Origin of the sequence: Exiguobacterium sp. SL-9 (genome assembly GCF_004336985.1) — a bacterium.
Taxonomy (GTDB): Bacteria; Bacillota; Bacilli; order Exiguobacteriales; family Exiguobacteriaceae; genus Exiguobacterium.
This window is the reverse complement of record NZ_SJUO01000001.1, coordinates 627,294-684,964: the sequence shown is the minus strand read 5'-3', so window position 1 is coordinate 684,964 and position 57,671 is coordinate 627,294. Positions and strand designations below refer to the sequence as shown.

Sequence of the window (57,671 nt, the reverse complement as noted above, 5' to 3'; positions counted from 1 at the left end):
AAGTGATTGCGAATCATGGCTATCACGGTGCAAAGGTGACGGCCATCGCCAAAGAGGCGGGCGTCGCCGACGGAACGATTTATTTGTACTTCAAAAACAAGGAGCATCTGTTGATTGAATTGTTCCAGACGAAGATGGGCTTGTTCATCGACTACTCGAAGCAACAAATCGAGCAGGAGACGACGGCCGGCGACAAACTGTATCAGTTGATCGAGTCGCATCTCAAACAACTGTCGGCCGATTACGACCTCGCCGTCGTGACACAAATCGAGCTCCGGCAGTCGAACTTGGCACTCCGTCAAAAAATCAGCGAAGTGTTGAAACCGTATTTGAACTTGATTGACGCGGTCGTGCAACACGGGGTCGATACCGGCGAATTCGATCGCGAGCTCGACTATCGCCTGGCTCGGCAAATGATTTTCGGCACGATCGATGAAGTGGTCACGAGTTGGATGGCGAGCGGCTTCAAATATGATTTGATGTCGACGCTACCGAAAGTACACCATATGTTAAAAAAAGGGCTTGCTTAACCGTAAGCCCTCTCGCTAGCTCAAAAAATGAACGCTGATTCATGAATGATGGTGCGAACAACTTATAAGGGGGAACTACGATGAATATTTTTGTATTGCTGAAGCGTACGTTCGATACAGAAGAAGCGATTCAGCTCGAGAATGGGGAAATTCAAGAAGACGGCGCTGAGTTCATCATCAACCCGTACGACGAGTATGCGGTCGAGGAGGCCATTCGCAAGCGTGACGATCTCGGGGGAGAAGTCACGGTCGTGACGGTCGGACCGGAAGACGCGGACAAAGAACTCCGTACGGCGCTCGCGATGGGTGCGGACAAAGCGGTCCGAATCTCGATCGAGGATGACGTCGAGGACGCCGACCACGTGACGATTTCAAAAGTACTCGCCACGTACTTGAAAGAACAAGCACCTGACCTCGTCTTCGCGGGGAACGTCGCCATCGATGGCGGCAGCGGTCAAGTCGCACCACGCGTCGCCGAACTGTTAGACATGAACTACGTGACGACAATCACGAAGCTCGACATCGATGGCACGACGGCGACGGTCACACGTGACGTCGAAGGGGACACCGAAGTGATCGAAGTGCCGCTCCCGCTTCTCGTGACGGCACAGCAAGGATTGAACGAACCGCGTTATCCGAGCCTCCCAGGCATCATGAAGGCGAAGAAGAAGCCGCTTGAAGAACTCGAACTGTCGGACATCGACCTCGATGAAGACGAGATCGAAGCGAAGATCGAGACGATTGAACGGTTCTTGCCGGAAGAGAAGAAAGCAGGACGCATCCTTGAAGGGGATACGTCGTCACAAGTGAACGAGCTCGTTCAATTACTTCGCACGGAAGCCAAAGTCATTTAAGGGGGACACATAGATGAAAGCTTTAGTACTCGCAGAAGCGCGCGAAGGCGCGTTACGGAACGTATCATTTGAAGCGATCGCCGCGGCGAAGCAATTGACGGACGACGTGACGGCGGTCGTCATCGGGGATGACGTCAAAGCACTCGCCAATGAACTCGGGGAGTACGGCGCGGGACGCGTCCTCGTCATTGAGGACGAGCGTCTCAAGCACTACACGCCGGACGGCTACGGGCAAGTGCTCCGCCAAGTCATCGACCAAGAGTCGCCGGACATGATCGTGCTCGGTCATACGGCGCTCGGGAAAGACATCGCCCCGAAACTCGCGGCACGACTTGACGCAGGACTCATCAGTGACGTCGTCTCGATCGAAGGGTCAGGCAAAGACGCCGAGTTCGTCCGCCCGATCTATTCAGGGAAGGCGTTCGAAAAAGTGAAATTCAAAGACTCGGTCATGTTCTTCACGATCCGTCCGAACAACATCGACGCGCTGCCACGTACGGCAGGGGCGAGCGTATCGGTTGAGACACCGAGCGTGGAACTGAAAGACCTCGCCATGATCGTTAAAGAAGTCGTCCGCAAGGCGACAGGGAAAGTCGATTTGACGGAAGCGAAAGTCATCGTCGCCGGTGGGCGCGGTGTCAAGAGCGAGGACGGCTTCAAGCCGCTCGAAGAGCTCGCCGAACTGCTCGGCGGAGCCGTCGGTGCTTCACGTGGAGCATGTGACGCCGACTATTGCGACTATGCCCTTCAAATCGGTCAGACCGGGAAAGTCGTCACGCCGGACCTGTATATCGCGTGCGGCATCTCAGGCGCGATTCAACACTTGGCTGGGATGAGCAACGCCAAAGTCATCGTCGCCATCAATAAAGACCCGGAAGCGAACATCTTTACCGTGGCCGATTACGGCATCGTCGGTGACTTGTTCGACGTCGTCCCACTCTTGACAGAAGAGTTCCGCAAACACCTCGTCAATAGCTGATATGCAGAACGTTTGGGGAAACGTACCCTCCGTGGTATACTCTGAACATGAAATGCATGAGAGTTCCTAATCGGCTCTCACATCTTATTGGGGAGGTATTTACCAAATGGCTATTAAACACGCAACGACTCAAACATTTGAACAAGAAGTAAAAGAGGGCGTCGTCCTCGTTGATTTTTGGGCAGCATGGTGTGGACCGTGCCGCATGATTGCACCGGTTCTTGAAGAACTCGATCAAGAGATGGGCGACCAAGTCCAAATCGTGAAACTCGACGTTGACGAGAACCCAGAAGTAGCGGGCGCTTTCCAAATCCAAAGTATCCCGACACTCATGATGTTCAAAGACGGACAACCTGTCTCGAAAACAATGGGCTTCCAACCAAAAGAAGCACTCAAAGAGTTTATCGCGACAGCACAATAATGCGTACAGCCGACCGGGGAACTGGTCGGCTGTTTTTTCTTAGGCGCAATCGGGAAGAAGGAGTTTAGTCGCTTCGCATGGAATAACAACGGTTAAGGTTCGGTCTGGATGTAGCGGAGAATTCAGAAAAAACTCCATTTGAAAACGGATACATACATTGCTTGATTCAATTTTTTTTCGTGGATTTTTGTCGACTCCCTTCATATTTAATAGTTCGGGATTTTTTGACGAGCCTCTAAAAAGTGGGAAGGTTTTATCATGGAAACAGACTGAAAATTTACGCTATACTCATGAAGAAGACGTGATGGCGTCAAGTGACCTTAATAATTGGCCCATCGTTTGTAAGACTCTGTTCGAAGGAGGAATTTTCTTGTCGGTGTTACATTTAGCTATCTTATTGCCGCTTCTCGCGGCACCGTTCATCCCGTTCTTGTTCCGGGCACTGAAGCGAATCCATACGGGTTGGTTCGTTTTAATCGTTCCGGTCGTCCTGTTCGTTTACTTCTTCCGCTTCATCGGAATCACGAGCGCGGGGGACGTCGTGACGGAAACGGTCGAATGGATGCCTTCGCTTGGCATCAACTTCACGGCCTACGTGGACGGGCTCGGACTATTGTTTGCCCTCCTGATTACAGGGATCGGGGCGCTCGTCGTCCTGTATTCGATTTACTACTTGAATAAAGACAAAGAGTCGCTCGGTCATTTCTATGTGTACCTGCTCCTGTTCATGGGTGCGATGCTCGGTGTCGTCCTCTCGGACAACATGGTCGTCATGTACATGTTCTGGGAACTCACATCGATTTCGTCGTTCCTGTTGATCGGGTATTGGTATGAGAAAGAGCGTTCACGCTATGGGGCGCGTAAGTCGATGCTGATCACCGTGTTCGGTGGTTTGTCGATGCTCGGGGGGATTGTGATCCTTGAGTCGATCGTCGGCTCGTTCAGCATCCGTGACATGGTCGCCAATCAGGCACTCATCGCGGACAGCCCGTTCTTTATCGCGGCGATGATTCTCATCTTGCTCGGCGCCTTCACGAAGTCGGCGCAATTCCCGTTCCACATCTGGTTGCCGGATGCGATGGAAGCACCGACCCCGGTCAGTGCGTACCTCCACTCGGCGACGATGGTCAAGGCCGGTCTCTATCTCGTCGCACGGATGAGCCCGGTATTCCAAGAGTCGTCACTCTGGCTATGGATCATTGCCTCGGTCGGGACGTTCACTTTGTTCTGGGGTTCGTTCAATGCAGTCAAACAGACCGATTTGAAAGGAATCCTCGCATTCTCGACGGTCAGTCAGCTCGGTCTCATCATGTCCCTGCTCGGCCTCGGTGCCGCGGCGCTTCATTATGACGGCATGGATGACAACATCTATATGGTCGCGACGATTGCGGCGATCTTCCACTTGATCAACCATGCGACGTTCAAAGGATCGCTGTTCATGATGGTCGGGATTGTCGACCACGAGACGGGGACACGTGACATCCGCAAACTCGGTGGACTGATGACCGTCATGCCGATCACGTTCACGATCGCCGTCATCGGCTCATTGTCGATGGCAGGTCTACCGCCATTCAATGGCTTCCTCAGTAAAGAGATGTTCTTGAAGGCGACGACAAAGGTGTTCTCGATGGACTTCTTCGCGCTTGATACGATTGGCATCTTGATTCCGGTCGTCGCATTCATCGCGAGCGTGTTCACGTTCATCTATAGCTTGATCATCTTCATGCGGACGTTCATGGGCAAAGCCCAGTTCGACCAATTGCCAAAACAGCCGCACGAGGCACCGATCGGGATGCTCATCCCGCCAGCGATTCTCGCGATCCTCGTCGTCGTGCTCGGTTTCGTGCCGAACGTATTATCGAACTCGCTCATCAAGCCGGCCGTCGAATCGATTTATCCGACGCTCGTCGCGAGCGGACAAGACGTGAAAGTCGACATCTACTTCTGGCACGGATTGACACCTGAACTTTATATGACGATCGGGGTCATCCTGCTCGGGACGCTCATGTTCTTCACAATCAACAAGTGGATGGGGATTTACAACCACATCCCGCATCGTTTGACGCTCAACGGCATGTATGATGGGACGCTCGTCTGGTCGAACAAGGCGGCGTACCGCTTCAAAGATAACTATATGACGGGCTTCATCCGCTCGTACTTGGTGTACATCTTCTTGTTCTTGTCAGGCATGATTTTGTTCTCGATGTACCGCTTCGATTTGTTCGACTTCTCGTTCGGCGAGATGGAAGCCGTCGCACCGTATGAATACGTCCTCGGGGCCGTCATCATTTTGGCGTCGCTCGCGATTCTGTTCATGCGTTCGCGTCTGCCGTCGATCATCTTGCTCGGTGTTGTCGGGTACTCGGTCGCGTTGTTCTTCGTCTTCTTCAATGCACCGGACCTCGCTTTGACGCAGCTTGTCATCGAGACGGTATCGGTCGCCTTGTTCTTGCTCGTCTTCTACCATATGCCGGAGATCAGCAAGAAAGAAGTGCGCGTCAAATTCAAGGTTGAAAATGCGATCGTCTCGATTTTCGTCGGGGTGACGGTCATGCTCCTTAGCTTCATGGCGCTGTCGAACCGTTCGCTGTCGTCAATCTCTGAATACTATAAAGAAAACGTCTATGATCTAGCAGCCGGGAAGAACATGGTCAACGTCGTCCTTGTCGACTTCCGTGGCTTTGATACGTTGTTTGAGATCGTCGTCCTTGCCATCGCGGCCATCGGGATCTACACGATGATCAAATTTAGAACGACAGAACGTACGAAAGGAGCACGTGAACATGAACCGAAAAAATGATCAAGTCAATGACGTCATCTTACAGACGGCCGCGGTGATCATCTTCTTCATCATCATCGTGTTCTCGATCAACTTGTTCTTCGCCGGGCACTACTCGCCGGGCGGAGGTTTCATCGGTGGTTTGATGACGGCGGCGGCACTCGTACTCTTGCTGCTCGCCTTTGACTCGAAGACGCTCGCTGCCGTGCTCCCGTTTGACTATCGGAAGATGACGGCGCTCGGTCTCGTCATCGCGATGCTCACATCGCTCCATAGCATCTTTTGGGGCCGTCCGTTCTTGACGCACGCCTATGATAAATTCGATTTGCCGCTTCTAGGCGAACAGACGCTTCACACGGCAATCGCTTTTGACCTCGGCGTCTACCTTGTGGTCATCGGTGTGACGATGACGATCATTCAAACGATTGGAGAGAGTGAATAATGGAAATCTTCGTTAGCATCATCATCGGTGTCCTGACGATGAGCGCGGTCTATATGATTCTCTCAAAGAGTTTGTTGCGCATCATCATCGGCACCGGGCTACTCAGCCACGCGGCCCACTTGCTCGTTTTGACGATGGGTGGACTGAAGACCGGAGCGGCGCCTGTCCTCGTTGACGGCGTCACGGAATATACCGACCCGCTCCCGCAAGCGCTCGTCTTGACGGCGATCGTCATCAGCTTCGGGGTGACCGCGTTCTTCCTCGTGCTCGCGTATCGGGCTTACCAGGAACTGAACACGGATAATATTGAGGAAATGAAAGGAACGGAATCGAATGATTAACTTACCGATCTTTCCGATTGTCATCCCGGCGCTTGCGGCTATCTTCCTCCTCTTCGCACCGAAGCAGGTTCGCCTGCAACGCGGAGTGGCACTCGGGGCTTTACTTGTAACGTTTGCAGTGACGGTGCTGCTCATTTTCACCGTATCTCAAGACGGCATCATGACCGTCAACCTAGGGAACTGGCCGGCGCCGTTCGGGATCACGCTCGTCTCGGACATGCTGTCGGCACTGCTCGTCGCCACGTCGACGTTGCTCGTCTTCTTCATCGTCTGGTTTGCGACGTATTACTTCTCGGACGCTTATGAATCGAACTACGTCTACGTCGCGATGCTGTTCCTCCTCGTCGGGGTGAACGGAGCCTTCACGACAGGCGATATTTTCAACTTGTTCGTCTTCTTTGAAGTCTTCCTCATCTCGTCGTACGTGTTAATCGTACTCGGCGGGAAAGGCGTTCAGTTACGCGAGTCGATCAAATACTTGCTCGTGAACGTCATCGCCTCGGCGTTGTTTGTCATGGCGGTCGCGCTCCTTTACGGGACGGTCGGCACGCTCAGCTTGGCGGACCTCGCGCAAAAGATCCCACTCGTGGAGAATCAAAGTGTTATCACCGTCATCGGTGTGTTCTTCGTCATCGTCTTCGGCTTGAAAGGGGCACTCGTGCCACTGCACTACTGGCTCCCGGGCTCGTACGTCGTGGCACCGACGCCGATTCTTGCCATGTTCGGGGCGTTGTTGACGAAAGTCGGCGTCTACTCGATTTTACGGACGTATACGCTCCTATTTGATGGCGGCAGTGCGTTCATGCAGAACTTCTTGATCATCCTCGCCGTGTTGACGATCGTCATCGGCATGACCGGGGCGATCGCCTACAACGACGTCAAACTGATCATCATCTACAACATCATGATCGCTGTTGGTGTCATCCTGTACGGGATTGCGCTCAACACACAGACGTCGCTCGAAGGGGCGCTCTACTATTTGATTCATGACATGTTGATCAAGGCTGCCTTGTTCATGCTCGTCGGGATGATGATTGGCATCACCAAATCCGGTCAATTACGCGACATGGGTGGCTTGATCACCCGCTTCCCGCTGTTCGGATGGACGTTCTTCATCGCAGCGTTGTCACTCGCCGGGATTCCGCCGCTCAGCGGATTCTTCGGGAAACTGTTGATCGTTCAAGGTGGGGTCGGGGAAGGCAGCCTGTTTGGACCGCTCCTCATCTTGCTGTCGAGTTTGTTCGTCCTCTTCTCGGTCATCAAAATCTTCTTGTACGGATTTTGGGGAGAAGAGAAACGAGTCTATGACGGTCCGCTCGTACCGTATATGAACCGCCTTATCGTGCCGACGTTCTTGCTCGTCGCTGTCGCCGTCGCCTACGGGTTCGGCGCCGAGGCGATGCATCCGTTCATTACCCAGGCAATCGAACCGCTCGTGCAACCCGAAATCTATATCGATGCCGTGATTAAGGAGTGATTTAGAGATGGCTTACCAACTACTCATCAACTTTTTCCTGGCGTTCATTTGGATGTTCTTCACGGGTACGTTCACGACGAGCGGATTCATCATCGGTTACTTGCTCGGATTACTCGTCATCTTCATGATGCGCCGCTTCTTCAAGAACACGGATTTTTATTTCACCCGCGTCTTGAAACTGTTTAAACTGTTCTTGATTTTCTGTCGTGAGCTTGTCGTGGCCAACATTGAAGTGCTCCGGCTCGTCTTGAGCCCGAAACTTAAAATCCAACCGGGCATCTTTCGGTATCACACCGAACTCGATGCCGGTTGGAAAGTGAGTTGGTTGTCGATGCTCATCACGCTGACACCGGGTACGCTTGTCGTTCAAGTGTCAGACGACAACAAGACGCTCTATATCCACGCATTGCATATGCCGGATAAAGAGTCGCTCAAACGAGACATTTACGATAACTTTGAGTCGAATATTAAGGAGGCGACCAGCTAATGTTAGATATTATTATTTACGTGGCGCTCGCCATCCTCGTGCTCGCCATGCTCGGTATGCTGTATCGGGTCGTCAAAGGGCCGACGACAGCAGACCGTGTCATCGCGCTCGACTCGATCGGCATCGGCTTGATCTCGGTCGTATCGTTGTTATCGATTTTGCTCGATACGACGATGTTCTTCGAGGTCATCCTCTTGCTCGGGATTTTAGCCTTTATCGGAACGGTAGCGTTCTCGAAATTCCTCGAGAAGGGAGAGATCATCCAACATGACCGCAACAATGATTTATGACATCTTGACCGGTGTCTTCACGATCATCGGTGTATTCTTCACCGTCGTCGCGGCCATCGGTCTGATCCGGCTCCCGGACATTTATTCCCGCGCCCATGCCGCTTCGAAGAGTGCGACGCTCGGTGTCATGTTCGTCCTATTCGCGGCGCTCCTGCACGTCTGGGTCGACCAGCGCATCTTTGACGCACGACTCCTGCTCGGACTGTTCTTCGTCTTGTTGACGGCACCGGTCGGCAGTCACTTGGTCGCCCGTGCAGCCCACGCCCAAGGTGTCCCGCTTTGGAAGAAGTCGCTCCAAGACGCGCTTCGAGAAGATAAAGATAAAGGGATTGAATGACGAAAGGCTCCTCCAAGTCAAATTGGAAGAGCCTTTTTTTGTGTCAAATCAGATACGTCACGTCAGAGGCCGACGTCGGATAGGCGAACTCTAAGTGTTTGACGTGTTGATGGGTGATATTGTTTTGTATAATGAACGAGAACAAGTTAATCAGTTCCGGTGCGTGCTGTCCGATCAAGTGGGCGCCGAGCACGTGCCCGTCCTTGCTGAGTAAGATGCGGGAGAACGCGGTGGTGTCGTTAATCCGCTCATACGTCAGGAAGTGGGACAAGTCATTGTCCTTACACTCAAAGTCGATGCCGCTCGCTTTCGCCTCATCGACCGTCAGCCCAACTTTGGCGATCGGTGGTGTCGTGAAGACGACCGTCGGAGCAGGACGCTCAGGCAAAGGACGGGTGTTGTTCCGCAACAGGTTGAGCGCGGCGATGCGTCCTTCCTGCCCAGAGAACGGGGTGAGGGCCGGGTTGCGGCTCTTGGCGACGTCCCCGGCCGCATAGACGTTCGCGTTCGTCGTCTGCAAGTACTCGTTGACGAGGACGCCCCCATGATCGGACTCGACACCGGCCGCGTCCAAGCGGAGTCGTTCGATGCTCGGAATCCGCCCGGTGGCGTTAAGGACGACGCCTTCTAGGGTAGAGTCATCTGATAACGTCAGCACGTTCCCATCTAGTCGGACGGGCTCGATTCCGTAACGGACATCGATGCCGATCCGGCTCGTCTCATCGACGAGTCGTTTGACGACTTTGCGATCGAATTGCTTCAATGCCCGCGACCGGATGAGGAGGGTCACCTCGCACCCGAAGCGGCGGAGGATATGGGCGAACTCGAACGCGATATAGCCAGCCCCGATGATGATGACGTGTTTTGGCAAGTCATCGAGGTCGAAGACGTCGTCGCTCGTGATGGCCCCGTCGCCACCTGGAATGTCGAGCGGACGCGGAATGAGGCCAGAAGCGACCAAAAACTGATGCGCCGAGATTTCATGTCCATCGATGACAATCGAGTCTTCATCGATGAAATGGGGTTCGCCTTCGAACAAGTCGATGTCGAGCTCTTTCCAATGATGCATTTTCGTCGTCGGGACGGCGAAGCGATATTCGTCGATGCGCCGCTTGAAGGCGTGCCAATCGAGTGTGAGCTCGCCGTGGACCCCGAGCGGTTGCATTCGTTCCGCACGGGCGATGAGCTCGGCACCTTCCGCGAGCATCTTTTTCGGGTCACATCCGCGTTGCGGACACGTCCCGCCGAACGTCCGGTTCTCGACGATGGCAATTTGTTTACCGGCGTCGCATAATACGTTAGCGGCTTGGCTCGCAGCCGAACCGCTGCCGATGATGATGACATCGTACCGTTTCATAACTAAACCTCCCTCTGAGACTTCATCAACTTTTTCCCGTCTGGAAGGAACCTAAACTGAGGTGATTGAATTTGAGTCATTCTGACCACATTAAACATAAATTGGCGCTCCTCCCGGATGAACCAGGCTGTTACTTGCATAAGAACGAGTACGGCGAGATCATCTACGTCGGGAAAGCAAAAAATCTGAAGAACCGGGTCCGGTCGTATTTTACCGGGGCGCATGACATCAAGACGATGCGGCTCGTCGCCGAGATTCGTGACTTCGAATATATCGTCACGGCGAGCGAGCTCGAGGCGCTCCTTCTCGAGATGACGCTCATCAAAAAGCATGACCCGAAATACAACATCCGCTTGAAGGATGACAAGTCGTACCCGTACATCAAAATTACGAACGAGCCTTATCCACGTTTGCTCACGACACGCAAGCTGAAGCGGGACGGCGGCTTCTATTTCGGTCCGTATCCGAACGCCTATGCCGCCAATGAGACGAAACGGTTACTTGATAAACTGTATCCGCTCCGGAAATGCCAACCGATGCCGCGCAAGCTCTGTCTGTATTACCATATCGGGCAGTGTCTCGGACCGTGCGAGCTCGCCGTCGACACGGACGAGCAAAAAGACATCGTCCAGGAGATTCGCCGCTTCCTGAACGGGGAGACGAGTGAGACGCTCGCCAAGCTCCAAGTCGATATGGGACGAGCGGCCGAAGACATGCAGTTCGAACGCGCCGCCGAGCTCCGTGACCAAATCCGAGCCGTCGAGTCGATCATGAACAAACAAAATATGATCACGGCCGACCCGACAGCACGCGACGTCTTCGGCTATACGCTCGACCGTGGTTGGATGTGCGTTCAAGTGTTCTATATGCGGGGCGGTAAGATGATTGAGCGCGACGTGTCCCTGTTTCCGCTCCATGGCGAACCGTCTGAGGAGCTCGAAAGTTTCATCGTTCAGTTTTACGAGCAGAACGTATTGCCGAAAGAAGTGCTCGTCCCTGAGATCGTTCGCATCGAACTGTTGAACGAGGCGATCGGGACGAAAGTGATGCAACCGAAGCGTGGCGCGAAGCGGCAGCTGCTCGACCTGGCGACGAAAAACGCCAGCATCGCCTTGAACGAGAAGTTCGAGTTGCTCGCCCGAGATGAAGAACGGACGCTCCTCGCCATGCGTGAGCTCGGTGAGGCGATCGGGATCCCGAACTTGTCACGCGTCGACATCATCGATAACGCCAACATCCAAGGGGCTGACGCCGTCTCAGCGCTCGTCGTCTTCGAGGATGGCAAACCGCTCAAAAAAGAGTATCGCAAGTATAAGATTCGGACCGTCCAAGGGCCGGATGACTATGAGACGATGCGCGAAGTCGTCCGGCGTCGTTTCCGTCGCCTGTTGACAGAAGAGAAGCGTCTGCCGGACCTGCTGTTGATCGATGGCGGGATTGGACAGTTGAATGCCGCCCTCGACGTCCTGCAAAACGAGTTCGGACTCGACGTACCGGTCGGCTCGCTCAAGAAAGATGATCGTCACCGGACGAGCCAGCTCTTGTTCGGGGAAGGCGGCGGCGTCATCGAACTGAACTCGCGTTCGAGCGCGTTCTATTTGCTCCAACGTATGCAAGACGAGGTCCACCGCTTCGCCATCACGTTCCACCGCAGTTTGCGGACGAAGAAGATGACGAAGTCGGTGCTCGACGATATCCCGGGCGTCGGGCCGAAGCGGCGTCAACAGTTGATCCGCCATTTCGGGTCGATGAAACAGATCCGGCTCGCCTCGCTCGAACAGTTGAAGGAAGCGGGCCTGCCTGAAAAACTGGCGGAGACCGTGATCCAATACGTCCATGAAGAGACGGACGAGTAAAAAAAGAAGAGCCGGTGCGGTCAATCGCATCGGCTCTTCGTCATTCATACGTATCTTTTCGGTCTAGTTGGACGGTGATTTGGACGGCCTTGCGCGCCACATCGGCGTAGCCCTCGGCGACGCATTGGAAACGACCGGCAATCTGCTCGGCTAAAAAGCCAGCTTCAAGCTGGAAGTAGCCGGTTGCCTTTTCTTGGGTCGCGGGTGGGGGAATGAGTTCGAACAAGAACTTATTTCCTTTTTCTTTCAAGAGCGTCAATTGCCCCCAGCCTGCCTCGGTAAAGAAGGCGCTCAGTTCATCGTTCGTCATGACCGGGAACTTGCGTGCGACCCGTTTGCCCGACCAATAGATGACTTGGGCGTAGTCGTCCCCGAGCAAATCCGTCAACACATAATCGCGAAGCAGTTCGATCGCGAAAGTGGGTTGGCTCATCGTTTCCATCTTCTTCCATCACTCCATTCTCTCTATACTATTATAACGACGAATCGCCTTTTGGTCACCGGGTATTTTGCAAAAGAATGTGTCACAAATCGGTCGGGTTGTCTTGTCATACAAAATTCACAAGAGTAGAATAGGAGACAGAAAGCTATATTTACATTTGAAAACGCTTTTATTTACAAAACGAGCCAAGGGCTCGTACAAAGGGGGAACTAGAATGGCAACGCGTCGTGACTACTTCAGTCGTAAAGTCCATTCGCTACTTGGGGTCATTCCAATCGGCCTGTTTTTGATCGTTCACTTGTCGGTCAACTACTATATCGTCGATGGGGTGGAATCGTTCAACAAGGCAGCAAAATTTATGGAGAGCTTACCGTACTTGTACTTCCTTGAAGTAACCATCATCGCTTTGCCGATGATTTTCCACGGTGTGTATGGCGTGTATTACGCGTTTCTCGGTTCGATTAACACGAACCGTTACTCATACGCCCGCAACTGGATGTACATGCTCCAACGCTTCACGGGCGTCTTCCTCGTCATCTTCATCGCATGGCACGTTTGGGAAACGCGCTTGGCGAAGTTGCGTGGCGTCGAGGTGAACGCGGAGATGATGCAAAACATCGTCGACAATCCGCTCATGCTCATCTTCTACATAGTCGGGATCCTCTCGGCTACGTTCCACTTCGCGAACGGTCTTTGGTCGTTTGCCATCACGTGGGGCATCACACAGTCGCCTCGTTCACAGCGCTTCATGAGCTATGTCTCAGGCGCCGTCTTCTTGGCACTATCTTTTGTCGGCATCCGTTCAATCTTGACGTTCGCGGGCATCTTGTAATTAGGGGGAAAAGTTCATGGCAAATCAAAGTTTGATCGTCATCGGTGGCGGTCTGGCTGGACTCATGGCGACAATCAAGTCGGCTGAGATGGGTGTTCCGGTAAAACTATTCTCGCTTGTACCGGTCAAGCGTTCACATTCAGTTTGTGCACAAGGCGGCATCAACGGTGCCGTCAACACGAAAGGGGAAGGGGATTCTCCTTGGCAACACTTTGATGACACGGTTTATGGGGGCGACTTCCTCGCCAACCAACCGCCGGTCCAAAAGATGGCGGAAGCGGCACCGAAAATCATTCACATGTTCGACCGGATGGGTGTCATGTTCAACCGGACGCCTGAAGGTCTCCTTGACTTCCGTCGTTTCGGCGGCACGCTCCATCACCGCACGGCTTATGCCGGCGCGACGACCGGACAACAGCTCCTCTACGCGCTAGACGAGCAGGTCCGTCGCTATGAGGCACAAGGTCTCGTCGAGAAGTATGAGGGCTGGGAGTTCCTCCGGGCCATCATCGACGAAGAAGGCATCTGCCGTGGCGCGGTCTGTCAGGATTTACGCTCGATGGAAATTAAAGCGTTCCCATCGGATGCGGTCATCCTCGCGACAGGCGGCCCGGGTGTCATCTTCGGTAAATCGACGAACTCGGTCATCAATACCGGTCAAGCGGCTGGAGCGGTCTACCGTCAAGGTGCGGTATACGCGAACGGCGAGTTCATCCAAATTCACCCGACGGCAATCCCAGGGGACGACAAACTTCGTCTCATGAGTGAGTCGGCACGTGGAGAGGGTGGACGTGTCTGGACGTATAAAGACGGCAAGCCATGGTACTTCCTTGAAGAGAAGTATCCGGCTTACGGAAACCTCGTGCCGCGTGATATCGCGACGCGTGAAATTTTCGACGTCTGTGTCAACCAGAAACTCGGCGTCAACGGCGAGAACATGGTCTACCTCGATCTTTCGCATAAAGATTCGAAAGAGCTCGACATCAAGCTCGGCGGGATCCTTGAGATTTACGAGAAGTTCGTCGGCGATGATCCACGGAAAGTTCCGATGAAAATCTTCCCGGCCGTTCACTATTCAATGGGCGGACTCTGGGTCGACTATGATCAAATGACGAACATCCCAGGGCTATTCGCAGCCGGCGAATGCGATTACTCGATGCATGGTGCGAACCGTCTCGGTGCGAACTCGCTCTTGTCTGCCGTATACGGCGGAATGGAAGCCGGTCCTGCGGCGGTCAACTATATGCGCGGTCTCGACCAAGCGACGGAGAGCGTGCCAGAAGCGCTCTTCAACTTCAACGAACGTGAAGAAATCGAGCGGTTCAACGACATCCTCGCGATGGAGGGTACGGAAAACGCCTACCAAATCCACCGTGAGCTCGGCGAACTCATGACCGATAACGTCACGGTCGTTCGTTACAACGACAAGCTCGAGGCGACGGACCTTAAACTCCGTGAGCTTCGTGAACGCTTTAACAACATCTCCGCGACCGATACGGCCCGCTGGAGCAACCAAGGGGCATCGTTCATCCGACAGCTCGACCACATGCTCGACCTCGCGCGTGTCATCACGCTTGGCGCTTTGAAACGCGACGAGAGCCGTGGTGCCCATTACAAACCGGACTTCCCGGAACGTGATGACGAGCGCTTCATGAAGACGACGATGGCACGTTACAACGAAGGGGAAGTCGATATCTCGTTCGAAGAAATCGACGTTTCGTTAATCCCGCCACGTAAACGGGATTACTCGAAGAAAGGGGCGAAGACGAAATGACGACGCCGATGCAAGCAGAGCAAAAAGACATTCGTTTTATCATTGAACGCCAGGACGGACCGGACCAAGCCGCTTATACGGAAGAGTTCACCGTTCCTTACCGTCCGAACATGAACGTCATCTCGGCGTTGATGGAAATCCGCCGGAACCCGGTCAATGCGAACGGGGACAAGACGACACCGATCAACTGGGACATGAACTGTCTCGAAGAAGTGTGCGGTGCCTGCTCGATGATCATCAACGGCAAGCCGCGCCAATCGTGTACGGCACTCGTCGATAAGCTCGAGCAGCCGATCCGTCTTGCACCGATGAAGACGTTCCCGGTCGTCCGTGACCTTCAAGTCGACCGTCAGCGCATGTTCGACGCGCTGAAAAAAGTGAAGGCATGGGTTCCGATCGATGGGACGTACGACCTCGGACCAGGACCGCGGATGCCAGAGAACAAACGTCAATGGGCGTATGAACTATCGAAATGTATGACGTGCGGTGTCTGTCTCGAGGCATGCCCGAACGTCAATGACAAGTCGAACTTCATCGGACCGGCCGCGATCTCGCAAGTCCGTCTCTTCAACTCGCATCCGACCGGCGCCTTCCACGCGGAGGACCGTCTCGAAGCGCTCATGGAAGACGGCGGCATCATGCAGTGCGGAAACGCACAAAACTGTGTCGAAGTTTGTCCGAAAGGCATCCCGCTCACAACGTCGATCGCTGCGATGAACCGTCAGACGACGCTTCATTCGTTCAAGTCGTTCTTCGGTAGCGATAAAGGCCGCACCGGTTCTGCGGTCGAGGCGTAAGGGCTACGGATGACGAAGTACTTCCGGGAAGCCGATTGGGAAACACGTGTCAGAGCAGGGGTCGCGCTAGATGTCAAAGTCCGATTCTCGGAGTGCGACCCGTACGGTCACATGAATAACACAATTCCGTTCATCTATTTCGAAGATGCACGAATTGAGTTGCTAGAGGAGACAGGATTTTCGTTGCAAGACGGGTTCGTCGTCGTGGCGGATGCCCAGTGCGACTATGTTCGCCAAGTGATGCCGCGCCAGTCGATCAAGGTGTATGCCAATGTCTTGACGGTCGGAAACACTTCATGTGATATTCATTACGGGGCATATGATGGAGACCAACTCATGTTCGCGGGACGTACGAGCCTCGTACACTTGTCGAAATCCGGGCGTCCGATCGAATGGACTCCAGAATATAAAAATCGCTTGCAGAATTTTTGCGAATCCGCTATCATTTGATAATGAGTTCACAAACAATTATTCTGCGGGTTCACCTGTAGAATTGAAATTTGAAGGGAGACCATCACGTCATGGAAAAAACGTTCACAGTCGTTGCAGATTCAGGAATTCACGCTCGTCCAGCTACACAGTTGGTAAACACAGCTTCTAAATTCCAATCAGATATTAACCTTGAGTACAACGGTAAGACAGTAAACCTCAAGTCGATCATGGGTGTACTTTCACTCGGAATCGCAAAAGATTCTACAATCAAAATCACTGCAGCTGGTGACGATGCAGAAGAAGCGATTAACACGCTTTCTGACATGCTCACAAGCGAAGGTCTTGCTCAGTAATTGAGCAATGGACGAGGCGGCCAATCGGCTACCTCGTCTTTTTTGTTTGTCACGAGACCGTTTCTTTTTCACAATCGGCTTTTTTGGTAAGATAGATGGGAATGGAAGTGATGATCATGAAACGAGCGATTGGAGTACTCGATTCAGGAGTTGGCGGCTTGACGGTGGTCAAAGAACTGATGCGCCAACTACCGAAAGAAGAAATCATCTATATCGGCGACACGGAACGGTGCCCGTACGGCCCGCGCCCGCACGATGAGATTGAAGCCTATACATGGGAACTGATCGAGTTCCTGTTAAGTAAAAACGTGAAGATGATCGTCATCGCCTGTAACACGGCGACAGCGGTCGTCTTGAAAGAGGCGCGCAAACGCCTCAACATCCCGGTCATCGGGGTCATCGACCCGGGAGCCCGGGCGGCCGTCAAAGGGACGCGCAATAAACATATCGGCGTCATCGGCACGAAGATGACGATCGAGAGTAACTCGTACGAGACGGCACTCCGGCACGTGGCCGGCGAAATCGATGTGTATTCGCTCGCCTGTCCGCCGTTCGTTCCGCTCGTCGAGGCCGGCGAACTAGACGGAGAACGTGTCCGCGACATCGTCGCTGAGACGATTCGTCCGCTCCAGTCGTCCGAGATGGACACACTCATCCTTGGGTGCACCCACTATCCGCTACTCGCGCCGGTCATTCAAGACGTCGTCGGACCAGACGTCCACTTGATCTCGTCCGGTGATGAGACAGCGCTCGAAGTGGCGGCCATCCTTGACTTTAAAGAGCTTGAGAACGACCTCGACACGGTCCCGGCGCATCAGTTTTATGCGACGGGGGATGTCGTCATCTTTGACCGTCTCGCGACAGAATGGCTCGGTCAGCCCGTGAAAGCGGAGAAAGTAGAGGTGTCCGGTGTCGATGCGTAACGAACGAAAACATGACGAGCTCCGGCCCGTCGAGATCGTCCCCCATGTGAACAAACATGCGGAAGGGTCGGTCCTCATCTCGATCGGTGATACGAAAGTCATCTGTACGGCGACCGTCGAAGAACGGGTCCCGAACTTCTTGCGCGGCAAGAAACAAGGCTGGATCAACGCCGAGTATTCCATGCTTCCACGCGCGACCGGCAACCGTACGGTCCGCGAATCGGTCCGCGGCAAACAGTCGGGCCGGACGATGGAAATTCAACGGTTGATCTCGCGCGCGCTCCGCTCGGTCGTTGACTTAGAACGTCTTGGTGAGCGCACGATTTGGATCGACTGTGATGTCATCCAAGCCGATGGCGGGACGCGTACGGCTTCCATCACGGGTGGTTTCTGCGCCCTCGTCCTCGCGGTCGATGCGCTCATCCGTCAAGGTAAGCTCGACGACACGCCGATCAAAGAGGGCATCGCCGCCATCTCGGTCGGACGGACCGACGAACTGCTCCTCGACTTGAACTACGAAGAAGATGCGGCGGCCGAGGTCGACATGAACGTCGTCATGACGGCGAGCGGTCGCTTCGTCGAAGTGCAAGGGACAGGGGAAGAAGCGACGTTCACGTTGCTCGAGATGAACGAGATGCTCCACATGGCCCAAAGCGGGATCGAGACGCTGTTCAAAGCAGCAGAAGACGCGCTCGGTGCCTCGTGGTGGTATGTCGGGGAACAATTGGAGGAAACAACATGAAACTCATTGTCGCAACACGCAACAAAGGAAAAGTCGCAGAAATCGAAGGGATGCTCACACCGCTCGGTTTTGACGTCGAATCACTGTTAGATTATCCGGACGCACCTGAGACGGACGAGACGGGCACGACGTTCGAAGCGAACGCCGAGCTGAAGGCGACGGAGGCGGCTCGCTATTTCGGCCACGCCGTCCTCGCCGATGATTCAGGGCTCGAAGTCGATGCGCTCGACGGGGCACCTGGTGTCTATTCGGCCCGTTTCGCCGGACCGGAGAAGTCGGACGAGGCGAACAACGCGCTTCTTCTCGAGAAGTTGAACGGAGCTACAGATCGGACGGCCCGTTTCGTTTGTGCCCTCTGTCTCGCCAAACCATCAGGAGAGACGTTGACGGTTCGCGGCACAATCGAAGGGACAATCGGCTACGCGCCGCACGGGGAGAACGGTTTCGGTTACGACCCGCTCTTCATCGTTCCGTCACTTCACAAAACAGCAGCAGAACTTGAGCGCGACGAAAAGGCGGCGGTCAGTCACCGCGGCCAAGCATTACGAAAGTTAGAGGCAGAAATTATTCCGTTTATGGAGGGGTGACCTGTATGCGTTTTCTCGTAGTCAGTGACAGTCACGGATTGACAGAAGAACTATCGATCATCTTCAATCGGCACGAACAAGACATCGACGACGCGTTTCATTGTGGGGATTCCCAGCTCGCGCTCGTCGACGAGCACTTGCTCCCATATCGAACGGTACGCGGTAATTGCGACTTTGGTGGTGACCTTCCGCTCGAGCGGGTCGAGGAGACGGCTGAAGGGACGATTCTGATCGTTCACGGTCATCACCACGATGTGAAGTACGACTTGAACCGATTGCGTTACCGGGCCGAAGAAATCGGGGCGAACGTCGTCTTGTTCGGCCACTCGCATGTCGCCGGAGCCGTGATCGAGGGCGGGGTGCTCTACGTGAACCCGGGCTCGATTCGGATGCCGCGCGGACGGAGTGACAAGACGTATGCGCTGATCGATCTTGAGAACGGGCAGGCAACCGTCCGCTTTTATCGGTCGGAGGACGGTTCGGCCGTCGAAGATCTCGATGTGAGCGGAAAGCTTTAACGGAATGAAAAGAAGGAATTGACAGCAAACCATTTTTCTATTATAGTTTTCTTGTCAATGTCCCAATAGCTCAGCTGGATAGAGCAACGCCCTTCAAGACAAATAGGAGCCTTTATAGGGAAACAGAAACCTATAGAGTGGACGACACTATATCGGTGAAGCCTTAACAGATGATGCTGATGGTAATACCGAGGAAACTTATTTCCTTTCGGGGACAAGATGGTTCGAAGGACTAAAGGTCATTCTTTAGAGGTAGAGCCGTTGAAGGAGCAATTTGCTCGTGAGGTTCCGTAGAGACTACACGTGTCGCACCTGAAATGGTGAAGATATAGTCCAGACTACAAACAACATGAGTTGGTGGCGAAAGCCATGGTGGTAAGCTAAGGCGTCGGTCGGGGGTTCGAATCCCTCTTGGGACACTTCCATTTAAAATAGAGATAGCCTCCACGGAGGTTGTCTCTTTTTTCGTTTTTCGGGGTATTGATTGACAACGAATCGATTCCTAAAGGAAGATGGAGATGAATGGAAAGGGTGTGGGGAGATGGCAAAAGAGCAAGCGTATCCGTTTCCAGGGAACTGGTCGCGGCTTCAGAAGATGATTCAAGAGGCTGACACGTCCGGGGAGCGGCAACGGGTCGAACCGATTCTATGGGATTGGTACGAGGCAGTGCCCGGCGATCCATTTATTTTCATGGAAATATTCCAATGTCTGATGGAACGACCGGAAGAACCGGAGACGCTCGAGAAACTCGAAGAGCTCGTCACGACACAGATGACGGTAGCAGAAGAACCTGCAGCCGGCGGGCTTCAAATCGCCCAGTACTTCATCATGCGTGACCAACCGTTCGAGGCGGCCCATTGGATCAACCTGTATCTCGAGTGGCAAGAAAAGACCGATCACGTCAACACGCAAGCGCATCAAGTGCTCCAAGTGTTGAAATTGACCGAGTTCCCGGCCGCGATCGCCAAAGTGAAGCGCATCCTAAACCGAGGCGGGATCGGAGAACAGATCGAGACGCTCGAACATGTCCACTTCAATATCGATGACGTCCTCGACAACGTCTTGAGAGAGCTTCTCGTCGCGGAACGACCGAAGTTGATGAAGTTGATTGTGCTCCAAAAAGCGTTCGACGAGCTGCCGGTCATCGAATGGACCGACCTCGGGACGCGTCACCGATTGACGCATGACGAGGCGAAAATCCACACGGAAGCGTGGGAGACGATGGTCAACGGGTTGCAGCGGGCCGTATATGGTGACGAGATCGCGACGCAGCTACTCATGAACTACATGTATACGCACTATCCGTTCACGCCAAGGGAGGCGTCTGAGGTGGAGACAGCGATCGCTCAAGCGAAAACGGCCATCTTACAACATGAAGAAACAGACGGCCTTGCTGCTGAAATTCTTGAGGCGGACATGCGTTTCACCGAGGCGTTTCTAGACTAAATCCTTGTGTGCAGTCGTCGGATTTATGCTATAATACGGATTGTTGTACATTTTTGTACGTATAAACGAATTGTTGGAGGGACTTAGCATGACAGCAAAATGGGAAAAAACATCAGGTAGCCAAGGCGTACTCACGTACGAAGCACCTGCAGAAGCTTTTGATAAAGCAGTTGACGCCGCATTCAAAGATGTCGTCAAAACTTTGAACGTGCCTGGCTTCCGTAAAGGGAAATTGCCACGCCCAATGTTCAACAAAATGTACGGAGAAGAAGCACTCTATCAAGATGCGCTCGATATCCTCTACCGTGACACAGTTCAAGGTGCGGTCGAAGAAGCTGGTTTCGAACCAATCGCTCTCGAAAACATCGATGTAGACGGCACGCTCGAAAAAGGCCAACCTGTAACGTTCAAAGTAACGTTCGTTGTTGAGCCAGAAGCTGAGCTTGGCGAATACAAAGGTCTCGAGTACGAAGCTGTTGAAACAACAGTCACTGACGAAGAAGTTGCAGCTGAACTTGACGCGCTTCAACAGCAAGGCGCAGAGCTTGCTGTCAAAGAAGGCGCAATCGAAAACGGCGATACAGCTGTCTTTGATTTCGCAGGTTTCGCTGACGGAGAGCAATTCGAAGGCGGCACGGCTGAAAACTACACGCTCGAAATCGGTTCAGGTCAATTCATCCCTGGATTCGAAGAGCAAATGGTCGGCTTGACGGCTGGCGAAGAAAAAGACGTTGAAGTAACATTCCCTGAAGAGTACCACGCTGACAACTTGGCGGGTAAACCAGCGACATTCAAAGTCAAACTTCACGAAGTCAAAGCGAAGCAAGTTCCTGAGCTCGACGACGAGTTCGCAAAAGACATCGACGAGTCAGTTTCATCACTCGACGAGTTGAAAGCGAAAATCCGTGAGCGTTTAGAAACTGCGAAGAAACAAGAAGCGGAAGGCACAATGCGCGACCAACTCGTCGAGCAAGCAACAGCTAACGCAACAATCGACGTACCTGCAGTACTCGTTGACCAAGAAGTAGACCGTATGGTTCAAGAGTTCGGCACACGTGTTTCTTCACAAGGAATCGACCTCAACATGTACTTCGAACTCACTGGTACTTCTGAAGAAGCGATGCGCGAAGAGATGAAAGAGCAAGCTGAAGAGCGCGTTAAAGCTCGTCTCGTCTTGAAAGCAATCGCTGAGAAAGAAGCGATCGAAGTGTCTGACGAAGATGCTGAGAAAGAACTCGAAGAAATGTCTAAACTTTACAACATCGCACCGGATCAACTCCGCACGATGCTCGCGCCACAAGGCGGAATCGAGACACTTAAAGGTGACCTCAAATTCCGTAAAGCGATCGACGTTCTCGTTGAAAACGGGAAAGCGAAGTAATCGGATGACAGAAGGACGGCTGCTCAGCAGTCGTCCTTTTTTGCGTCACGACACTTTGCATGTGTTTATCTTTGATGAAGTGATTTGTTCATGCTACAATTATTGCAACGCAGAGATGTAAATGTTTTTTCGAGAGTGCTTTGCACCTGAAAATACAAATAGGCGATTTATCGCACTTACATCCATTTTCATTCAGAAGGGGTGTACCGAATGTTCAAATTTAACGAGGAAAAGGGACAACTTAAATGCTCGTTTTGCGGGAAATCGCAAGAACAAGTCCGTAAACTAGTCGCCGGTCCTGGCGTATACATTTGTGACGAATGTATTGAACTTTGCAATGAAATCGTTGAGGAAGAGCTCGGTGTCGAAGAAGAAGTCGAATTCAAAGACATTCCAAAACCACAAGAGATCCGCAACACTCTAGACGAGTACGTCATCGGTCAAGACCGCGCGAAACGTGCGCTTTCGGTAGCCGTTTACAACCACTATAAACGCATTAACGCCGGTGGCCGTTCTGATGATGTCGAACTTTCGAAGTCGAACATCGTGATGATCGGACCAACTGGTAGCGGTAAGACGCTTCTCGCTCAAACGATGGCTCGCGTCTTGAACGTCCCGTTCGCAATCGCGGACGCGACGAGCTTGACGGAAGCCGGTTACGTCGGGGAAGACGTCGAGAACATCTTGCTCAAGCTGATCCAGTCAGCAGACTACGATGTCGAGAAGGCTGAAAAAGGGATCATCTATATCGATGAAATCGATAAGATTGCCCGTAAGTCGGAAAACCCATCGATCACGCGTGACGTGTCAGGTGAAGGTGTCCAGCAAGCCCTTCTCAAAATCCTTGAAGGTACGGTCGCGAGCGTACCGCCGCAAGGTGGACGGAAGCATCCGCATCAAGAGTTCATCCAAATCGATACGACGAACATTCTCTTCATCGTCGGCGGCGCATTCGCTGGCATCGAATCGGTCGTCAAACGCCGGATTGGGAAGAAAGTCATCGGATTTGGGAACGACCAAGAAAACCGCGAGTTGACGCAAGAAGACTTGCTCGCCCGCGCCCTTCCGGAAGACCTTCAGAAATTCGGATTGATTCCTGAATTCATCGGTCGTCTCCCGGTCATGGCGACGCTCACGACACTTGACGAGGAAGCACTCGTCGAGATCTTGACGAAGCCGAAGAACGCCCTCGTTCGTCAGTACGAGAAAATGCTCGAACTCGACGATGTCGAACTCACGTTCACAGACGAGGCGTTGGTTGAAATCGCCAAGCTTGCGATCAAACGTAAGACAGGCGCACGCGGTCTCCGCTCGATTATCGAAGAAATGATGCTCGATGTGATGTTCACTGTCCCATCGCGCGACGATATCGAGAAAGTCATCATCACGGATGAAACGATTACGGGTCTTGCCGGTCCGAAATACGTGCTTCGCGATGGCACTGTCGAACAGACAGGCGACAATAAAGAGACAGCATAATTTTTAACGAAAAAGGCTCAAACACTCGGCACATCCGAGTTTTGGGCCTTTTTGCACAGGAGGCGTTGTAATGGAACAGTTACCAATTCTTCCTTTGCGTGGAGTCGTCGTGTATCCGCTCATCGGCGTGACGATCGACGTGGGGCGTCCGCTTTCGCTGCGGGCACTCCTTGCCGCAAAGGAACACGAGACAGATTTGATTGTCGTGACCCAAAAAGAGACAGGCAAAGAATCACCTGACCCAGAAGACTTGTATGCGATCGGGACGCGCGTCCATATCGCCAAGATGAGCGAGTTGTCGAATGAGACGGTCCGCGTGCGTCTTGTCGGAAAAGAGCGCGTCAAAATCAACTCGATTGAAGAGACGAAAGAAGGCTGGTTCGCTGACGTCGACACGATCGAAGTCGTTGAAGGAGAAGAAGTTGAACGGACGGCACTCGTGCGCCTGTTGAAAGAACAGTTCGGTAAGCTCGTCGGGACGATCAAAGGGTTGTCACCGGACGAACGGCGCCGTTTTGAGATGTATGAACGGCTCGAGTCATTGACCGATTATATCGCTTCCAAACTCGACGTCGATGTCGACATCCGCCAAGCGATGCTCGAAGAAGCAGATGCGGTCAAACGTGGCTTGGAGCTGCTTGAGATCATGACGCATGAAGTCGAAATCATCGAGCTCGAGCAAGAGTTGCGCGAACGGACGAAGAAGACGATCGAGCAAGCGCAGAAAGAATATTATTTGCGTGAACAGATGAAGACGATTCAGCAAGAGCTCGGCGACCAGTCGCAAGAGTCTGAGCCGAACCGTCTCCGTGAGAAACTCGAGGCGCTCGATTTGCCGGAGACGACACGGAAGAACGTCATGCGTGAAGCCGAGCGGTTGAATGTCGTCCCGGCGACGTCACCCGAATATGCGGTCATCCGCAACTACCTCGACTGGATCGCCTCGCTCCCATGGGGCATCGAGACGGAAGATAAACTCGACGTCAAACATGCGGCCGACGTGTTGGATGACGACCATTACGGGCTCGAGTCGGTGAAAGACCGAATCCTCGAGTACTTGGCGGTCCGTCAGTTGACGAACTCGCTACGTGGTCCGATTCTTTGTCTCGCCGGACCTCCAGGGGTCGGGAAGACGTCGCTCGCTCGGTCGATCGCGTCGGCGCTCGAACGTCACTTCGTCCGTGTCTCCCTCGGCGGGGTACGTGATGAGGCCGAGATTCGGGGTCACCGCCGCACGTACATCGGGGCGATGCCAGGCCGCGTGATCCGTGGCTTGAAACAGGCTGAAAGCAAAAACCCGGTGTTCTTGCTCGATGAGATCGATAAGATGGCGTCAGACTTCCGGGGCGACCCGGCGTCGGCCATGCTCGAAGTGCTCGACCCGGAACAGAACGTCTCGTTCTCGGACCACTACATCGAAGAACCGTTTGACTTGTCGAACGTGCTCTTCATCGCGACGGCGAACGATGTCTCGCAAATTCCGGCACCGCTCCTCGACCGGATGGAACTCATCCAGATTGGCGGCTACACGGAACTTGAGAAAGTCGAGATCGCCAAGCGCCACTTGGTACCGAAGCAATATAAAGAGCACGGCTTGAAGAAGAGCCAGCTTACGATCAAAGAGGACGCACTGTATGAGGTCGTCCGCCGTTATACGCGCGAGGCCGGCGTCCGGAACTTGGAACGGGTCATCGGTTCGCTTTGCCGGAAAGCGGCGAAACAAATTGCGATTGGCGAGAAGAAGCGCGTCACCGTCTCGTTGAAGAGCCTCGGCGATTACCTCGGGAAACCGAAGTACCGCTACGGGAAGGGTGAGACGGAAGATTCAATCGGAGCCGTCACTGGACTCGCCTATACGGCGTTCGGAGGCGACACGCTCACGATTGAAGTCGCGCTCGCGCCAGGCAAGGGCAAGTTGCAGTTGACGGGGAAACTCGGTGACGTCATGCAAGAATCGGCGCAGACGGCGTACAGCTACGTCCGTTCAAACGCGGAACGGTTCGGGATTGACCCGACGTTCTACGAGCGTCAAGACGTGCATATCCACGTCCCGGAAGGTGCCGTCCCGAAAGACGGTCCATCGGCCGGGATCACCATCGCGACGGCGCTCATCTCGGCCTTGACCGGGAAGAAAGTCCGCCGTGACATCGGCATGACCGGAGAGATCACCCTCCGTGGCCGTGTCCTGCCAATCGGTGGATTGAAAGAGAAAGCGCTCGCCGCACACCGGGCTGGCTTGACGACGATCGTCATTCCGAAAGACAATGAGCGGGACATCGATGACATTCAAGACACCGTCCGTGAGAAACTGACGTTCGTCCCGGTCACGACGCTCGATCAAGTATTAGAAGTAGCATTTGGAGGAAATTAAATGAAAATCACTAAAGCAGAATTTGTCACGAGTGCCGTCGCACCGGACCATTACCCGATTCACGAGTTGCCGGAAGTCGCACTCGCCGGACGTTCGAACGTCGGGAAGTCATCGTTCATCAACAAGATTTGTCAGCGCAAAGCACTTGCGCGGACGTCTTCAAAACCAGGGAAGACGCAGACGCTGAACTTCTTCAACATCAACGATGAGATCATGTTCGTCGACGTCCCGGGCTACGGTTACGCGAAAGTCTCGAAGACGGAGCGGGAGAAGTGGGGCGTCATGATGGAGCAATATTTGACGTCACAGAGCGCGCTTCGCGGCGTCGTCCTGTTAGTCGATATCCGTCATGAGCCATCAGGCGATGACGTGACGATGTACAACTTCTTGAAGCATTACGAGATCCCGGTCATCGTCGTGGCGACGAAGCTCGATAAAATCAAGAAAGCGCAGCGTCAAAAACATGAGGCGGCCGTCAAGCGGAAGCTTCAGTTTGAATCGACGGACCGATTCGTCGCGTTCTCGGCGGAGACGGCCGAAGGGAAAGACGAGGCGTGGAAAGCGATTTACGATTTACTGACACGCGAAGAGGATTGATCGAAGACGAGGAATCCCCTCGTCTTTTTTGTTTTCAGGGTTACGCGAGCGGGTAAGTATCGTATAATTGTCCTAATTACATAAGACAAGAGAATACAGAACGAGGTGGAAAGATGCAAATCATGTTTCAAAACAAATGGTACCGCTTCTTATTTTGGACGCTGACGATTTTCTTGGTCATCTGGGTCGGGACGGAAATTTCTTTCGTGTTCGAACCGATTCAAGTTATTTTGGCGCTCGTCACGGTACCGCTCATCATTGCTGGACTTTTCTATTATTTCTTAGTCGGGATCGTCGACTTCTTAGAGAAACGGATGGAAGGTAAACGTCCGCTCGCCGTCGGCATCACGCTCGGGGGGCTCGTGCTCATCTTTACGCTCGTCTTCAGCATCCTCGGACCGGTGCTCGGGGAGCAGGTCACATCGCTCGTCAATGCGATGCCGAGTATCGCCAAAGAGTTGCAAGTACAGGCATTCGCCGTCCGTGACTCACTCATGCAAAACGAGTTCTTATCACGCTTCATCGCCGAGAATGATGATATGTTCACCGACTTCACGAACAACGTCACGACGTACCTTGGTGACATCTTCGGGAACATCGCCTCATCTCTCGGCCAATTCGTCGGCTTCATCACGTCGGCCGTCATCACGATTGTCGTCATTCCGTTCATGCTTCTATACATGCTTCTCGATGGAAAACGTCTTCCGGACTCAATCGTCAAGCTGTTGCCGTCGAGCTATGAGAAGGAGACGCGTAACATCCTGCATGACATGCATACGACGGTTAAAAACTACGTCCATGCCCAGTTGATCGTGGCGTTCTTCGTCGGGATCACGTCGCTCATCGGATTATGGATTATCGGACTCGACTACGCCATCTTGCTCGCGCTCTTCATGATGGTGACGAACATCATCCCGTACGTCGGACCGTTCCTCGGTGCGGCACCGGCTGTCGTCGTCGCCTTCATCCAAGACCCGATTAAAGTGCTCTGGGTCATCGTCGTCATCATCATCGTCCAACAGATCGAATCGAACGTCATCTCGCCGCTCATCCAAGGCAAGTCGCTCAAGGTACACCCGCTGACGATCATCATCGTCTTGCTCGTCGCCGGAAACTTGGCCGGGATTATCGGGATGCTGATCGCCGTTCCGTTCTATGCGGTGGCAAAAGTCGTCGTTCAAAACATCGTCCGGATTTACAAGCTGAGGGAACGAAAGCATTACCTTGAAGCGGAAGAGGAAGATGAGAAACCAGAGAGTCAAATCATTACCGATCCATCCTCTTTAAAATGAGGAATCAAGTAGAAATGGTCTTCATGTCCGTTTCTACTTTTTTTTGTCACAAAAAGTTCTTAAATTATTTCACAAAAATCGAACAGAAGATTATAGTTCCTAAATAAAAATTGTTATAATGTACGGTAGAGATGTGAAAAAGAAGAGACAACCGTCGGTGGATTTTGGATGAGGGGAAGAGGTACATGCATATTGTCGTCGTTGGACTAAATAACAAGACAGCCCCTGTCGCGATTCGGGAGCAGTTCTCGTTTGGGGAGCAAGAAATCGTGGACGCGATGATTGCGCTTCGCGAAGAGAAGAGCATATTTGAATCGGTTATTTTGTCGACTTGTAACCGGACGGAGCTATACGTCGTCACAGACCAGCTCCACACCGGACGTTATTATACTAAACGCTTTTTAGCGAACTGGTTCGATTTAGAGATGGACCAATTCACACCGTATTTGTCGATTCGTGAAGGAGAAGAGGCGATTCGCCACTTGTTCCGTGTCACGTCTGGACTCGATTCGATGATTATTGGGGAAACACAGATTTTAGGTCAAGTGAAATCGAGCTTCTTCCGCGCCCAAGAGAACGGGACGACGGGAACGGTGTTCAACAAACTGTTCAAAGAGGCCGTGACGCTCGCCAAACGCGCCCATACCGACACACAAATTGGGGAAATGTCGGTATCGGTCAGCTCGGCGGCGGTCGCGCTCGCCCAAGAGATGTACGCGTCGCTCGACGACAAACAAGTCGTCGTCGTCGGTGCCGGTGAGACAGGCGAGTTGACAACGCTCAACTTGTTCGAGGCCGGTGCGAAACAGATTGCCGTCTTCAACCGGACCGAGAGCAAAGCGAAAGCAGTTGCCGATAAGTTCGAAGGGCGGGCCCATTCGATTCGTGAGATCGCCTGCGGCTTACTCGACGCCGATATTTTGATCAGCTCGACCGGTGCCAAAGACGCAGTCATCGCCTATGATGACGTCGCCGCGGCGCAATTGCTCCGCCGGGAACGTCCACTTTTGTTAATTGACATTGCCGTGCCGCGAGATATCGATCCAGCGGTCCGGGCGCTTCCGGGCGTCCACTTGTTCGATGTGGATGACTTGAACGGTATCGTCAACAAAAACTTGGCGGCCCGTCTCGTCGAAGCCGAAAAGATTGAAATTAAAATCGATGAGGCGATCCAAGAGTTTCAAACATGGCTCATCACGCTTGGTGTCGTCCCGATCATGAATGAGTTGCGCTCCCGCGCCCTCACTGTTCAAGAAGAGACGATGGAAAGCCTCGAACGCAAGCTCGACCATCTGTCGGACCGCGACAAGAAAGTCATCGGCAAACATATGAAGTCGATCATCAACCAGATGCTTCGTGAACCGATCGACTACATCAAAGACGCCGCCGCACAACCGGATGCGAACACACGCATCAACCAGTTCGTCGAGACGTTCGGCCTTGATGTCGACGTCCCAGACGCCGAACCGGAGATGGAAGAAGCGGAAGCGATGTCAGCGAAAGCACCACTCCGCGCCTTGATGCGCTAATACAAAACAAAAAAGGCGGCGGATCTCGTCGCCTTTTTCTATGAAGGGGATATGGACTATGCGTAAAATTATCGTCGGCTCACGCCGTTCACAACTTGCGATGACACAGACGAAATGGGTCATCGACCAATTGAAGAAAGCTGGGGCGCAAAACGAGTTCGAAATCAAAGAGATCGTGACGAAAGGCGACCAAATCGTCAATGTCCAGTTGTCAAAAGTCGGCGGCAAAGGATTGTTCGTCAAAGAAATCCAACAACAGATGATTGCCGGGGACATTGACTTCGCCGTCCACAGCATGAAAGACGTCCCGGCCGAGTTGCCGGAAGAACTCTATATCAGCTGTATGCCGAAGCGGGTCGACGCTCGTGACGTGCTCATCTGCGAGAACGGCTATACGTTCGAGACGCTCCCGGAAGGTGCCGTCATCGGGACGAGCTCACTCCGTCGCGGCGCCCAAATGCTCGCCGCCCGCCCGGACTTCGAGATTCAATGGATCCGCGGCAACATCGACACACGTCTCAAAAAACTCGAGACGGAAAACTTCAACGCCATCTTGCTCGCCAAAGCCGGGCTCGAACGGATGGGGTGGACGGACCGTGTCGACTTCGAGGCGCTTGACGCCGACATGATGGTCCCGGCCGTCGGACAAGGTGTGCTCGCCATCGAGAGCCGGAAAGAGGATGCTGAAGTGACGGCGATTCTACAATTGCTCCACGATGACGTGACGGCGAAAGCCGCGACGGCGGAGCGGACGTTCCTCAAAGCGATCGAAGGCAGCTGCCACGTTCCGGTCGGCGGTTACGCGACGGTCGACGGGGACGACGTGACGCTCACTGGGCTCATCGCTTCAGTCGACGGCAAAGAAGTGCTTCGCGTGACGAAGACGTCATCTGACGTGATCGCACTCGGCAACGACGTGGCAGACGATTTGCTTGGACGCGGCGGGCGTGAAATTCTCGCCTCGGTCAATGCGTGACGTCTGGTACACAGGGACAAAACGACTGACCGCTACGCAACGAGCCCGGCTCACCGCGAGCGGTCTTTCCGTTCATCACGTCCCGCTCATCGAGACGAGACTGACACATCGAGAGATCCCGATTCACCGGTTCGATTGGCTCGTCGTGACGAGCCAGACGGCGGTGCCGGCGCTCCGTGACGTCCCGCGCGACGTCAAAGTCGCGGCCGTCGGGGAGAAGACGAAACAAGCACTCGAGGCCGTCGGCTTCAGCGTCGCGCTCATGCCGGATACATTTACGGGCGAGGCGTTATTCCGCGATTTGGCGAGTGTCGTCGATGAGGGTGATATCGTCTTGTTCGCCCGAGGCGATTTGGCGAACACGGATCATATGCAGCAACTCGCAAACGTTCACGACTGGGTCGTCTATGAGACGATCGGCCGTGAACTGACGGGGACGGAAGTCGAGGCGCTCGAAGGAATCGAGGCGCTCCTCGTCCTCAGCCCATCCGCCGTGCGAGCGCTCACGCCGTACCTCGAGCATTTCCATGGGACGTGGTACGCCATCGGTGAAGTGACCGAGCGCGCCGTCCGGGAAGTGTCGACGTTACCGGTCCGAGTGCCTGAGTGTTATACTATGGATGCATTAATACAGTGTATAGGGGAGGATTTTTCATGAACCAGTTTGACCGTCACCGTCGCCTTCGTTCCTCGAAGTCGATGCGTGCACTCGTACGTGAAAATCATGTTCGGAAAGAAGATTTGATTTACCCGCTCTTCATCATCGAAGGGACAGACATTAAACGTGAGGTCAGCTCGATGCCGGGCGTCTTCAACTTCTCACTCGACCGTCTCGAGGACGAGATCAACGAGATTGTCGACCTCGGCATTCAATCGGTGCTCTTGTTCGGTGTGCCGGAACATAAAGACCCGGAAGGCAGCGAGGCGTACCATGACCACGGCATCGTCCAAGAAGCGATCCGCAAAGTAAAAGAGTGGGCGCCACAGCTCACAGTCATCGCCGACACGTGCCTCTGTGAATACACGTCGACGGGCCACTGCGGCATCGTGAAGAACGGTGATGTCGATAACGACGCGTCACTACCGCTTCACGTGCAGACGGCGATCACACAAGCGCAAGCCGGTGCTGACATCATCGCACCGAGCTCGATGATGGACGGCTTCGTCGCCGCCATCCGTGAAGGACTCGACCAAAACGGATTCAACCATATCCCAATCATGAGCTACGGCGTCAAATACGCATCGGCGTACTACGGACCGTTCCGTGATGCGGCCCAATCGGCACCTGGTGAAGGCGACCGCAAAGGCTATCAGATGGATCCGGCCAACCGCCGCGAAGCATTCCGGGAATCACAATCGGACGTCGAGCAAGGCGCTGACTTCATGATCGTCAAACCGGCGCTCGCGTTCATGGACATCATCCGTGACATGCGCGACTCGCTCGATATGCCGATCGTGGCGTATAACGTGAGCGGAGAGTATGCCATGGTCAAAGCGGCTGCTTTGAACGACTGGGTCGATGAGCAACGCATCGTCATGGAGACGATGGTCGGCTTCAAGCGGGCCGGTGCGGACCTCATCGTCACATATTTCGCTAAAGACGTCTGTCGCTATTTGGAAGGAGACTACGCATGACCTACAAACAAACACGCTCAGAAGCGGCGTTCGAACAAGCACGTCCGCTCATGCCGGGCGGGGTAAACAGCCCGGTCCGTGCCTATAAATCAGTCGGTATGACGCCAATCTTTGCTGAACGTGGCGAAGGCTCGCGCGTCTACGACATCGATGGCAACGAATATATCGACTACGTCCTCTCATGGGGACCACTCATCCTCGGCCACCGTGACCCTGTCGTGACGAAGGCGATTCAAGAGCAAGCCGAAAAAGGCTGGACGTTCGGGACACCGACCGAGCTTGAAACGAAAATGGCCGAGCTCGTCATCGAGCGCGTCCCATCGATCGAGATGGTGCGCATGGTCAACTCGGGTACGGAAGCGACGATGGCGGCACTCCGCCTCGCACGCGGCTACACGGGCAAGACGAAAATCTTGAAGTTCGAAGGCTGCTACCACGGTCACGGCGACTCGCTCCTCATCAAGGCCGGTTCGGGTGTCGCGACACTCGGTCTCCCGGACTCACCGGGCGTGCCGAAAGATTTGGCGAGCCAGACGCTCACAGTGCCGTATAACGATTTGGATGCCCTCCGCGTCGCCTTCGAAAAATTCGGCGACGATATCGCGGGTGTCATCGTTGAACCGGCGGCCGGCAATATGGGCTTCGTGCCCCCACAGCCTGGCTTCCTTGAAGGACTTCGCGAGATTACGGAACAGTACGGTTCGCTTCTCATCTTTGATGAGGTCATGACCGGCTTCCGGGTCGGCTACAACTGTGCCCAAGGCTACTTCGGCGTGACGCCGGACTTGACGTGCCTCGGGAAAGTCATCGGCGGCGGCCTTCCGGTCGGTGCCTATGGCGGAAAACGCGAGATTATGGAACAAATCGCGCCGCAAGGACCGATTTACCAGGCCGGGACGCTCTCAGGCAACCCACTTGCGATGATCGCCGGCTATACGACGTTGTCGCAACTCAAGCCTGAGCATTACGCCGAGTTCGAACGAAAAGCGGACCGTCTCGCTGAAGGCTACACGAAAGCGGCCGAGAAATATAACATCCCGCACGACACGAACCGTGCCGGCTCGATGTTCGGTTTCTTCTTCACGAACGAGAAAGTGACGAACTTCGAGAAAGCGAAGACGGCGAACCTCGACTTGTTCCGCGCTTACTATCAGAAGATGGCGGCGCGCGGCGTTTTCTTGCCACCGTCACAGTTCGAAGGCTTGTTCCTCTCGACCGTGCATACGGATGAAGATATCGACCAGACGCTCGCAGCGGTCGACGCGACGTTCAAAGAGTTGCAACAAGAGTTTTCACTGTAATCTTGACGGAACCATCTTCTGTCGCTACAATTGTTTAACAGATACGATTAAAAGCTACGATGAGGAATAGTACGCCAACAACATCCTTTTTCAGAGACGCGGCCGCTTGGTGCGAGGCCGCGAGGGATGGGGCCGAAGTCGCCTCGGAGCTGACCTTTTGAACGAAGTAGGGAGGTCCGGTCCATCGACCGTTATTCGATTTTGAGGGCGCCACATATTGGCGAACTAAGGTGGTACCGCGGAAGATACGGCTTCTTTCGTCCTTAGCGTTAAGGACGAGAGTAGCCGTTTTTTTGTCCACATGATTAGAGGAGGTTGCGCATATGGCCAACGAGACAAACGAAATCACCATGCCGACGAAGTACGATCCAAGTGCGACGGAAGCGAAATGGTATGACTACTGGTTAGAGAACGACGTATTCAAAGCAGACGAGGACGATTCAAAACAGCCGTACACGATCGTCATCCCGCCACCGAACGTAACAGGGAAACTTCACCTCGGACACGCGTGGGACACGACGCTCCAAGATTTGTTGACGCGCTTGAAGCGCATGCAAGGGTATGACGTCCTCTGGCTCCCAGGGATGGACCACGCCGGAATCGCGACGCAAGCGAAAGTCGAACAGAAGCTCCGTGAGGACGGCATCATGCGTTACGACCTCGGACGCGAGAAGTTCCTCGAGAAGACGTGGGAATGGAAAGACGAGTACGCCGACACGATCCGTGCCCAGTGGTCAAAACTTGGCCTCGGTCTCGACTACTCACGTGAGCGCTTCACGCTCGACGAAGGACTCTCGAAAGCGGTCCAGGAAGTGTTCGTCCGTCTCTATGAGAAAGGCTTGATTTACCGCGGCGAATATATCGTCAACTGGGATCCGGCGCAAAAGACGGCCGTCTCGGACATCGAGGTCATCTACCAAGAAGTCGAAGGCGCGTTCTACCACATGAAGTATCCGCTCGCTGACGGCTCAGGCCACATCGAGATCGCGACGACACGTCCGGAGACGATGCTCGGCGATACAGCCGTTGCCGTCAACCCGAAAGACGAGCGTTACGCGCACCTCGTCGGCAAGACGATCATGCTTCCGGTCATGAACCGTGAGATTCCGATCGTTGCCGACGACTACGTCGACATGGAGTTCGGTACAGGTTGCGTGAAGATCACGCCGGCGCATGACCCGAACGACTTCGAGATCGGGAACCGCCACGAGCTCCCGCGCATCCTCGTCATGGACGAAGGCGGCAAGATGAACGAGAACGCCGGCAAGTACGAAGGGCTCGACCGCTTCGAATGCCGCAAGCAACTCGTCAAAGACCTAGAAGCGGACGGCACGCTCGTGAAGATCGAGCCGCACACGCACTCGGTCGGTCACTCGGAACGTTCAGGCGCGGTCATCGAGCCGTATCTTTCGAAACAGTGGTTCGTCGACATGGAGCCGCTCGCGAAAGCAGCGCTCGAAGCGCAAGGACATGACGACACGAAAGTCAACTTCGTCCCAGAGCGGTTCGAAGGCACGTACCTCCGCTGGATGGAGAACATCCGCGACTGGTGTATCAGCCGTCAACTCTGGTGGGGCCACCGTATCCCGGCTTGGTACCATAACGAGACAGGTGAAATCTATGTAGGCAAAGAAGCACCGGCTGACAGTAAGAACTGGCACCAAGACGAAGACGTGCTCGACACATGGTTCTCGTCAGCGCTCTGGCCGTTCTCGACGATGGGCTGGCCGGACACGGACTCAGCAGACTTCAAACGTTACTTCCCGACGAGCGCGCTCGTCACGGGTTACGACATCATCTTCTTCTGGGTATCGCGCATGATTTTCCAATCGCTCGAGTTCACTGGGAAGCAGCCGTTCAACGACGTGCTCATCCACGGTCTCATCCGCGACTCGGAAGGCCGCAAAATGTCGAAATCGCTCGGAAACGGCGTCGACCCGATGGAAGTCATCGACCAATACGGCGCGGACTCGCTCCGCTGGTTCCTCCTCACGGGATCGACACCAGGGAACGACCTTCGTTTCTATTGGGAGAAGATTGAATCGACATGGAACTTCGCGAACAAGATTTGGAACGCGAGCCGTTTCGCCCTTATGAACATGGACGGCATGAAGTATGAGGATATCGATTTGTCAGGTGAAAAGACGCTCGCTGACAAGTGGATTCTCACACGCTTGAACGACACGATCGACCAAGTGACGCGTCTCGTCGACAAGTACGAGTTCGGCGAAGCTGGCCGTTACTTGTACAACTTCATCTGGGAAGAGTTCTGTAACTGGTACATCGAGATGGCGAAACTCACGCTCTACGGTGAGGACGAGGCGGCGAAAGCGACGACACGTTCAGTGCTCGCGTACACGCTCGACTCGATCATGCGTCTCATGCACCCGTTCATGCCGTTCCTCACAGAGGAAATCTGGCAGCACTTGCCGCACGAAGGCGACTCGATCGTCCGTGCGAGCTACCCGACACGCCGCGACGAGCTCCACTTCGCGGACTCGGTACCAGCGTTTGAAGCGGTCATGAACGTCATCCGTTCGGTCCGTAACATCCGTTCGGAAGTGAACGCCCCGATGTCGAAACCGATTCAGCTCTTCATCGCGACGAGTGACGACACGACACAAGGTTACTTGAGCGAAAACGAAGCGACGATCGGCAAGTTCACGAACGCGACCGAGCTCGAAATCGGACGTGGCTTGACAGCTCCTGATAAGTCGATGTCAGCTATCATGACGGGTGCGGAACTATTCATCCCGCTCGCTGACCTCATCAACTTTGAAGAAGAGATCGCCCGTCTTGAAAAAGAAGTGGCGAAGTACGAGAAGGAAGTCGAGCGCGTTCAGAAGAAACTCGGCAACCCAGGCTTCACCGGCAAGGCACCGGCTCACGTCATCGACGAAGAGAAGGCGAAAGAGAAAGACTACCTCGACAAGCGTGACGCGGTTCGTGCGCGTTTGGAAGAGTTGCGTAAGTAAAAGTTGGACCTTCTTTGGAGAAAAGTTCTCCGAAGAAGGTTTTTTTGTCGTTTGGTGGAATTTAGGAGAGGAGATGATACAAAGGTGGAGTGACATGAGACGAATCAGCATGATGTTAGGTCTGGCTGTGATGGGATTGAGTGGGTGTGTGGCGGAACGAGCTGCACCCATCGAACCGATGGAATCAAAAATCACGGTTAGCGTAAACAAAGAAGAAATTGATTCATCCGTTTCCGATGTTGAGGAAACGACGGCGAAAGAAGTGTTCGGCTCGATCATCGAGGACGTGCCGAAAGGGACCGTTCGACTACTCGATGCGGTCACGGCCCAATACACGCTTCAATATACGGATGGCACGTCCGAACGACCGTCGAGAGACGGCGTCTTCTATGAAATGGTCATCGATGACCTCGGGCTCATCGCCATCCAGTTACCAAACCGCGACGATGCGTTCGGTGTGTTCAACTATTCACGGGGCGAGGAATGGGTGTTGCATGGCATCCAAAACGTTACGATTCCCGAGACGGCCGAAAAAGTCCGGCACGGGTTGGATTTGTCCGAAGAGGAGCTCTTTGTCGCCCACCTCAACATGGATCAGCTGGAGCGACCGGTAGAGATGTGGACGTTGTATGATGAGACACAGCACATCACGATTTTAACGACCGATGCGTTCAGTGTGGCGGACGGAGAATTGATTGAGCGGCGAGACGATTCAAATGCGCGGTATCGCTTGGATCAACCGGAAGGGAGGGGCTTGTTTTATCTGAATCAAGGCAAGCTCATCGTTTTGACGGGTGATGTGTCAGAAGAAGTATTGCTCAACCTCTCAGACTCGTTGCCGGAGGCGTCGGTGGTGGATTTTCCAATCAAAGAATAAATTGAATCAGGAGAAAGGATGGGTTCTCGTTTGCCAGTGCACGAATTTGATTTATGGGATCGAAAATTGAAAACACCTATACGTAATCCAGATTATGATGGATACACTGAGGTTGATGATGATTTTATCCAAGAGCTTATGGAGGCGTGTTCGATTATGCGTACCTATTTCCAATCGTATCATCGTCCTGAGCTCGGGCTGGATTATTACGGAATTACCATCATCCCAAACGAATCGTTGTCGATGTTTTATGAGATTGTCACGCAATCACGTGCGTTTCCTCGTTCAGAAGAGTTGAGCGATTTAGCTCGTCTCATCATTCAAGCTGAACGTGAAGGCAAGGACTTGGTTCATTTTGGTATTTAAATGAGCAGCAAGAACCCCCGTGCATCTTCATCGATGTTCGGGGTTTCTTTTGCGTCCAACGTAGATGATGCCAAATAAAACAATAACAATCAAAGCATGCAAGAGGAGCGGCTGAGGATGTCTGATACGGAATAGATGAACGACATAAACAAGATAGAGCATCCCGCTAAACAACAGCAATATGGAATAGATGACTTTCATCCGTCTTCTTTCTCACTCCAAAACGGAAGACGGCCGGTTGTCACGAAATAAGAGGAAGTGAGCAGGACGCCAATCGCCAAGCCGGTCACTTGCGGCTGAATCGGCTGACCCGTCAACGACAAATAAAAACTATAGACGAGGTAGGACGTGGACACGACAATCATCGCCATCAATAAGACGGTCATCTTCATTTTGAGTCACTCCATTCAAGCTCGTTCAAATGCTTCATGAATTGGACGAACGACACACCTAGGAAGAAGGCTGGCATCGTCCAGACCCAATTGCTGAGAAAGGGTCCTTGCCAAAGCTCGAGCGAAATCATGCAGGCGAAACCTAACGAAATGAGTGAAGCGAGTAAGCGCATTATAAAACCTCCAAACGGACTTTGTTTATTCTACGTGGCGACTAGCCAAAAGGTTCCTACAAAAAAACCATCCCGCGAAAGCGAGATGGATCATGTGCCACAGAATGTCTGATACGGATACGTCCGCGGCGGTCCGGGAGAGACGTAGCGTCCACAGTCAGCTTCGTAATCATACGGATTTCGCAAGACGTCGAGCAGTGCGTGGGTCGGATCGAAGTCACCACGTTCGGCCGCTTGAATCGCCGCTTCGACGTGATGATTGCGCGGGATGACGGCCGGGTTATGTTGACGCATGAGCCGGGTGACGTCTTCGTCCGGGAGACCTTGTTCCCCGAGTCGTTTCCGCCAAGCGGCGAGCCACGCCTTGCCGTCGTCCTGTTTAGCAAAAACGAGCGCGTCCGTGTCGCCGAGCGTGAGCGCGCGGAACGTGTTCGTGAAGTCGGCCTCGGACTCCATCATGAGCCGCAGCAGCTCGTCCGTCAGTGCATCATCCCCGTCTTTACGGACGTAGAGCCCGATTTTATGGGCCAGACCGGTGAAGTACGCGTCTTTATACGTTTCCGTGTAGTCGTTCAACAGTTTGTTGGCAATGTCGACGGCCGCTTCCTGCGTGTCGGCGAGGAGCGGCAAGAGCGTCTCGGCCAAGCGGGCCAAGTTCCACGATTCGATATACGGCTGGTTCGCATAGGCGTAGCGGCCCTCGCGGTCGATCGAGCTGAAGACCGTGTTCGGGTGATATGTGTCCATGAACGCACACGGACCATAGTCGAGTCCTTCGCCGCTGATGAACGTGTTATCCGTGTTCATGACACCATGGATGAACCCGACGAGCTGCCACTCCGCGATCAGTTTCGCCTGGCGGGTGATGACGCGGCCAAGGAACTGTTCATAGCGGTCCGGTTTTCCTTCGAGGTCCGGATCGTGGCGATGTATCGCGTAATCGGCGAGCGCGATGACGTCGTCGATCGAGCCAGCTGCAGCGGCGTATTGGAACGTACCAACACGTAAATGGCTCGAGGCCACGCGTGTCAAGATGGCCCCATGCTTCGGTCCTTGGCGCATAATCGGCTCACCCGTCGTGACGACGGCAAGCGCCCGGTTTGTCGGGATGCCGAGGGCGTGCATCGCTTCACTGATGAGGAATTCCCGCACCATCGGGCCGACGGCGGCCCGTCCATCGCCGCCACGCGAGTACTCGGTCGGACCTGAGCCTTTCAATTGGACGTCGACTCGTTTCCCGTTCGGGGCGACGTGTTCCCCGAGCATGAGCGCGCGTCCGTCCCCGAGCATCGTGAAGTGCCCGAACTGGTGGCCGGCATATGCTTGTGAGAATGATGTATCGGTCTGGCGATTCCCAGCGAAGAGTGCAACGTCTTGGCGCGCCTCGGCGTCGAGTCCGAGCGTCTCGGCGAGAGCTTCGTTCCAAAGGACGAGCACCGGTTTGTCGACCGGATGGACGGGTCCCCGGTCGTAAAAGATGTCACGGAGATCGAGGTAGGTCGCCTCGAAGTTCCAACTGTTGGTCATAGTAATTCCCCCTTCTTCGCCTCGAGTATAGCACAGCCGATTCCTTGCGTCGGGCTTCAGGAATTTTGGTAAGATGAGAGGGAAGTGTGAAAACAGGAGTGATGGAAGATGGAGACGAGACTAGACGTATTGAAATGGCTGAACGGGCAGCTACGGTTCGGGATCAAGCCCGGACTGGAACGCATGGAGTGGATGTTAAACGCGCTACAAATCGAGGAGTTGCCGTCGATTCACGTGGCGGGGACGAACGGGAAAGGGTCGACGGTCGCTTTCTTGCGGGCGATGGCGCTTGCGGAAGGATTGAACGTCGGGACGTTCATTTCGCCGTACATCATCCAGTTCGAGGAGCGGATCATGTTAAACGGGGAACCGATCCGAGAAGCCGACCTTGTCCGGATCGCCAACCGGGTCCGTGACTGTGCGAGCGCATCACCGGAGACGTTGACAGAGTTCGAACTGTTGACGGTCATGGCGTGGCTCTATTTCCATGAACGACAGCCTGACCTCGTCATCTGGGAAGTCGGACTTGGCGGCCGGCTTGACTCGACGAACGTGTTGACGCGACCGCTCGCGACGGTCGTGACGTCGATTGGACACGACCATCAAGGGATTCTCGGGGACACGCTCGAAGAGATCGCGCTCGAGAAGTTCGGCATCATGAAGTCGGGCGTGCCGATGTTCCATAGTTTGACCGAAAAACGGTTGATTGCGTTGCTCGAAGAACAAGGGAACGATATGGACGCGTGGGTTCACGACGTCACATCGTTCGTCGCTTCCATCGAGGACGGGGCGCAGACAGTGGTGACCTATGATGGGTTGTCGACGGTGACGCTCGGGTTGACGGGACACCATCAAGCGTATAACGGAGCATGTGCCGTCGCCGTGGCACGTCATCTTGGTTGGAAAACGGAAGCGATTCGGATAGGGCTCGAGTCGGCACAACATCCGGGCCGCTATGAGCTCGTCTCGAGACAGCCGCGCATCGTGCTTGACGGGGCACATAACGCGGAAGGTGTCGCCGCGCTCATCGAGCAGCTGAAACTTGAGCCTGACGTGACCGTCCTCGCAGCCATCCTTGCTGATAAGGACCGGGAAGCGATGATCACGTCACTCCAGACAGTCGCGGACGTCTATGAGACGACGTTCGATTTCCCGCGCACTCGGACGAAAGCCAGTCTGATTGCCGACGGGGCCCGGTACGTGGACTGGCAGGAGTGGTTGGCCGCATGGCTCGAAGCACCAAAATCCGAAACGCTCGTCGTGACGGGGTCGCTTTATTTTATTAGCGAAGTGAGAACATATTTAAAAGAAACATTTACCAATGCTTAAAGAAATCTATGTAAGTTCTGGCAAAGTGGTGTGATAATAAAGCATAACCATCAAATTCGGGGAGGAACTCGCATTGCGTAAGTTTCTGCATGTACTCATCATTTTTATTTTACTAGGTTCGGTTGTGCCACCAACCGGATCTGCCAATACTAATCAGCCCCCATTGAATATTCTCATTTTACGAGATGCATTTAGCTCATCGAAAACGCTCACCGTCGATCAATATAAGGCAGCAATTGATACATATCGCGCCTCATTGAATATAGACAGAGCGAAGTTAAACGTACAGTTCATGACGATTAAAGAATTTAACGCTTCTCGTTTTCCGATGGCGGGAGCGTATGACGCGGTCATGATCGGCAGCAGTCCGTTGTCTGTCAAATACCAGACGGGAACTATCGGACGAAGCGCGAACCATGACACGACGCTTCAATTCAACGATTTAACTGCCCTCAAAGTAGATGAATTGTTCAACTCAATCGTGCGTGTCGGCTTACCGCTTTATGTGCACGAAGATGCGGCAAATGGAGGTCCCCAATTGAAACGACTCGCTTCATTTGCGACGTACTCGAATGTCTCGGTCTTCCCGAAAGAAGGCGAGAAAAATATCGATCAGCAGATGATTCAACAACTCAATAAATCTACGGGAATCCGTCCTCGATTGACGAGTACGAACGTCACCTACAATCAGCAACCTATCACGAATAACACCATCACTGTTCAACAGGATGTCCGAGCTCCGATTAATTTCGCGTACAATTTGGCGATGTCTCCAAGTGCTGCCACGATTGTCGAGCTATACATCGACTTCGATCACAATGACCGGTTCCAGCCTCAAGAAAAAGTGGTCGAGCAAGCTGCCAAGCTTTCGGCAACGATTGACTTTACATTGTCACGTCCGACGTTCAGTGGTCCGAAAAACTGGATGCTTGTAGTGAAAGATACGATTACTGGACGAGCCGACTTTAAAAAAGGAAGCTTTGTCTACGTGGATCAACAAGTGCAAGCAAATATTTTACAACTGACGGCAGGAACGAGCACGAACGGACAAATCTCTAGAGATTTATCAGATATGCTTGTCGACCCGGCCGGAAACTATGCGTTCAAGCTGACGAACGGAAACACGGACAGTTTCGATAAAGGCGCATATGATGCGTCATTAGCGGCAAACGAATATGATATGTTGATCTTCGGCTTTCAAGACTCATACAACGTGTCAGGAAGCATGAGTGAGACCGCGACGAGAAAAGTCAAACGCTTCAGCGAGACTGGCCAAGGGGTCATGTTGACGCACGACACGATTTTCCGCACGAATAGCGCGGATACGCCGACTTCAGAATGGGAACGGCAGTTTGTCCACCAAGATGCCGCATCGAACATTTCTGGGCAACGGACGTATACGAACATGGGGTTCGGTGCACCTGAACGAACGTCGCAGGCCATCAAAGTTCAAGATGGGATTTTCACCAACTATCCGTTCAAGTTAGATGCAGCACCGAAAAGTATTTCAAGTACCCATAATCAATATTTCACGCTCGATTTAAATGATCCTGAAGTGACGCCTTGGTATAATTTGTACTCTACAAGCGGAAACCGCGTCTATGGAGATGCGAATAACCATTATTACACTTACACAAAAAACAACTTTACGTATTCAGGAGCAGGACACACGAACAGCTTCACACAGCTTGATGAGAAAAAAATCTTTATCAATACGATGTATCGTGCTTTCATCGGGGCAAACCATAAACCTTATAACATCATTGAATCGATTAGCGATCAAGTGAATGCCTATTTGAAAGAAGACATTAAAACAAAGACGCTTGAAGTGACGGCTGGACGTGATGTACGCATCATGTGGCGTCCAAGCGACTATGACTTCCAAGATCAATCGCTCACTTCGACGTTCACGTACAACGGTAAGACGAGTACGTTTGAAAATTTACGAAACTATGAGGTAAGAGAATTCGTCATACCGGCCGCCGATGTCATCGAAGGGACACCTTTAGTAGTATCCATCGAGACTACGGACAAGCGAAACGCCAAAGTGACCGATACGTTAACCATCAATGTGAAACAACCGGAATCGGTCTCGGATTTAATTAAAGTGACACGTTCGATTAATCCGTCGACCATCTCCTTGTATGAGACAGGGACAATCAATTATCAAGTCGAGTATCCTGAGCAATTTGATCGACTACCGAACCAGTTAGGAGACAAGTTTATTCGCATCAAGTTGGCGACATTCACTGAACAGTTGCCAAAAGAACTTGAAGTCGTGGCCATCCGCGATGCGGCAGGAAACGAGTTGCCAGTCTCAAATACTCAAAAAATTGATGTCGCATTCCCGTTAGAGCTCTATTATTTACGAAATGGGTCTGTCAACGTCTTTTTACCAGAGGAGAGCGGGGCTCGTCGTCTCACGTTTGACGTCGTCGTCCGAGCTGTTCAACCTTCTGCTTCGATTCTCCAGTTGAAACAAGCCGACAACGCCCTCAAGACGGACATCGATTATTCGAAGAAGCAAGATCATATATTAGATAAACATAACGACTGGGATAAGGAGACGACCATCACCTCAACGTTCCCGGATCTCTTCATCAACATCGGGTCCCCGTTCGCCTATAAAGCGACGATTCCAGATGTGACACTACAAATCGGAGCTGATCAAGTCGTCAGTCCGGTCATCACTGATGCAAAAGGGAATGTGTTCACGAACCCGAACTGGAAAAACTTAAAATGGGAAGTCGTGGACAATGACGGCATCGTTCAATTAAGTGGCTTAGGCAATAACGCCGTCATTAAAGGAATCAAAACTGGACAAGCGAAACTACGTTTAACGGTTGAACCAGGAGAAGGAAGACCGGCCATTACAGCTGAATCGACCATCAAAGTCATCAGTCCACCTGAGCAAATCCAAATCAACGCTCAATCGTTATACGTCGGGCAAAAGGTGACGGTGACTCCAAGCATCCTACCGAGTACGGCTCAATTCGAGACAGTGCGCTATGAGACCGTGTCGGGTGACAGTGTCTCGTTCGTTCAAAAAGGCTTGGCACTGGAAATTAGCGGCCTCAAGCCAGGTGAAACGGTCATTAAAGCGACGGTAATCGCAGGGGACGAGTTCACTAATTTGAACATTCGTATGCCGTCTACGACGTTCACTGTGAGTGTAGTAGCGCCTACGTTGACGCAAACGCCGGAACAACTCGATCTATGGGTATGGGATAGCCTTGATGAAGAGAAGCGTGTGAACGATACGGCTTCGATTCGCATTTTGTCCAACCCAGAAGTCGGAAAAGAGACGACGTTGATTGGAACGATACCCGCTGCGTTGACGGTTACACCTATCGCGTCTGGTTATACGCTACGCGCCAATCATGGCCATGGGTCAAACGGGAACGTGACGTCTATCTCGTTACAGACCGCCTTCGTCGAGACTGCACTTAAAAATGTCGTATCTAATCCTACTGTGATTCGCGTAAACGAGTATCCGAATCAAGTGTTGGCGCAAGACATGACCATCAATATTGGAGAAGATGCGGCACCGAGAAGTCCGTCACTTCAATTCTGGCCGGTCACAGCGACATGGCGAGATTACCGTTTAGAAGTGTTGGCAGGTGAAGCGTTTGTGAAGGTGAATAGTTCTGGCAAGCAATTGATTCCCGTCAAACCAGGTATCGCAAAAGTGAAAGTATACACGACGCTTCCTAACGGTCGAACGTTCGTACCTGTTATAGACACGTTCTATGTCCGTGTCATTGAAACATCGGGAGAGAGTAAAGACGATCGGTATTAATCCAAGAAAGTTGGAAGTCAATTGAAACGAAAATGGATGTTATATGCCATGGTGCTGCTCGTATCACTCGGACTATTCGTTTGGAGCAAAGCGACAGTCGACCTTGCGTCCCTTCAAGGAGAGGAACTGCAAAAAGCCGTCTCGGCAAAACGTGATTTGACTGTGGAAGACGTTCATGAGCTTCAACGACGTGGTGAATGGGAAGCGGTCGAACTCGCAATTGCATCTGAAAAAGTAAAGCCGACACCCGACTTATTTTTAGAAGCCCTTCAACTCGGAACGAGTGAAGTGATTCGCACCTATTTGCAACATGGGGCTGATCCGTTCGCGGAAGTGAACGGAGAGCCACTCATGGCGAGAGTGTATGGTGAAAACGCGGATGCAGAAAAATGGAAAGTTGTGAACCAAGAAGTTGATGATGATCGGCTCCTTGTCCTCGCCACTGATGCGCTCGATATGAACGCCGTCACTTCACTGCTTGATGGTGGTGCAACGATTCCGGTGCAAGCGAAAGAATCAATTTTATATCAACCGGTCCGCCATAATCATGTGATGCTCATCGAACGGTTGATTGCGAACGGAGCGTTATGGACGTCTACGCACGAACAGTTGGCTCGTGAGTTCCGTTCCGACGCTGTATTGAAGTGGATGAATCAACGTTAAAAAGACCCGCGCTCCTTCACTGGAGCGCGGGTCTTTGCTGTCACTTATTGAAGTTGAATCGGTTGGCTCACAAAAAATTGAAGCTGATTGGTGACAGGTAACGTATCCAATTGATTGAACACCGCATCGTTATACGTCAGCTGAAGACGCGAATACTCGGGCGCTTGCTCGGGTACGTTACGCTCAAAGTACTGAGCGGCCGACAGTCCGTCCGCCTCTGGGTAACGACCACGGAAGACGTTTACGTCGAGCGGGCCTCTGCTATATAACCCCCCTTTGATTTGGAGCTCCGACCCGACCGCGTACACTTGTGTCTTTTCTAAAGAGTCACTATACAAAAAGGCTTGGAGTGATGTCGAGCCGGTTTCGAATTCGTTAATCCGGTTCAATAAGATTTTGCCTTTCGAAAGAAGGATGAGCGAATTGAGACCGTCTTCATCAAGTGGTCGAATGTTGGCGCGATCAATCACGCTGTCACCGAGCACGTATACCGTGGACTCAAATGAGACGTTTCCTTGAATTGTCAAATCGCCGTTTACCAGCAACGGCCGATCAATCGAAATATGATCAAGCGAATCAATTGTAAGGTCACCGTCAAACAAGAGTGGATTCTCATTTTTTGCAATTGATTCCGTAATCACCATCGGTCTCCCCGCTAAAGAGGGCGGTAGTGTCACGATGGACGTATCCGTTAACCGGTCATATAGCCGTTTTGTTAAATAGGGACTCGGACGTTCGATAATAGTCGAGCCATCGTCACTAATGACACGTTCCGTCTCGAACACTTGGTTTGTCCGAGGGATGATTGATTCTTTGAAGAGGGTAGCTTCGACCGTTTTCGTGTAAGGCAATTTTTGAGCCAATCGTCGGTTCACGAACTCGATGATGGAATAGTCAAACTGGAATGGTGAGAACTGGCTAGTGACAGGTCCGGCATCTGGAAACTCGTTCGCGCCGTTATTTCCAGCTGTGAAATAGTTTGGCTGACGACATACATTACAAGAGGCAAGGTCCGGTACGTCGATTCGTCCATCTAAATAAAAGCGGCTCGTGGGAAGGTTTTGGAGCTGTTTCGCTTCACCATCCAATTGGTAATTGGCAGAGCGCAACGACGTGAACGGACCTCCCGAGTAAATATTTCCTTTCACAGTCGGCATCCCATTTACCGACAGCTGTTGGTCTGAACCAAGTACGTAATATAAAAATGATGGTAACGCCGTTAAATATAAATCTTGAGTGTATTCGACCTTTAAACGTGGCTGTTCAGGGTTCGTTTGGCGGCTAGCCACGACGTTTACTTGTAAAACTTTTGTGAATGGTGCGGTGTTTAGGGTGTTTGCTTCGTCATCCTCTTTTAATCGGATTGAGTACGTGATGGTACTGTCGCTCGTCTCGTTAAATTGCACAAACGGTTCGTCGGAAGCAAGTGTCTCTTGAATCGCGTCATTAAATACGGTCTCAGAAGTCATATGATCCGGTACGCGATTTGTATCATGAAGCGGAAAACGATTACGCACGTCTGCTGCAATTAAGTTAAGCGCACTTCTTGCGTCTTCGTTTAGCTGTGTATCTTCGGTCCGGATGCTCGTCAATTTATTTGTCACAAGGTTGACTTGCATGGCGGCGAGTGATAACACAGCGAGTGCAGCCATCGTCACAAGGACGAGGACGAGGACGTATCCTTCTTCTCGCTTATGCATAATGAGAACCTCCTTCTTTTAAAATGGGATAGTACTTTTAAACGTTCTGGTTGAATCAGGGTTCTTGGCTAAAGACAATACGAGCTCGATTTCAAACAGTCCACTGGTCATATAGCGTGGACGACGCGTGTCATAAACGGGATCAAGTAGTTGAATCGAGATTCGCTCGAGCACTACGTTTGGATTACTTGGTGTATAAGACGAATCAGATAAGTTCAGTTCAATCGATTCATAGCCGGCTTGGCGATAAATCATGCCGGCCGATGAAATCTGTGGTTCGGAAAGTCGGTGAAACTGATAAGTGTCATCGATCACTGTGACCGCGTCGAATTCACTGCGGTTCACTTCTGATAAGATGGAAGAGACTAAATAGTCGGCTTCACTTCGCAGTTCACTAGTCTCGTTTGTCAATCTAAACCCTAGAGTGCCTGATAGAAAAGCTGTAATAATTGCCCCGCTCAAAATTGATGCCACGACTACTGTCACAAGCAGTTCAACTAATGTAAAACCATCTGATTTTTTACTGAACGTCTTCACTTTCTGGAACAGCTGTTTCGGGGAACGGTTCACGTAACGTGGCATTTGATATCACTCCTTTCAGACTTACAGGTGTGGTCATCGTGTCCGTCATGACGGACACTTCAATTTCAAGCGTATTGGCGAGTTGAATCGATTGCGTTTCGTTTACGTCAACTTGGAACGTTTGTCCGTTAATCTCTGTACAAAATGGACAAGATGCCCCACTCGGGACAAGTTTTGATAGGGACAACTCGTCTTGTAGCGTTGAAGCTCGCCGATCAAGTGTATGTAACGTGTTTTGTGCGACTTGGTTGGCAATGGTTCGATTCATACTATCGTTTGTGGTTTTCAAACTTTGACTAAAAATGTTCAATAAGGAAAAGGAGACGATAGATAGAATGACAATCGAGACGAGCACTTCGACGAGCGTGAAACCTTGTTCGGAACGGTTCACCGCGTTGACCTCCTTTTCAAAAATAATTTAAGGATAGGAAAAAAGAGACTTTTAACCTGAAATAATTGTTATTTTCTGTACAATGCATATTATACTAAAGTTACAGTGGGAACGGATAGTCATTCAGAAGTCTCATTTGACTTGAAATAGAGGGGGAAATGGAATGAAGCGATATGGGATGCACTTGTTCATCCTAGCCGGGTTAGTCCTACTCGTGTCATTGCCGACGATTGGGCTCGTGAACTATCTCGACGCCTCAGCAAAGACGAGTACTACATATAAAGAAACAATAGTGGCTGGAATCAATGTATCGGGGATGACGAAAGAAGAAGCGGTCGTTCGGCTCGATAACGCCATCAAAGACTTCAACAACGCGCCGTTCACGGTGACGCTCGTCGATGGGACGGCACTCGAAGTCGGAAAAGACGTCGTCTCGTTCAACGTCGACGCGACACTCGAGGCGGTCACTGAATCGGATACATATCCGCTCATCACGACGGTCGACGAAGAACGGTTGACGCCATACTTAACTAACCAACCGGTGACGCTTTCGATGGTGACACCGCTGCTCATCGAAGCGGCCTCGAACTTAAATTCAGACGTGATGCTCGAGATGACGGCAACGGAGAGCGACGTCGTCGCCTCGATCACGGTCAGCCCGACGCCAGCGATGCGTTCAGCGATCGACCGGATGAACGGCTTCGAGATGGAAGCCGGTGACATCTTCAGCTTAAAAGCGTTCGGGGAAGATTTTGAGGCGCTCAGCACACTCGGATCCTCCATGTATCAATTGTTCGCGGCGACACCGTTTCAAATTTTGGAACGCGTGCAACATGAGACGCTGCCGACTGATATCGAGCTCGGCTATGATGTCAAAGTTGATGAACGCTCGAACTTCGCCGTGCAGAACACGGAACAGACACCATACGCGCTCATCGTGTTAGAGGAAGGGAACGCCGTGACGGTGCAGTTACTCGGTAAGCCGTTCGTCGGCGCTTATGAATCGCGCGTCGAAGACGTGACGACTGTCCCCTATCAAAACATCGTCCGCTTCTCGCCTTCGCTCACGGCAGGCAGTTCATCTGTGACCCAGTCCGGGCAGACCGGGGAATCAGGTAAACTGTATCGCGTCCGTATCACGGACACCGGCGAATCACTTGAGCTGCTCGGATTTGATTTTTACGAGCCGATCCCGGAAATCGTGACGAAAAGTTCCGTCCCGCTCCCGCCTCCTGAACCGATCGAGCCGGTGATTCCAACTTTTCCGGACGAATCACTGGAAGATGACCCGTTCGATGACGATGTAGAGGATGACGGATTGAATGAGTTTGAAGAACAGCCACCGGTGTATGAAGATGACCCGGTGCCAAGTGAGGGGGCAGTCGGATGATCGGATATTTGATTTTGATCGCCTTTTGGGTACTCGCCACATTGACCGTGTTCGCCTTGTCGATTCCGTACATTCGGAAGCGTGAGACGAAAGGGGTCATCTCGTTGCTCGTCGCCGTGCTCTCGCTCGGCGTGTATAGCCTGTACGTTGAAGGGCTTGAACGGGTGTGGTGGGCGTGGGCCCTCCTCGCCGTCGGCTTGGCCGGTGGTGCGGCACTCAGTACGTTCATCGAACAGCGAAACGTCGAACAGGAGGTACCACAGAGGATGGTGAAGTAAGTTGAGAAGAACGAAAAAACGGCTTGGCGAGATGCTCGTTGAGGCGGGGATGATCACGCATAACCAGTTAGACGAAGCACTTACTCAAAAGCGGACCGGAGAGAAACTCGGGGACGCACTCATGCGATTGAACTATTTGACTGAGACGCAATTGATTCAAGTGCTACACGAGCAGTTGAACGTGCCGATCATTTCAATATATGCGCAAGACATCAACGTGACCGTGACGAAGCTTGTCCCGAAAGTCATCGCCCAAAAACATGACATTATGCCGATTTCGTTGCAAGGCAACACGTTGTTCATCGCGACGGCGGACCCGCTCGATTTGATTGCCATCGATGACGTGCGTCTCCAGACGGGAATGAACATCGAGGTCGGCATCGCTACGCGTGAACAGATTCGTAAGACGATTAGCCGCTTTTACGAGATGGACGCGTCGCTTATCGAGATTTTAAAAGAAGAAGCACCTGAACTTGAACGGGAAGAGACGGCGTCGCGTGATGACGCTCCGGTCATCCGGCTCGTCAATCAGTTGTTCTTGAGCGCGATCGACCAGCGCGCCTCGGATATCCACTTCGACCCGCACGAGAAACAGCTGCACGTCCGTTTCCGGGTCGACGGTGATCTTCGGACCGAGACCGTCTATCCGAAGAAAATCCAAAGCGTCATGCTGACGCGCCTCAAGGTCATGAGTAACCTCGACATCACGGAGAGTCGCTTGCCACAGGACGGACGTATCAAATATACGCTCCGGGGCCGCCCGTACGACTTCCGCGTCTCGACGCTCCCGACGATGTATGGGGAGAAAATCGTCATCCGGGTGCTCGACTCGTCGGAAGGGTTGACGGATTTGACGAAACTCGACTTCGGCGAGGAGAACGAGGTCGTATATCGCGACATGTTGAAACGGCCGAACGGGATTATCCTCATCACCGGGCCGACAGGATCAGGGAAATCGTCGACGCTCTATGCGTCGTTGCGAGAACTGAACGAAGAATCGAAAAATATCATTACGGTCGAAGATCCGGTCGAGTACCAGCTCGATGGCATCAACCAAGTCCAAGTCAACGCCAAAGTCGGTTTGACGTTCGCGTCCGGTCTTCGGTCGATTTTGCGACAAGACCCGAACATCGTCATGGTCGGGGAGATTCGGGACACCGAGACGGCCGAGATTGCGATCCGGGCGTCGTTGACGGGTCACTTGGTTCTCTCGACACTGCATACGAACTCGGCTATCAGCTCGATCACCCGCTTGATTGACATGGGGGTCGAACCGTTCCTCGTCGCTGCCTCGACGTCAGGGCTTGTCGCCCAGCGGCTCGTCCGCCGCGTCTGTCGTGACTGCGGGCACGAACAGCCGGTCTCGAAACGGGAGCAGGAACTGTTTAGTGCTGAAGGCGTCCCGGTCGAGCGGATCATGCGCGGCAACGGCTGCGCGTCGTGTAACTTCACGGGCTATCGTGGACGGCTCGCCATCCATGAGGTCGTACCGATCGATGAAGGGCTGCGCCGCCTGATCATGAACCAGGCGACGGAGGCCGAGATGGTCGCCTATGCGAAAGCACAAGGCGTCCGTTTCCTCCTCGCCGACGGGCTTGAGAAAGTCGCGCTCGGATTGACGAACACCGAGGAAATATTGAGAACAGTGATAACGGAGTGAGTTTATGGTCCATCAGTCGATTGAAGTGATTTTAACGAAAGCGGTCGAACAACGCGCCTCGGACATCCACTTGACCGCCGGCTCACCGCCGATCATCCGGGTCGACGGGAGCCTCATCACGATGGGTGACGAGAAAGTGTTGCCGCTCCATATCGAAAGCTATTTGAAAGAGATTATGACCGACGAGATGCGCGGTCGGCTCGACATGCAGCGCGATCTCGACTTCTCGTTCGGTGTCCCGCGCGTGTCGCGGTTCCGCGTCAACGCCTATTACCAACGGGGCACGGTCGCCATCGCGTTCCGTTCCATTTCCGGGGAAATCCCGACGATGAACGAGCTCGATTTGCCGCAAGTGTTAAAGCGGTTGATTGAGAAGCCGTACGGCCTCATCCTCGTCACCGGACCGACGGGGTCTGGGAAATCGACGACGCTCGCCGCGATGATTCACGAGATCAACCGGACACAGCGGAAACGGATCATCACGCTCGAGGATCCGATTGAATATCTCCATTCGCACGACCAGAGCATCGTCGATCAACGTGAGATCGGCTCGGACGTCATGAAGTTCGTCGACGGTCTTCGCGCCGCGCTCCGGCAAGACCCGGACGTCATCTTGCTCGGGGAGATGCGTGACCTTGAAACGATCTCGACGGCGATGACGGCTGCCGAGACGGGGCACCTCGTCATGGCGACACTTCACACATCAAGTGCGATGTCGACCGTCAGCCGTGTCATCGACGCCTTCCCGGCCGAGCAACAGGACCAGATTCGGACCCAGCTCGCCAACGTCCTGCTCGGTGTCGTCAGTCAGCGCTTATTCCCGCGCGTCGACGTGCCGAAAGGGCGTGTCGCCGCGATGGAGATTATGATCGGCAATCCGGCCGTCGCCAACTTGATTCGGAACGAGAAGGAGTTTCAACTCCCGACCGTCATCCAGACGAACCGGCAGAACGGGATGCAGACGATGGACATGGCAATCGAACAGCTCGTTCGTCAAGGTGTCATCAACCCGAATGCCACACCAAATGAAGAGAGGTGACTAGATGGCCATCTTCCAATACGAAGGCAAATTGCTGAACGGAAAGCGTAAAAAAGGACGAATCACCGCCGTCTCGCTCCGCGAGGCGAAAGAGAAATTGCGTCAAGAATCAATTCTCGTCACCGAACTCGCTGAACTCGAATCGACTGGCTTAAATAAAGAAGTCAATCTGCTCCCTGAGCGGGTCAAAATCGAACATTTGATTATGTACGTGCGCCAGTTCGCGACGCTCATCCGGGCCGGTGTGCCGATTGTCCGGGCGACATCCATCTTGCGCGTCCAAACCGAATCAAAAGTGTTGAAGAGAACACTCAGCCAAGTCGAGGACGATTTACGGGAAGGGATAGCCTTCTCGGAGGCGATCAAGAAACACCCGCGCGTGTTCTCAAACTTTTTCAGCTCGATGGCACTCGCAGGCGAGGCGAGCGGAAACTTGGAGGAGGCGCTCGACCAGATCGGGCTCCAACTCCAAAAACAGTATGATGTCAAACGGAAAGTCATCTCGGCGTTGACGTACCCGCTCGTCGTGTCGATCGTCGCCATTGGCGTCGTCGCGTTCCTCATGGTGAACGTCGTCCCGACGTTCGCGAGTATTTTCGGACAGCTCGGTGGGGAACTTCCGCTCATCACGCGCATCGTCGTCGCCGTGTCTGACTTCGTCGCCGCCTATTGGTGGCTTATCTTTGGTGGGGCATTCCTCGCGCTGCTCATCTTCACCTGGATGCTCAAACGGGACAAGGAACGGTACGTGATTGACGGGTTGTTGTTAAAGCTGCCAATCTTCGGACCGATTGTCCTGAAGTCACAAATCGCGTTGTTGACGCGGAGTTTGGCCGTCTTGCTTCAAGCGGCCGTTCCGATTTTGTCGGCCATCGAGATTACCGAGAAAATCGTCTCGAACCGGGTCATCCGCAAAGGGCTTGGACAGGCGCGTAAGATGATGGCGCAAGGAATCCCGCTCCATGAGCCGCTCGAACGAAACGACAGCTTCCCGCCGCTCATGACACAGATGATCGCGGTCGGCGAGGAGAGTGGGGATTTGGACTCGATGTTGAATGAGGTCGCGGAGTTTTATGAGACCGAGGTCGAGACGACGACGGACCGTCTGAAATCGATTATCGAACCGTTGTTGATTGTCGTATTGGCAAGCATCGTCGGTGTCATCGTCATCGCGATTGTCGTGCCGATGTTCCAAATTTATGGAGATATCCAAAATCAGTAGAATTTTTTATTTATTTGCAGATTTCTATCTGTTCAATCCTATTTATTGAAGGTATAGTAAAATTGTTCTACTTATACTTAGGTCAAAGGTAATGCATGCAGCACACTACGCAGCAAAACACACAAAAGGGGAGAATCAGTCATGTTAGAGAAAATGAAAATGATTTGGCAAGATGCCAAACAATTGAAAGATGAGCGCGGACTCACACTCGTCGAATTGCTCGTCGTCGTCGTAATTTTAGGGATTATCGCAGCCATCGCCGTTGTCGCGATTGGTGGGATTATTGAGAACTCGAAGAAAGATGCGATGGTTGCCGATGCGAAGCAGATGGTGAGTGCGGCGAAATTACATACGGCGTCGAATCCTGTAGCTGATACGGAAACTTTAGATTTTACTGGGTCGGGTGATGGATTGAATTATATTTCTGCGCTCAAGGATCCTTTTGACGATGATAACTCTACAGCATATTCAGAAGCTTCAGTTGACATCGAAAATACTAATGGAAAATACACTTATAAAGTCAACCTTACTAGTGATGAAACAAAGTATAGTTTTGTTGAAAGTGGAGAATCAGTGTTAAATAAAGATGAGTTAGAAAAAACTAAAACAGCACCTACGCCTTAAACTGGTACACCTACGCTTTAAACAGGTAGAGGTAACTTATAATTTTTTCTCTCCGGCTGGCGCTGGGCACTCGCTCAGCCTAGCCGGTTTTCTGTTTATGGCATATACTTACAAGTAAGGAAGTGACCTTGATTGGTTGAACTTATTGGACTCATTTATAGCCTCGTCCTCGGGGCCGTTATCACGTCATTCACGAACGTCGTCGGGCTCCGCGTGCCACGCAAACAGTCCATTGTCACGCCGCGCTCCCACTGTCCGTCATGCGGACATGTCTTATCCGCTTGGGAACTGATTCCGGTCTTCGGGTACGTGTTCCTGCGCGGGAAATGCCGCGGCTGTGGCGGGCGGATCGCGCCGACGTACCCGCTGTTTGAATTACTCGGGGCGGTCGGTTACGCCTATAGCTTCTGGCTATACGGCTTCAGTCTTACGACGCTCCTTGCGTTCGTCTTCTTATCGACGCTCCTCGCCTTGGCGATGTCGGATTTGTCGACGATGCTTGTGCCGAACGTCATCCTCCTGTTCTCAGCACCGGTCCTCCTATTGCTCGCCTATAGTGCGGGTGCGGCATGGTGGACGCCGATCGCTGGAGCGGCACTCGGCTTTTCTGTTCTCGCCACCGTTTTTTTCGTCTCCAAAGGGGGACTTGGGGCCGGCGATGTCAAACTATTTACAGTAATCGGGCTCGTTCTCGGGCCGCGCGACGTCCTCGTCGCCTTGTTTTTATCGAGCTTGATTGGCGCGATCGTTGGACTGACGTTGATCGGTTTGAAACGGATGGATCGCAAACAGCCGATCCCGTTCGTGCCGTCGATCGCACTCGGCACGATGCTGACGTTTTGGTTCAGCGAACGCTTTTTTGAATGGTATTTTGATTTGATGTAGGGGGAAACCAGCATGAGCCGGTCTATAGAGAAAGGAACGGTCGCTTACTTTTCGTTCGATGCACTCAGCATCCACGGGGCCGTGATCAAACAAGGCGTGTTCAAGCGCAGCGCTTCCGTCCAATTGGCGAAAGGGGCATACATAGGCGGACGAATTGAAGACGAGAACGCATTCGGTCTCGCTTTCGATGAGTTGTGCCGCAAACTGAAAGTCCGAAAAGGGATGGTCTGTGCCGTCGATATGGCCGAGACCGAGGTGTTGTCCCGTAAAGTCGAGATCCCGTCGACGATCCCGAAAGATGAGATTCGGGGTTATCTGTTCATGGAGATCGGCAGCTCAATCATCTTGCCGTTCGACGATGTCGCCTTCGACTATGAAGTGCTCGGCGAAACCGAGATGAAAACCGAAGTCATGCTTCACGCCGTCTCGGTCGAGTTGACGAACGCGATTCGCGCCTATATGAAAAAACGCGGGTTCCAATTAAGGAAAATCGTTCCGCGTCCAGTCGCGATCACGAACGGGGTTTCCCGGATTGAGACGATCGACCCGCTCAAGTCGACGCTTCTTTGGCACGTGACGCCGTTCGCGCACCAGTTGCTCGTCCTGGAAGAAGGCCAAGTCCGCTTCATCCGTGCCATCGAGACCGACCTCCCGTATCGTGCTGAGACGACGGACGGGCTTGTCACGTATACATATGGCGGCTCCGAGGAGACGTTCGCCAATCAGACGGACGAGTGGCTGAACGAGCTGGCCCGTTTCCTCGACTTCTATCGTTACTCGCTCCGGACGGACGGCCGTCCGATCGACGAGTTGCTCGTCTCGGGGACGGTTCCGAACCTCGACGATCTCGTCCAGACGATTGAAAGTGAGGCGCTGGTGCCGGTCAAACGGATTGCCGACCCGCTTCCATTGTCACACGCGACGCCGCTCTCCCATCAGATGTTGCCGCTTCTCGGCATGGCGACGCTCGATAAGGAGCACGACGCCAACTTCATCAACTCGACCGATGTGACGCTCCGCTGGCCGATCATCGCAAGCCTGCTCGCGCTCTTGATTGGCGGCGGTGCGACCGGCTACTTGTTCTATGAAGTGAACGAGTTGAAACGGAACGAGGCGCAGGTCGAGGAGCAGTTGCAGCTCGTCCGCATCTACCAGACCGAGCAAGTGAACTCGAAAGGTCAGCAAGTGTTGTCGCTCGACCAGACGGTGACCGCGCTCACGGCTGAGGAACGGTGGGCCGTGCCGGCACTCCGGGCGTTGACCGAACAATTGCCGCCGACGGGTTATGTGTTGACGTATAACTACGCCGACGGATCGCTCATGAGCGTCCGTACCCAGTTCGAGACGCTCGCTGAATTGAACGCGTTCCAACGGTCGCTCTTGAACGACGTGCGCTTTGAGAACGTCAAACTGCTCGGCGTGACGACCGAGACGAAAGCGGAGACGGAGCAGGAAGAGACCGATACCGACGAGCCGCTCAGTCCGGACGTACTTGATTCGACGAACGAACCGCTCCCGCGCTACATCGGCGAGTTCACCTTCACATTCACCGATGTCGAACCGGAGACGCCGGAAGGGGAGACACCTGAAGGCGAGACCGAAGAGACGACCGATGAGGAGGTGGTGAGCGAATGAAACGCTCGACGATTTATTTGATCTTTACAATCTGTTTGTTCGCGGCCATCGCCGTGCCGTCTTATTTCGGCTACCAGTACTTCATCCATCAAGGCAACGTCAAGGCGCTGGAGCGGGAACTGTCGCTCGAGCAGACGAAACTCGAACTGTTGCGTCAAGAAGGGGAAGTCGTCGACGTCGCCGACTCGCAGCGGCTCCAGACGCGCGTCCCGACCGAAGCAGCACTCGACACGGTCGTCGAAACGCTGTCCCAGGCGAGCCAATTGTCGGACGTCCGCGTGACGAGCATCGCTTTCGCTGACGGCATCATCGCCGAATCGGAAGTGCCGGAAGACATCGATGAGCCAGAACCGAACGACGCGAGCGCGACAGCAGAACCGGCAGAACCGGTCGCAATCACGCCGGTCAACGCCTCGTCGGTCCGCTCGACGGTGTCGCTCCAAGCGGACACGTACGAGTCGCTCGTCTTGTTCCTTGAGTCGGTCGAGTCGATGAACCGAATCCACATTTTGCGCACGGTCCAGTTCACCGGACCGACCGAGACGGGCCCGAACACGACCGAGACGGCCGAACCGCTCGACTTCACGGTCGAACTTGATGCGTTCT

At 53.1% G+C, this 57,671-nt stretch carries 55 protein-coding genes and 1 other annotated feature (2 of these 56 cut by a window edge); of the genes, 47 read left to right on the top strand and 8 right to left on the bottom strand.

The annotated features are described in order from the left end of the window. The 11 genes from EVJ34_RS03525 to mnhG form a co-directional block, all read left to right on the top strand. On the top strand, window positions 1–530 hold the 3' portion of the coding sequence (locus EVJ34_RS03525; RefSeq protein WP_131433428.1) for a fatty acid metabolism transcriptional regulator FadR. The gene continues 49 nt to the left of window position 1, outside the view; the window shows 530 of its 579 coding nt (coding positions 50–579); its start codon lies off the left edge, out of view; the stop codon is at window positions 528–530. Window positions 531–610: 80 nt separating this feature from the next. Next, a complete protein-coding gene (locus tag EVJ34_RS03520) occupies window positions 611–1,384 on the top strand; it encodes an electron transfer flavoprotein subunit beta/FixA family protein (protein ID WP_131433430.1) in 774 nt (257 codons plus the stop codon). Window positions 1,385–1,397: 13 nt separating this feature from the next. After that, window positions 1,398–2,363 (top strand): electron transfer flavoprotein subunit alpha/FixB family protein, encoded by a 966-nt coding sequence (locus EVJ34_RS03515; RefSeq protein WP_034776767.1) that lies wholly within the window; start codon window positions 1,398–1,400, stop codon window positions 2,361–2,363. A 106-nt stretch (window positions 2,364–2,469) separates the two neighbouring features. Then, window positions 2,470–2,784, top strand: coding sequence for a thioredoxin (gene trxA / locus EVJ34_RS03510; protein WP_021066822.1), 315 nt, complete (start codon window positions 2,470–2,472; stop codon window positions 2,782–2,784). Window positions 2,785–3,154: 370 nt separating this feature from the next. Next, window positions 3,155–5,584: a Na+/H+ antiporter subunit A gene (locus EVJ34_RS03505; protein WP_131484698.1), complete on the top strand. Its 2,430-nt coding sequence runs from the start codon at window positions 3,155–3,157 to the stop codon at window positions 5,582–5,584. Continuing rightward, window positions 5,568–6,005, top strand: coding sequence for a Na(+)/H(+) antiporter subunit B (locus EVJ34_RS03500; protein WP_131433434.1), 438 nt, complete (start codon window positions 5,568–5,570; stop codon window positions 6,003–6,005). The genes EVJ34_RS03505 and EVJ34_RS03500 overlap by 17 nt, the downstream gene beginning before the upstream one ends. Then, window positions 6,005–6,346, top strand: a complete 342-nt coding sequence (locus EVJ34_RS03495; protein ID WP_021066825.1) for a Na(+)/H(+) antiporter subunit C — start codon at window positions 6,005–6,007, stop codon at window positions 6,344–6,346. Before EVJ34_RS03500 ends, EVJ34_RS03495 begins: the two co-directional genes overlap by 1 nt. Then, window positions 6,339–7,823, top strand: coding sequence for a Na+/H+ antiporter subunit D (locus tag EVJ34_RS03490; protein WP_131433436.1), 1,485 nt, complete (start codon window positions 6,339–6,341; stop codon window positions 7,821–7,823). The genes EVJ34_RS03495 and EVJ34_RS03490 overlap by 8 nt, the downstream gene beginning before the upstream one ends. A gap of 7 nt (window positions 7,824–7,830) precedes the next feature. Then, window positions 7,831–8,310: a Na+/H+ antiporter subunit E gene (locus EVJ34_RS03485; protein ID WP_131433439.1), complete on the top strand. Its 480-nt coding sequence runs from the start codon at window positions 7,831–7,833 to the stop codon at window positions 8,308–8,310. Then, complete coding sequence (locus EVJ34_RS03480) at window positions 8,310–8,600, top strand: Na(+)/H(+) antiporter subunit F1 (protein ID WP_021066828.1); 291 nt, start codon at window positions 8,310–8,312, stop codon at window positions 8,598–8,600. The genes EVJ34_RS03485 and EVJ34_RS03480 overlap by 1 nt, the downstream gene beginning before the upstream one ends. After that, window positions 8,578–8,937, top strand: a complete 360-nt coding sequence (mnhG, locus tag EVJ34_RS03475; protein ID WP_131433443.1) for a monovalent cation/H(+) antiporter subunit G — start codon at window positions 8,578–8,580, stop codon at window positions 8,935–8,937. The genes EVJ34_RS03480 and mnhG overlap by 23 nt, the downstream gene beginning before the upstream one ends. Window positions 8,938–8,980: 43 nt before the next feature. Here mnhG and EVJ34_RS03470 read toward each other — a convergent pair whose 3' ends face one another. Next, window positions 8,981–10,294 carry a dihydrolipoyl dehydrogenase family protein gene (locus EVJ34_RS03470; RefSeq protein ID WP_131484697.1) on the bottom strand — a complete coding sequence of 438 codons (1,314 nt, stop codon included), beginning with the start codon at window positions 10,292–10,294 and terminating at the stop codon, window positions 8,981–8,983. A gap of 71 nt (window positions 10,295–10,365) precedes the next feature. Here EVJ34_RS03470 and uvrC point away from each other — a divergent pair, with 71 nt between their 5' ends. After that, window positions 10,366–12,150 (top strand): excinuclease ABC subunit UvrC, encoded by a 1,785-nt coding sequence (uvrC, locus tag EVJ34_RS03465; protein WP_131433447.1) that lies wholly within the window; start codon window positions 10,366–10,368, stop codon window positions 12,148–12,150. Window positions 12,151–12,190: 40 nt separating this feature from the next. Here the strand turns inward: uvrC and EVJ34_RS03460 are convergent, their stop codons facing one another. Further along, a complete protein-coding gene (locus EVJ34_RS03460) occupies window positions 12,191–12,583 on the bottom strand; it encodes a YslB family protein (RefSeq protein ID WP_236634486.1) in 393 nt (130 codons plus the stop codon). 223 nt (window positions 12,584–12,806) lie between these two features. On the opposite strand from EVJ34_RS03460, the gene EVJ34_RS03455 reads away from it, so the two are divergent. The 23 genes from EVJ34_RS03455 (at window position 12,807) to EVJ34_RS03345 (ending at window position 37,776) form a co-directional block, all read left to right on the top strand. Continuing rightward, window positions 12,807–13,424, top strand: a complete 618-nt coding sequence (locus EVJ34_RS03455; protein ID WP_131433451.1) for a succinate dehydrogenase cytochrome b558 subunit — start codon at window positions 12,807–12,809, stop codon at window positions 13,422–13,424. Between the two features lie 16 nt (window positions 13,425–13,440). Further along, entirely contained in the window at window positions 13,441–15,198 is a 1,758-nt protein-coding gene (gene sdhA, locus EVJ34_RS03450; RefSeq protein WP_131484696.1) for a succinate dehydrogenase flavoprotein subunit, read from the top strand. Further along, window positions 15,195–15,995 (top strand): succinate dehydrogenase iron-sulfur subunit, encoded by an 801-nt coding sequence (gene sdhB, locus EVJ34_RS03445; RefSeq protein WP_131433455.1) that lies wholly within the window; start codon window positions 15,195–15,197, stop codon window positions 15,993–15,995. Before sdhA ends, sdhB begins: the two co-directional genes overlap by 4 nt. Window positions 15,996–16,004: 9 nt before the next feature. Further along, window positions 16,005–16,445 carry an acyl-CoA thioesterase gene (locus EVJ34_RS03440; RefSeq protein ID WP_131433457.1) on the top strand — a complete coding sequence of 147 codons (441 nt, stop codon included), beginning with the start codon at window positions 16,005–16,007 and terminating at the stop codon, window positions 16,443–16,445. A gap of 71 nt (window positions 16,446–16,516) precedes the next feature. Beyond that, window positions 16,517–16,780 carry a phosphocarrier protein HPr gene (locus EVJ34_RS03435; RefSeq protein WP_024369826.1) on the top strand — a complete coding sequence of 88 codons (264 nt, stop codon included), beginning with the start codon at window positions 16,517–16,519 and terminating at the stop codon, window positions 16,778–16,780. Between the two features lie 116 nt (window positions 16,781–16,896). Next, the gene (racE, locus tag EVJ34_RS03430; protein ID WP_131433460.1) at window positions 16,897–17,703 is read left to right on the top strand and encodes a glutamate racemase; all 807 of its coding nucleotides are present in this window, start codon (window positions 16,897–16,899) and stop codon (window positions 17,701–17,703) included. Continuing rightward, complete coding sequence (gene rph / locus EVJ34_RS03425) at window positions 17,696–18,445, top strand: ribonuclease PH (protein WP_131433462.1); 750 nt, start codon at window positions 17,696–17,698, stop codon at window positions 18,443–18,445. Before racE ends, rph begins: the two co-directional genes overlap by 8 nt. Then, complete coding sequence (locus tag EVJ34_RS03420; RefSeq protein WP_131433464.1) at window positions 18,442–19,032, top strand: XTP/dITP diphosphatase; 591 nt, start codon at window positions 18,442–18,444, stop codon at window positions 19,030–19,032. The genes rph and EVJ34_RS03420 overlap by 4 nt, the downstream gene beginning before the upstream one ends. A gap of 5 nt (window positions 19,033–19,037) precedes the next feature. Next, on the top strand, window positions 19,038–19,550 hold the full coding sequence (locus EVJ34_RS03415; RefSeq protein WP_131484695.1) for a metallophosphoesterase family protein: 513 nt from the start codon (window positions 19,038–19,040) through the stop codon (window positions 19,548–19,550). Window positions 19,551–20,091: 541 nt separating this feature from the next. After that, entirely contained in the window at window positions 20,092–20,997 is a 906-nt protein-coding gene (locus EVJ34_RS03410; RefSeq protein WP_131433468.1) for a hypothetical protein, read from the top strand. 88 nt (window positions 20,998–21,085) lie between these two features. Beyond that, the gene (gene tig, locus EVJ34_RS03405; protein ID WP_131433470.1) at window positions 21,086–22,378 is read left to right on the top strand and encodes a trigger factor; all 1,293 of its coding nucleotides are present in this window, start codon (window positions 21,086–21,088) and stop codon (window positions 22,376–22,378) included. 210 nt (window positions 22,379–22,588) lie between these two features. After that, complete coding sequence (clpX, locus tag EVJ34_RS03400) at window positions 22,589–23,857, top strand: ATP-dependent protease ATP-binding subunit ClpX (RefSeq protein WP_131433472.1); 1,269 nt, start codon at window positions 22,589–22,591, stop codon at window positions 23,855–23,857. Between the two features lie 70 nt (window positions 23,858–23,927). Continuing rightward, a complete protein-coding gene (gene lon, locus EVJ34_RS03395; RefSeq protein WP_131433474.1) occupies window positions 23,928–26,228 on the top strand; it encodes an endopeptidase La in 2,301 nt (766 codons plus the stop codon). Beyond that, complete coding sequence (gene yihA, locus EVJ34_RS03390) at window positions 26,229–26,825, top strand: ribosome biogenesis GTP-binding protein YihA/YsxC (RefSeq protein ID WP_131433476.1); 597 nt, start codon at window positions 26,229–26,231, stop codon at window positions 26,823–26,825. Between the two features lie 113 nt (window positions 26,826–26,938). After that, window positions 26,939–28,117 (top strand): AI-2E family transporter, encoded by a 1,179-nt coding sequence (locus EVJ34_RS03385; RefSeq protein ID WP_131484694.1) that lies wholly within the window; start codon window positions 26,939–26,941, stop codon window positions 28,115–28,117. Window positions 28,118–28,302: 185 nt separating this feature from the next. Beyond that, on the top strand, window positions 28,303–29,646 hold the full coding sequence (gene hemA / locus EVJ34_RS03380) for a glutamyl-tRNA reductase (protein WP_131484693.1): 1,344 nt from the start codon (window positions 28,303–28,305) through the stop codon (window positions 29,644–29,646). A 58-nt stretch (window positions 29,647–29,704) separates the two neighbouring features. Then, window positions 29,705–30,622 (top strand): hydroxymethylbilane synthase, encoded by a 918-nt coding sequence (gene hemC, locus EVJ34_RS03375; protein WP_131433482.1) that lies wholly within the window; start codon window positions 29,705–29,707, stop codon window positions 30,620–30,622. Continuing rightward, window positions 30,594–31,280 (top strand): uroporphyrinogen-III synthase, encoded by a 687-nt coding sequence (locus EVJ34_RS03370; RefSeq protein WP_236636630.1) that lies wholly within the window; start codon window positions 30,594–30,596, stop codon window positions 31,278–31,280. The genes hemC and EVJ34_RS03370 overlap by 29 nt, the downstream gene beginning before the upstream one ends. After that, entirely contained in the window at window positions 31,277–32,257 is a 981-nt protein-coding gene (gene hemB / locus EVJ34_RS03365) for a porphobilinogen synthase (protein WP_131484692.1), read from the top strand. Before EVJ34_RS03370 ends, hemB begins: the two co-directional genes overlap by 4 nt. After that, complete coding sequence (gene hemL / locus EVJ34_RS03360) at window positions 32,254–33,558, top strand: glutamate-1-semialdehyde 2,1-aminomutase (protein WP_131484691.1); 1,305 nt, start codon at window positions 32,254–32,256, stop codon at window positions 33,556–33,558. The genes hemB and hemL overlap by 4 nt, the downstream gene beginning before the upstream one ends. 47 nt (window positions 33,559–33,605) lie before the next feature. Continuing rightward, window positions 33,606–33,826 (top strand) — a binding site (T-box leader). 55 nt (window positions 33,827–33,881) lie between these two features. Next, a complete protein-coding gene (locus EVJ34_RS03355; RefSeq protein ID WP_131484690.1) occupies window positions 33,882–36,533 on the top strand; it encodes a valine--tRNA ligase in 2,652 nt (883 codons plus the stop codon). A 94-nt stretch (window positions 36,534–36,627) separates the two neighbouring features. Continuing rightward, complete coding sequence (locus EVJ34_RS03350; protein ID WP_131484689.1) at window positions 36,628–37,410, top strand: hypothetical protein; 783 nt, start codon at window positions 36,628–36,630, stop codon at window positions 37,408–37,410. A gap of 156 nt (window positions 37,411–37,566) precedes the next feature. Further along, window positions 37,567–37,776 carry a hypothetical protein gene (locus EVJ34_RS03345; RefSeq protein ID WP_131484688.1) on the top strand — a complete coding sequence of 70 codons (210 nt, stop codon included), beginning with the start codon at window positions 37,567–37,569 and terminating at the stop codon, window positions 37,774–37,776. 197 nt (window positions 37,777–37,973) lie between these two features. Here the strand turns inward: EVJ34_RS03345 and EVJ34_RS03340 are convergent, their stop codons facing one another. The 3 genes from EVJ34_RS03340 to EVJ34_RS03335 form a co-directional block, all read right to left on the bottom strand. After that, window positions 37,974–38,168: a hypothetical protein gene (locus EVJ34_RS03340; RefSeq protein ID WP_131484687.1), complete on the bottom strand. Its 195-nt coding sequence runs from the start codon at window positions 38,166–38,168 to the stop codon at window positions 37,974–37,976. After that, entirely contained in the window at window positions 38,165–38,341 is a 177-nt protein-coding gene (locus tag EVJ34_RS15680) for a hypothetical protein (protein ID WP_161568879.1), read from the bottom strand. The genes EVJ34_RS03340 and EVJ34_RS15680 overlap by 4 nt, the downstream gene beginning before the upstream one ends. Before the next feature lie 90 nt (window positions 38,342–38,431). Continuing rightward, the gene (locus EVJ34_RS03335) at window positions 38,432–39,868 is read right to left on the bottom strand and encodes a protein adenylyltransferase SelO (protein ID WP_131484686.1); all 1,437 of its coding nucleotides are present in this window, start codon (window positions 39,866–39,868) and stop codon (window positions 38,432–38,434) included. A 108-nt stretch (window positions 39,869–39,976) separates the two neighbouring features. On the opposite strand from EVJ34_RS03335, the gene EVJ34_RS03330 reads away from it, so the two are divergent. The 3 genes from EVJ34_RS03330 to EVJ34_RS03320 all read left to right on the top strand — a co-directional run bounded on the left by EVJ34_RS03330 (window position 39,977) and on the right by EVJ34_RS03320 (window position 45,659). Beyond that, window positions 39,977–41,197 (top strand): bifunctional folylpolyglutamate synthase/dihydrofolate synthase, encoded by a 1,221-nt coding sequence (locus EVJ34_RS03330; protein ID WP_131484685.1) that lies wholly within the window; start codon window positions 39,977–39,979, stop codon window positions 41,195–41,197. Window positions 41,198–41,270: 73 nt separating this feature from the next. Next, entirely contained in the window at window positions 41,271–44,996 is a 3,726-nt protein-coding gene (locus tag EVJ34_RS03325; protein WP_236636629.1) for a DUF5057 domain-containing protein, read from the top strand. A 21-nt stretch (window positions 44,997–45,017) separates the two neighbouring features. Further along, window positions 45,018–45,659: an ankyrin repeat domain-containing protein gene (locus EVJ34_RS03320; RefSeq protein WP_131484684.1), complete on the top strand. Its 642-nt coding sequence runs from the start codon at window positions 45,018–45,020 to the stop codon at window positions 45,657–45,659. 44 nt (window positions 45,660–45,703) lie between these two features. Here the strand turns inward: EVJ34_RS03320 and EVJ34_RS03315 are convergent, their stop codons facing one another. Genes EVJ34_RS03315 through EVJ34_RS03305 form a run of 3 tightly spaced genes read right to left on the bottom strand, consistent with a single transcriptional unit; the run spans window position 45,704 to window position 48,332 of the window. Then, on the bottom strand, window positions 45,704–47,359 hold the full coding sequence (locus tag EVJ34_RS03315) for a hypothetical protein (protein ID WP_131484683.1): 1,656 nt from the start codon (window positions 47,357–47,359) through the stop codon (window positions 45,704–45,706). Window positions 47,360–47,377: 18 nt separating this feature from the next. Beyond that, the gene (locus tag EVJ34_RS03310; RefSeq protein ID WP_236636628.1) at window positions 47,378–47,941 is read right to left on the bottom strand and encodes a prepilin-type N-terminal cleavage/methylation domain-containing protein; all 564 of its coding nucleotides are present in this window, start codon (window positions 47,939–47,941) and stop codon (window positions 47,378–47,380) included. Continuing rightward, entirely contained in the window at window positions 47,880–48,332 is a 453-nt protein-coding gene (locus EVJ34_RS03305; protein ID WP_131484682.1) for a prepilin-type N-terminal cleavage/methylation domain-containing protein, read from the bottom strand. The genes EVJ34_RS03310 and EVJ34_RS03305 overlap by 62 nt, the downstream gene beginning before the upstream one ends. Before the next feature lie 163 nt (window positions 48,333–48,495). Here EVJ34_RS03305 and EVJ34_RS03300 point away from each other — a divergent pair, with 163 nt between their 5' ends. From EVJ34_RS03300 to EVJ34_RS03260, 9 genes are all read left to right on the top strand, one after another. Continuing rightward, a complete protein-coding gene (locus EVJ34_RS03300; protein WP_131484681.1) occupies window positions 48,496–49,722 on the top strand; it encodes a G5 domain-containing protein in 1,227 nt (408 codons plus the stop codon). Next, on the top strand, window positions 49,719–50,000 hold the full coding sequence (locus tag EVJ34_RS03295; protein WP_131484680.1) for a hypothetical protein: 282 nt from the start codon (window positions 49,719–49,721) through the stop codon (window positions 49,998–50,000). The genes EVJ34_RS03300 and EVJ34_RS03295 overlap by 4 nt, the downstream gene beginning before the upstream one ends. Before the next feature lies 1 nt (window position 50,001). After that, window positions 50,002–51,660 carry a GspE/PulE family protein gene (locus EVJ34_RS03290; protein ID WP_131433510.1) on the top strand — a complete coding sequence of 553 codons (1,659 nt, stop codon included), beginning with the start codon at window positions 50,002–50,004 and terminating at the stop codon, window positions 51,658–51,660. A 4-nt stretch (window positions 51,661–51,664) separates the two neighbouring features. Next, complete coding sequence (locus EVJ34_RS03285; RefSeq protein ID WP_131433512.1) at window positions 51,665–52,699, top strand: type IV pilus twitching motility protein PilT; 1,035 nt, start codon at window positions 51,665–51,667, stop codon at window positions 52,697–52,699. A gap of 4 nt (window positions 52,700–52,703) precedes the next feature. Then, window positions 52,704–53,921, top strand: coding sequence for a type II secretion system F family protein (locus EVJ34_RS03280; RefSeq protein ID WP_131484679.1), 1,218 nt, complete (start codon window positions 52,704–52,706; stop codon window positions 53,919–53,921). Window positions 53,922–54,062: 141 nt separating this feature from the next. Further along, window positions 54,063–54,545 carry a prepilin-type N-terminal cleavage/methylation domain-containing protein gene (locus EVJ34_RS03275; RefSeq protein ID WP_131484678.1) on the top strand — a complete coding sequence of 161 codons (483 nt, stop codon included), beginning with the start codon at window positions 54,063–54,065 and terminating at the stop codon, window positions 54,543–54,545. Between the two features lie 132 nt (window positions 54,546–54,677). Continuing rightward, window positions 54,678–55,430, top strand: coding sequence for a prepilin peptidase (locus EVJ34_RS03270; RefSeq protein WP_131484677.1), 753 nt, complete (start codon window positions 54,678–54,680; stop codon window positions 55,428–55,430). A 12-nt stretch (window positions 55,431–55,442) separates the two neighbouring features. Then, window positions 55,443–57,065 carry a pilus assembly protein PilM gene (pilM, locus tag EVJ34_RS03265; protein WP_131484676.1) on the top strand — a complete coding sequence of 541 codons (1,623 nt, stop codon included), beginning with the start codon at window positions 55,443–55,445 and terminating at the stop codon, window positions 57,063–57,065. Next, a protein-coding gene (locus EVJ34_RS03260; protein ID WP_131484675.1) for a hypothetical protein crosses the window boundary here: on the top strand, window positions 57,062–57,671 show its 5' portion. It continues 98 nt past the right edge of the window; 610 of the gene's 708 nt are visible here — the first part of the coding sequence; the start codon lies at window positions 57,062–57,064; the stop codon falls past the right edge of the window. The genes pilM and EVJ34_RS03260 overlap by 4 nt, the downstream gene beginning before the upstream one ends.

What these genes read in the sequence shown, in the direction of transcription:
- EVJ34_RS03520 (WP_131433430.1), top strand. Translation starts at nt 611, where the DNA reads ATGAATATTTTTGTATTGCTGAAGCGTACGTTCGATACAGAAGAAGCG.
- EVJ34_RS03515 (WP_034776767.1), top strand. Translation starts at nt 1,398, where the DNA reads ATGAAAGCTTTAGTACTCGCAGAAGCGCGCGAAGGCGCGTTACGGAAC.
- trxA (WP_021066822.1), top strand. Translation starts at nt 2,470, where the DNA reads ATGGCTATTAAACACGCAACGACTCAAACATTTGAACAAGAAGTAAAA.
- EVJ34_RS03500 (WP_131433434.1), top strand. Translation starts at nt 5,568, where the DNA reads ATGAACCGAAAAAATGATCAAGTCAATGACGTCATCTTACAGACGGCC.
- EVJ34_RS03495 (WP_021066825.1), top strand. Translation starts at nt 6,005, where the DNA reads ATGGAAATCTTCGTTAGCATCATCATCGGTGTCCTGACGATGAGCGCG.
- EVJ34_RS03490 (WP_131433436.1), top strand. Translation starts at nt 6,339, where the DNA reads ATGATTAACTTACCGATCTTTCCGATTGTCATCCCGGCGCTTGCGGCT.
- EVJ34_RS03485 (WP_131433439.1), top strand. Translation starts at nt 7,831, where the DNA reads ATGGCTTACCAACTACTCATCAACTTTTTCCTGGCGTTCATTTGGATG.
- EVJ34_RS03480 (WP_021066828.1), top strand. Translation starts at nt 8,310, where the DNA reads ATGTTAGATATTATTATTTACGTGGCGCTCGCCATCCTCGTGCTCGCC.
- mnhG (WP_131433443.1), top strand. Translation starts at nt 8,578, where the DNA reads ATGACCGCAACAATGATTTATGACATCTTGACCGGTGTCTTCACGATC.
- EVJ34_RS03470 (WP_131484697.1), bottom strand. Translation starts at nt 10,294, where the DNA reads ATGAAACGGTACGATGTCATCATCATCGGCAGCGGTTCGGCTGCGAGC.
- EVJ34_RS03460 (WP_236634486.1), bottom strand. Translation starts at nt 12,583, where the DNA reads ATGAGCCAACCCACTTTCGCGATCGAACTGCTTCGCGATTATGTGTTG.
- EVJ34_RS03455 (WP_131433451.1), top strand. Translation starts at nt 12,807, where the DNA reads ATGGCAACGCGTCGTGACTACTTCAGTCGTAAAGTCCATTCGCTACTT.
- sdhA (WP_131484696.1), top strand. Translation starts at nt 13,441, where the DNA reads ATGGCAAATCAAAGTTTGATCGTCATCGGTGGCGGTCTGGCTGGACTC.
- sdhB (WP_131433455.1), top strand. Translation starts at nt 15,195, where the DNA reads ATGACGACGCCGATGCAAGCAGAGCAAAAAGACATTCGTTTTATCATT.
- EVJ34_RS03440 (WP_131433457.1), top strand. Translation starts at nt 16,005, where the DNA reads ATGACGAAGTACTTCCGGGAAGCCGATTGGGAAACACGTGTCAGAGCA.
- EVJ34_RS03435 (WP_024369826.1), top strand. Translation starts at nt 16,517, where the DNA reads ATGGAAAAAACGTTCACAGTCGTTGCAGATTCAGGAATTCACGCTCGT.
- racE (WP_131433460.1), top strand. Translation starts at nt 16,897, where the DNA reads ATGAAACGAGCGATTGGAGTACTCGATTCAGGAGTTGGCGGCTTGACG.
- rph (WP_131433462.1), top strand. Translation starts at nt 17,696, where the DNA reads ATGCGTAACGAACGAAAACATGACGAGCTCCGGCCCGTCGAGATCGTC.
- EVJ34_RS03420 (WP_131433464.1), top strand. Translation starts at nt 18,442, where the DNA reads ATGAAACTCATTGTCGCAACACGCAACAAAGGAAAAGTCGCAGAAATC.
- EVJ34_RS03415 (WP_131484695.1), top strand. Translation starts at nt 19,038, where the DNA reads ATGCGTTTTCTCGTAGTCAGTGACAGTCACGGATTGACAGAAGAACTA.
- EVJ34_RS03410 (WP_131433468.1), top strand. Translation starts at nt 20,092, where the DNA reads ATGGCAAAAGAGCAAGCGTATCCGTTTCCAGGGAACTGGTCGCGGCTT.
- tig (WP_131433470.1), top strand. Translation starts at nt 21,086, where the DNA reads ATGACAGCAAAATGGGAAAAAACATCAGGTAGCCAAGGCGTACTCACG.
- clpX (WP_131433472.1), top strand. Translation starts at nt 22,589, where the DNA reads ATGTTCAAATTTAACGAGGAAAAGGGACAACTTAAATGCTCGTTTTGC.
- lon (WP_131433474.1), top strand. Translation starts at nt 23,928, where the DNA reads ATGGAACAGTTACCAATTCTTCCTTTGCGTGGAGTCGTCGTGTATCCG.
- yihA (WP_131433476.1), top strand. Translation starts at nt 26,229, where the DNA reads ATGAAAATCACTAAAGCAGAATTTGTCACGAGTGCCGTCGCACCGGAC.
- EVJ34_RS03385 (WP_131484694.1), top strand. Translation starts at nt 26,939, where the DNA reads ATGCAAATCATGTTTCAAAACAAATGGTACCGCTTCTTATTTTGGACG.
- hemA (WP_131484693.1), top strand. Translation starts at nt 28,303, where the DNA reads ATGCATATTGTCGTCGTTGGACTAAATAACAAGACAGCCCCTGTCGCG.
- hemC (WP_131433482.1), top strand. Translation starts at nt 29,705, where the DNA reads ATGCGTAAAATTATCGTCGGCTCACGCCGTTCACAACTTGCGATGACA.
- hemB (WP_131484692.1), top strand. Translation starts at nt 31,277, where the DNA reads ATGAACCAGTTTGACCGTCACCGTCGCCTTCGTTCCTCGAAGTCGATG.
- hemL (WP_131484691.1), top strand. Translation starts at nt 32,254, where the DNA reads ATGACCTACAAACAAACACGCTCAGAAGCGGCGTTCGAACAAGCACGT.
- EVJ34_RS03355 (WP_131484690.1), top strand. Translation starts at nt 33,882, where the DNA reads ATGGCCAACGAGACAAACGAAATCACCATGCCGACGAAGTACGATCCA.
- EVJ34_RS03350 (WP_131484689.1), top strand. Translation starts at nt 36,628, where the DNA reads ATGAGACGAATCAGCATGATGTTAGGTCTGGCTGTGATGGGATTGAGT.
- EVJ34_RS03345 (WP_131484688.1), top strand. Translation starts at nt 37,567, where the DNA reads ATGCGTACCTATTTCCAATCGTATCATCGTCCTGAGCTCGGGCTGGAT.
- EVJ34_RS03340 (WP_131484687.1), bottom strand. Translation starts at nt 38,168, where the DNA reads ATGAAGATGACCGTCTTATTGATGGCGATGATTGTCGTGTCCACGTCC.
- EVJ34_RS15680 (WP_161568879.1), bottom strand. Translation starts at nt 38,341, where the DNA reads ATGCGCTTACTCGCTTCACTCATTTCGTTAGGTTTCGCCTGCATGATT.
- EVJ34_RS03335 (WP_131484686.1), bottom strand. Translation starts at nt 39,868, where the DNA reads ATGACCAACAGTTGGAACTTCGAGGCGACCTACCTCGATCTCCGTGAC.
- EVJ34_RS03330 (WP_131484685.1), top strand. Translation starts at nt 39,977, where the DNA reads ATGGAGACGAGACTAGACGTATTGAAATGGCTGAACGGGCAGCTACGG.
- EVJ34_RS03315 (WP_131484683.1), bottom strand. Translation starts at nt 47,359, where the DNA reads ATGCATAAGCGAGAAGAAGGATACGTCCTCGTCCTCGTCCTTGTGACG.
- EVJ34_RS03310 (WP_236636628.1), bottom strand. Translation starts at nt 47,941, where the DNA reads ATGCCACGTTACGTGAACCGTTCCCCGAAACAGCTGTTCCAGAAAGTG.
- EVJ34_RS03300 (WP_131484681.1), top strand. Translation starts at nt 48,496, where the DNA reads ATGAAGCGATATGGGATGCACTTGTTCATCCTAGCCGGGTTAGTCCTA.
- EVJ34_RS03295 (WP_131484680.1), top strand. Translation starts at nt 49,719, where the DNA reads ATGATCGGATATTTGATTTTGATCGCCTTTTGGGTACTCGCCACATTG.
- EVJ34_RS03285 (WP_131433512.1), top strand. Translation starts at nt 51,665, where the DNA reads ATGGTCCATCAGTCGATTGAAGTGATTTTAACGAAAGCGGTCGAACAA.
- EVJ34_RS03280 (WP_131484679.1), top strand. Translation starts at nt 52,704, where the DNA reads ATGGCCATCTTCCAATACGAAGGCAAATTGCTGAACGGAAAGCGTAAA.
- EVJ34_RS03275 (WP_131484678.1), top strand. Translation starts at nt 54,063, where the DNA reads ATGTTAGAGAAAATGAAAATGATTTGGCAAGATGCCAAACAATTGAAA.
- pilM (WP_131484676.1), top strand. Translation starts at nt 55,443, where the DNA reads ATGAGCCGGTCTATAGAGAAAGGAACGGTCGCTTACTTTTCGTTCGAT.